Source organism: Desulfotomaculum sp. 1211_IL3151 (assembly GCF_036763075.1).
In the GTDB taxonomy this organism is placed as follows: Bacteria; Bacillota; Desulfotomaculia; order Desulfotomaculales; family Desulfotomaculaceae; genus Desulfotomaculum.
On record NZ_JBAIYV010000028.1, the window covers coordinates 1 to 51,047 of the forward strand.

General features: G+C 40.0%; 44 protein-coding genes. 36 read left to right on the forward strand and 8 right to left on the reverse strand.

The features are described 5' to 3' along the window. Window positions 1–376 precede the first annotated feature (376 nt). Genes V6C11_RS07245 through V6C11_RS07270 form a run of 6 tightly spaced genes read left to right on the forward strand, consistent with a single transcriptional unit; the run spans window position 377 to window position 8,116 of the window. Window positions 377–598, forward strand: coding sequence for a helix-turn-helix domain-containing protein (locus tag V6C11_RS07245; protein WP_333530468.1), 222 nt, complete (start codon window positions 377–379; stop codon window positions 596–598). 13 nt (window positions 599–611) lie between these two features. Further along, window positions 612–1,676 (forward strand): PDDEXK nuclease domain-containing protein, encoded by a 1,065-nt coding sequence (locus V6C11_RS07250; protein ID WP_333530469.1) that lies wholly within the window; start codon window positions 612–614, stop codon window positions 1,674–1,676. After that, a complete protein-coding gene (locus V6C11_RS07255; RefSeq protein ID WP_333530470.1) occupies window positions 1,673–2,863 on the forward strand; it encodes a hypothetical protein in 1,191 nt (396 codons plus the stop codon). The genes V6C11_RS07250 and V6C11_RS07255 overlap by 4 nt, the downstream gene beginning before the upstream one ends. A gap of 15 nt (window positions 2,864–2,878) precedes the next feature. Next, window positions 2,879–4,561, forward strand: a complete 1,683-nt coding sequence (locus V6C11_RS07260; protein ID WP_333530471.1) for an ATP-binding protein — start codon at window positions 2,879–2,881, stop codon at window positions 4,559–4,561. A 16-nt stretch (window positions 4,562–4,577) separates the two neighbouring features. Beyond that, complete coding sequence (locus V6C11_RS07265; RefSeq protein WP_333530472.1) at window positions 4,578–6,176, forward strand: ATP-binding protein; 1,599 nt, start codon at window positions 4,578–4,580, stop codon at window positions 6,174–6,176. After that, window positions 6,176–8,116, forward strand: coding sequence for a hypothetical protein (locus V6C11_RS07270; RefSeq protein WP_333530473.1), 1,941 nt, complete (start codon window positions 6,176–6,178; stop codon window positions 8,114–8,116). The genes V6C11_RS07265 and V6C11_RS07270 overlap by 1 nt, the downstream gene beginning before the upstream one ends. Before the next feature lie 218 nt (window positions 8,117–8,334). Here the strand turns inward: V6C11_RS07270 and ehuA are convergent, their stop codons facing one another. The 3 genes from ehuA to V6C11_RS07285 are packed head-to-tail and all read right to left on the reverse strand — an operon-like array spanning window position 8,335 to window position 10,664. After that, entirely contained in the window at window positions 8,335–9,126 is a 792-nt protein-coding gene (ehuA, locus tag V6C11_RS07275) for an ectoine/hydroxyectoine ABC transporter ATP-binding protein EhuA (RefSeq protein ID WP_333530474.1), read from the reverse strand. Window positions 9,127–9,137: 11 nt separating this feature from the next. Further along, window positions 9,138–9,809, reverse strand: coding sequence for an amino acid ABC transporter permease (locus V6C11_RS07280; protein WP_333530475.1), 672 nt, complete (start codon window positions 9,807–9,809; stop codon window positions 9,138–9,140). Between the two features lie 24 nt (window positions 9,810–9,833). Then, entirely contained in the window at window positions 9,834–10,664 is an 831-nt protein-coding gene (locus tag V6C11_RS07285; RefSeq protein WP_333530476.1) for an amino acid ABC transporter substrate-binding protein, read from the reverse strand. 323 nt (window positions 10,665–10,987) lie between these two features. Between V6C11_RS07285 and V6C11_RS07290 the strand changes: the two genes are divergently transcribed. Beyond that, window positions 10,988–12,643, forward strand: coding sequence for a Na/Pi cotransporter family protein (locus V6C11_RS07290; RefSeq protein ID WP_333530477.1), 1,656 nt, complete (start codon window positions 10,988–10,990; stop codon window positions 12,641–12,643). Between the two features lie 88 nt (window positions 12,644–12,731). Here V6C11_RS07290 and thrC read toward each other — a convergent pair whose 3' ends face one another. Continuing rightward, window positions 12,732–14,231, reverse strand: coding sequence for a threonine synthase (gene thrC / locus V6C11_RS07295; protein WP_333530478.1), 1,500 nt, complete (start codon window positions 14,229–14,231; stop codon window positions 12,732–12,734). 157 nt (window positions 14,232–14,388) lie between these two features. Between thrC and V6C11_RS07300 the strand changes: the two genes are divergently transcribed. The 13 genes from V6C11_RS07300 (at window position 14,389) to V6C11_RS07360 (ending at window position 31,317) form a co-directional block, all read left to right on the forward strand. Beyond that, window positions 14,389–14,637 carry a hypothetical protein gene (locus tag V6C11_RS07300; RefSeq protein ID WP_333530479.1) on the forward strand — a complete coding sequence of 83 codons (249 nt, stop codon included), beginning with the start codon at window positions 14,389–14,391 and terminating at the stop codon, window positions 14,635–14,637. A gap of 119 nt (window positions 14,638–14,756) precedes the next feature. Next, window positions 14,757–16,253 (forward strand): hybrid sensor histidine kinase/response regulator, encoded by a 1,497-nt coding sequence (locus V6C11_RS07305; protein WP_333530480.1) that lies wholly within the window; start codon window positions 14,757–14,759, stop codon window positions 16,251–16,253. A 14-nt stretch (window positions 16,254–16,267) separates the two neighbouring features. Next, a complete protein-coding gene (locus V6C11_RS07310; protein WP_333530481.1) occupies window positions 16,268–19,210 on the forward strand; it encodes an ATP-binding protein in 2,943 nt (980 codons plus the stop codon). Window positions 19,211–19,280: 70 nt separating this feature from the next. After that, a complete protein-coding gene (locus V6C11_RS07315; RefSeq protein WP_333530482.1) occupies window positions 19,281–20,831 on the forward strand; it encodes a sigma 54-interacting transcriptional regulator in 1,551 nt (516 codons plus the stop codon). 233 nt (window positions 20,832–21,064) lie between these two features. Further along, window positions 21,065–22,441, forward strand: coding sequence for a tyrosine phenol-lyase (locus V6C11_RS07320; RefSeq protein WP_333530483.1), 1,377 nt, complete (start codon window positions 21,065–21,067; stop codon window positions 22,439–22,441). A 152-nt stretch (window positions 22,442–22,593) separates the two neighbouring features. After that, a complete protein-coding gene (locus V6C11_RS07325) occupies window positions 22,594–22,881 on the forward strand; it encodes a hypothetical protein (RefSeq protein WP_333530484.1) in 288 nt (95 codons plus the stop codon). A 325-nt stretch (window positions 22,882–23,206) separates the two neighbouring features. Then, on the forward strand, window positions 23,207–24,799 hold the full coding sequence (locus V6C11_RS07330; protein WP_333530485.1) for a methyl-accepting chemotaxis protein: 1,593 nt from the start codon (window positions 23,207–23,209) through the stop codon (window positions 24,797–24,799). A gap of 206 nt (window positions 24,800–25,005) precedes the next feature. Continuing rightward, entirely contained in the window at window positions 25,006–25,560 is a 555-nt protein-coding gene (locus V6C11_RS07335; protein ID WP_333530486.1) for a hypothetical protein, read from the forward strand. Between the two features lie 15 nt (window positions 25,561–25,575). Then, window positions 25,576–26,394 (forward strand): class I SAM-dependent methyltransferase, encoded by an 819-nt coding sequence (locus tag V6C11_RS07340; RefSeq protein ID WP_333530487.1) that lies wholly within the window; start codon window positions 25,576–25,578, stop codon window positions 26,392–26,394. 15 nt (window positions 26,395–26,409) lie between these two features. Then, entirely contained in the window at window positions 26,410–27,498 is a 1,089-nt protein-coding gene (gene gmd, locus V6C11_RS07345; protein WP_333530488.1) for a GDP-mannose 4,6-dehydratase, read from the forward strand. Further along, entirely contained in the window at window positions 27,491–28,417 is a 927-nt protein-coding gene (gene fcl / locus V6C11_RS07350) for a GDP-L-fucose synthase (protein WP_333530489.1), read from the forward strand. Before gmd ends, fcl begins: the two co-directional genes overlap by 8 nt. Window positions 28,418–28,539: 122 nt before the next feature. After that, a complete protein-coding gene (locus tag V6C11_RS07355; protein WP_333530490.1) occupies window positions 28,540–29,925 on the forward strand; it encodes a mannose-1-phosphate guanylyltransferase/mannose-6-phosphate isomerase in 1,386 nt (461 codons plus the stop codon). A 15-nt stretch (window positions 29,926–29,940) separates the two neighbouring features. Continuing rightward, window positions 29,941–31,317: a phosphomannomutase/phosphoglucomutase gene (locus V6C11_RS07360; RefSeq protein WP_333530491.1), complete on the forward strand. Its 1,377-nt coding sequence runs from the start codon at window positions 29,941–29,943 to the stop codon at window positions 31,315–31,317. A gap of 67 nt (window positions 31,318–31,384) precedes the next feature. Here V6C11_RS07360 and V6C11_RS07365 read toward each other — a convergent pair whose 3' ends face one another. Then, window positions 31,385–32,494, reverse strand: a complete 1,110-nt coding sequence (locus V6C11_RS07365; RefSeq protein WP_333530492.1) for a glycosyltransferase — start codon at window positions 32,492–32,494, stop codon at window positions 31,385–31,387. Window positions 32,495–32,650: 156 nt separating this feature from the next. Here V6C11_RS07365 and V6C11_RS07370 point away from each other — a divergent pair, with 156 nt between their 5' ends. Beyond that, on the forward strand, window positions 32,651–33,499 hold the full coding sequence (locus tag V6C11_RS07370; RefSeq protein WP_333530493.1) for a hypothetical protein: 849 nt from the start codon (window positions 32,651–32,653) through the stop codon (window positions 33,497–33,499). Between the two features lie 154 nt (window positions 33,500–33,653). Here the strand turns inward: V6C11_RS07370 and V6C11_RS07375 are convergent, their stop codons facing one another. Together V6C11_RS07375 and V6C11_RS07380 are read right to left on the reverse strand one after the other, a co-directional pair. Then, the gene (locus V6C11_RS07375) at window positions 33,654–34,592 is read right to left on the reverse strand and encodes a UDP-glucuronic acid decarboxylase family protein (protein WP_333530494.1); all 939 of its coding nucleotides are present in this window, start codon (window positions 34,590–34,592) and stop codon (window positions 33,654–33,656) included. After that, complete coding sequence (locus V6C11_RS07380; RefSeq protein ID WP_333530495.1) at window positions 34,582–35,922, reverse strand: UDP-glucose dehydrogenase family protein; 1,341 nt, start codon at window positions 35,920–35,922, stop codon at window positions 34,582–34,584. Before V6C11_RS07380 ends, V6C11_RS07375 begins: the two co-directional genes overlap by 11 nt. Before the next feature lie 225 nt (window positions 35,923–36,147). Between V6C11_RS07380 and V6C11_RS07385 the strand changes: the two genes are divergently transcribed. The 14 genes from V6C11_RS07385 to V6C11_RS07445 all read left to right on the forward strand — a co-directional run bounded on the left by V6C11_RS07385 (window position 36,148) and on the right by V6C11_RS07445 (window position 49,365). Then, window positions 36,148–36,618 (forward strand): hypothetical protein, encoded by a 471-nt coding sequence (locus tag V6C11_RS07385; RefSeq protein ID WP_333530496.1) that lies wholly within the window; start codon window positions 36,148–36,150, stop codon window positions 36,616–36,618. Between the two features lie 2 nt (window positions 36,619–36,620). Beyond that, complete coding sequence (locus V6C11_RS07390) at window positions 36,621–37,466, forward strand: sensor histidine kinase (RefSeq protein WP_333530497.1); 846 nt, start codon at window positions 36,621–36,623, stop codon at window positions 37,464–37,466. A 13-nt stretch (window positions 37,467–37,479) separates the two neighbouring features. Beyond that, window positions 37,480–38,076: an accessory gene regulator ArgB-like protein gene (locus V6C11_RS07395; RefSeq protein WP_333530498.1), complete on the forward strand. Its 597-nt coding sequence runs from the start codon at window positions 37,480–37,482 to the stop codon at window positions 38,074–38,076. Then, window positions 38,069–38,203, forward strand: a complete 135-nt coding sequence (locus V6C11_RS07400) for a cyclic lactone autoinducer peptide (RefSeq protein ID WP_333530499.1) — start codon at window positions 38,069–38,071, stop codon at window positions 38,201–38,203. Before V6C11_RS07395 ends, V6C11_RS07400 begins: the two co-directional genes overlap by 8 nt. 48 nt (window positions 38,204–38,251) lie before the next feature. Continuing rightward, window positions 38,252–38,962, forward strand: coding sequence for a LytR/AlgR family response regulator transcription factor (locus tag V6C11_RS07405; RefSeq protein ID WP_333530500.1), 711 nt, complete (start codon window positions 38,252–38,254; stop codon window positions 38,960–38,962). A gap of 36 nt (window positions 38,963–38,998) precedes the next feature. Next, window positions 38,999–39,256 carry a DUF6602 domain-containing protein gene (locus V6C11_RS07410; protein WP_333530501.1) on the forward strand — a complete coding sequence of 86 codons (258 nt, stop codon included), beginning with the start codon at window positions 38,999–39,001 and terminating at the stop codon, window positions 39,254–39,256. Between the two features lie 78 nt (window positions 39,257–39,334). After that, on the forward strand, window positions 39,335–40,942 hold the full coding sequence (locus V6C11_RS07415; RefSeq protein WP_333530502.1) for an IS1634 family transposase: 1,608 nt from the start codon (window positions 39,335–39,337) through the stop codon (window positions 40,940–40,942). After that, window positions 40,939–41,154: a DUF6602 domain-containing protein gene (locus tag V6C11_RS18675; RefSeq protein ID WP_442886051.1), complete on the forward strand. Its 216-nt coding sequence runs from the start codon at window positions 40,939–40,941 to the stop codon at window positions 41,152–41,154. Before V6C11_RS07415 ends, V6C11_RS18675 begins: the two co-directional genes overlap by 4 nt. Window positions 41,155–42,089: 935 nt before the next feature. Next, complete coding sequence (locus tag V6C11_RS18680; protein ID WP_442886050.1) at window positions 42,090–42,398, forward strand: group II intron maturase-specific domain-containing protein; 309 nt, start codon at window positions 42,090–42,092, stop codon at window positions 42,396–42,398. Between the two features lie 698 nt (window positions 42,399–43,096). Next, window positions 43,097–44,608, forward strand: a complete 1,512-nt coding sequence (locus tag V6C11_RS07425) for a radical SAM protein (RefSeq protein WP_333530503.1) — start codon at window positions 43,097–43,099, stop codon at window positions 44,606–44,608. A 13-nt stretch (window positions 44,609–44,621) separates the two neighbouring features. After that, entirely contained in the window at window positions 44,622–45,908 is a 1,287-nt protein-coding gene (locus V6C11_RS07430) for a radical SAM protein (protein WP_333530504.1), read from the forward strand. 39 nt (window positions 45,909–45,947) lie between these two features. After that, complete coding sequence (locus V6C11_RS07435; RefSeq protein ID WP_333530505.1) at window positions 45,948–46,871, forward strand: ABC transporter ATP-binding protein; 924 nt, start codon at window positions 45,948–45,950, stop codon at window positions 46,869–46,871. Further along, entirely contained in the window at window positions 46,868–47,584 is a 717-nt protein-coding gene (locus tag V6C11_RS07440) for an ABC transporter permease (RefSeq protein ID WP_333530506.1), read from the forward strand. Before V6C11_RS07435 ends, V6C11_RS07440 begins: the two co-directional genes overlap by 4 nt. 563 nt (window positions 47,585–48,147) lie before the next feature. Next, window positions 48,148–49,365: an IS256 family transposase gene (locus tag V6C11_RS07445; protein ID WP_333530507.1), complete on the forward strand. Its 1,218-nt coding sequence runs from the start codon at window positions 48,148–48,150 to the stop codon at window positions 49,363–49,365. A 349-nt stretch (window positions 49,366–49,714) separates the two neighbouring features. On the opposite strand, the gene V6C11_RS07450 is transcribed toward V6C11_RS07445, so the two are convergent. After that, window positions 49,715–50,584, reverse strand: coding sequence for a hypothetical protein (locus tag V6C11_RS07450; protein ID WP_333530508.1), 870 nt, complete (start codon window positions 50,582–50,584; stop codon window positions 49,715–49,717). A 140-nt stretch (window positions 50,585–50,724) separates the two neighbouring features. Between V6C11_RS07450 and V6C11_RS07455 the strand changes: the two genes are divergently transcribed. After that, window positions 50,725–51,047, forward strand: a 323-nt coding sequence (locus V6C11_RS07455; protein WP_333530509.1) for a helix-turn-helix domain-containing protein, incomplete at its 3' end; no start/stop codon positions are given.

Consider the following 51,047-nt stretch of genomic DNA (forward strand, 5'->3'; position numbering starts at 1 on the left):
ATGAGCTGGTTACAGGCACTTTGCAATAACTAAAACTAATTAATATGTAAAGTCGTAGAAACTGTAATCATTAAATTATCGCTGATTACCGACTACGACTTTGCATAACGAAACACTTTGCATAATTCCCTGTCCCAGGGTTGCCCGCTAAAATAAGATTCCGCCCTTCACGAAGCAGCTTTTGCAGCTTTGAACAAATGTCGCTGCATCTTGATGTGTGTCATTATTTCCAATTTCAAAACTTAAGAAGTCACGCAAATCAAATTGGCACTCAATTTCAAATAAAAAATGCGAGATAATCAAATTTTTATTGAAAATCAGAATGAAATTTACTATAATATGTTATTGCTTGATAAGTTTGGACGGAGGTGCGTCGATGACCGTTAGTTATAATAAGTTATGGAAATTACTTATTGATAAAAAGATGAACAAAACAGATTTGAGACTTGCTGCAAATATCAGCACTACAGCAATAGCAAAACTTACCAAGGGTCAAAATATTACAACTGATGTGTTGCTGAAAATTTGTAATGCTCTTGATTGCGATTTTGCCGACATAATGGAAATTGACAAAAGTCAAAACAAGTCAAAAGAATAGGAGGGTGATTATAGTGAATAAATCTAATGACCCAACCAACTCCAAGCCAATGGATGAGATAGATACCAATCTTTATCAAGGAGTTCGCAATACTCTTATGAAAGCACGCTCAAAAGCCTATTCTGCTGTCAATTCCGCTATGGTAGAAGCTTATTGGGAAATTGGGCAACAGATTGACGAAGCAGTTGGTCAGCGCGCTGAATATGGGAAAGGAATGCTAAAATCTTTAGCTGAACAGTTAACTACAGAGTTTGGTAAAGGTTTCAATGAAAGCAGTTTACGCCGAATGCGTCAATTTTTCAAAATGTTTTCGAATCGTGCCACGCTGTGGCACGAATTGAGTTGGTCGCATTATCGATTGCTTATGAAGCTTAAGGACGAGTCACGCCGTGAGTTTTATGGGCGGGAATGTGCGGAATCAGCTTGGAGTGTTCGTCAATTAGAGAGACAAATCAATTCGTTTCTTTACGAACGCTTGCTTGCAACACAAAAAAGCGGGATAAAAAGTGTAAAAAATGAAATTCACTCGCTTGAGCCAAAAAGCTCACCAGATTATGTCCTGAAGGACCCCTACATTTTGGAATTCTTGGATTTAAAAGAAAACCGCGATTATCACGAGAGTGATTTGGAGCAGGCTTTAATTGACAAGCTACAGGAATTCCTGCTTGAACTTGGCAAAGGCTTTTCCTTTGTAGCCCGTCAAAAACGGATAACCATTGAGGGAGATCATTATTATGTTGACCTTGTTTTTTATAACTACATTTTAAAGTGTTTTGTGGTCATAGACCTTAAAGCAGGGAAGCTGACTTATCAAGATGTCGGACAAATTGATTTCTATGTGCGTTACTTTGAAGATAAGGTGAAATTGCCAGAGGATAATCCAACTATCGGTATTGTTCTATGCACTGACAAAAATGATACGATGGCAAAATACTCGGTGCTGTCTGATAATAAAAATCTGTTTGCCTCAAAATATATGCTGTACCTTCCTACTGAGGAAGAGCTAACACACGAACTGAAACGCGAGTGGGAGATTATCGAACGCAAAAAAGAGTTGGATGAGGAGGCGGGCAGATGAATGCAATAAAACACTCTCGCATTATGGAGATATTAGAGCGTGAAACTGGAGGACACAGTTATAAATCTCACAAGTATAGCCTTGATGATTCAGAACGATCCCCTGTTGAATACGGAGAAGCAAGTAAGTCAATACAGTGGAAGAGGCGTGGAGAAACTAAAGATATTAGGGCATATGTTTCTTTGGTCGAATTGAGTCATCAAATTCGAGGAGGAGAGCAGTTATTCACTTATTTTCTGGATGGCTCCCGCCATGTTTATAAGGTTGATGATATGGGATTTGAAAAGTCTGGAAACCGCACTGCTATCTACCCAATTATTGCGGGTCAAATTGGTATTGGATGCTGCCGCCGTGAGAATAAACGAATGTATTGCGAGAAATTTGAACGTGAAATTGTTGTTGCAATGCCAGATATTGCACAATCAAGTGGAAAAAAACAAGGCTTTTTAACTGCTACTGCACAAAAATTGAATGCAGGTACTGAGCTTGCTCGAATTAGTAGTAGTGGATGGAAGTTTTCTACTATACTTTCCTATAAATCTGCAAAAGAAGAAAGAGAATACAATGATAAGGGTACAGCGCAGATTCAGAATCGCATGATGGAAAACGAGCAAAAAATGGTAGCAAATCTTGTAAGCGAAAAAAAATTAAACGACACGAATTTTCTCGTTAAAGACGGTTCACTGGAATACCGTCCCAGTAAGGCTATGCGCAATAATGAACGTGAGTATCAAAAATTTAAAAATAATTATGACTATGTAATCGGTGTGTCAAAGAAGTTTAATCCTGAAGTATGTCTTGTGCTGGGCGATAAGCCGAATCCAGGATTTATCGCTAAACTTCCCCCTTATCACAGGACTCCGGTAGCATACTTCACTGATCCAGATTTCTTGGGGGATATCGGATTTGCGGTGTGGTATATCCGTGTACGTGACCAAGCACGGACACGAACACCTTTTGATGGTATCGTCAAAGTTGAAAAGATTCTTGTGACAAGTGGTGAAGTGGCTAATGGTATGGACAGCGACCTTGTTGATTTGATTTCCGCTCATATTATTAATGAGCGAAATCCTGTGTGCTATGGCTCAGATATGCGGTGGGCAAACCATTTGTACCCAATCTATTTGACAGAGAGATATGTAAAATCTCATTATCTAAGCACCGAAAGTTTTCTACATTTATTTTAAGAGGAGGAACGACGAATGAATAGACTGATAGGGCGTGTGCTCGCTACTGAAAAAAATCCGACGACAATGGATAAATTTTCTTTTTGGACAGAACAGAATGAAAAGCTAAATGCTTTTGATATAGTTAAGGTCAAGCATCTTGACGGTTCATTTACATTCGGTGTAATTGAGAATATCTCGCATATTACAGATGCTACGAGCTTTCTTACCAATTTCATATCAAGCGACTTCGGAGACGTAAGCGTTGAGGAACAGACTTTCCGTGTAGGAATGAATTATGCGGAGGCAAAGGTATCTTTTAATGATTGCTATCTGTATACGCCCGTACATAATAACGCAGAAGTTTATCTTGCTACAAAAGAAGAGGTAACTTTTGCATTGGGACTAAAAGATGTTGACAATCCTCTTGTCTGTGGCTCATTAAAGATGTATGAGGGAACTCCGGATGAGATTAACCTACCGGTTCATCTCAACTCAAAATTCCTTCTTGGTCCGGAAGGAGCGCACCTTAATATATCTGGTATATCGGGACTTGCGTCAAAAACCTCCTATGCGATGTTTCTTATGAAAGCAATACAAGATCAGTATTTGTCAAGCTCCAATACCGATGACAGTGTTGCATTTGTAATATTTAATGTTAAGGGTAGGGACTTGATGGCAATACATAAGCCCAATGAGTTTGATGGGAACACCAAGTTGCATGATAAAACTCTTGCTGATTATGCCGAGATGGGATTAACTACTGATCCATTTAAGAAAGTTAGATATTTTATTCCGTTTTCAGAAGCTACATCAGCGAAGCGAAGCACTTACCTTGATCCCGACGACATAGATGATTATATTAATACCGATATATTGCGCAAGTTCAAGTATGTTTATGAGGACGACAAGGAAAGCATTGAGATGATGTTTGCAAATACTGATGATCCTCAGCAAACCATGGAGTCAATTATCAGCAAGATTATTGATGATGATGACCCTGATTTCCGAAATCTTGCAACTTGGGCGGATTGTATGGAGAAGGTAGCCGAAAAATCACAGAAGGGCTCTGGAGGCAAGGGAGAGGACATCTCTGTATTGAGTTGGAGAAAATTTAAGCGTGTGTTCCGCAAAGCTATTCAGGATGATATGTTTGCAAACCGGGCAGACAGTCAAAAGCACGAATGTCGATTAGGTGATGCCTTAAAAACTATTAAGCCTAATGAAGTTTGTGTGATTGATATTGCGAAGCTTCCAGAGGATAAGCAAGCATTTGTATTTGGGGATACGATGAGAACGCTATATAATTTAAAGCTTGGTGAATATGACGGCGAAGATGGTGTTGCCCCACCATCAAGGCTTATAATTTTTATTGATGAGTTGAACAAATATGCTTCAAAGGATATCCCAAAAGGCTCGCCGATATTGCGGCAAATCCTTGAAGTAACTGAACGTGGGCGTTCACTTGGTATTGTGTTGTTTGCTGCTGAGCAATTTCGGTCAAATATTGTTGACCGCGTGACGGGCAATTGTTCAACGCATGCCTATGGACGTACAAACTCCATAGAGACTGCAACAAAAGACTATAGCAGTCTACCGGGAACATATAAGAATATGCTAACGAGGCTGGAGCAAGGCGATTATTTAATTCAGAACCCTATATTTCGTTCATTGCTTAAAATTCATTTCCCGCGCCCAATATATAAGCAATTTAAATAGTTAGGAGAGCATTATTATGCAAGACAATGTGATTATTGGGGTTAATATCCTCGAGATACTTACTACGGGTATGTACCGTGATTCAAGAGTTATCTTTCGTGAGTACATTCAAAACTCGTGCGACCAAATAGATATTGCTGTCAGAAACGGTCTACTCACCGAAAACGAGGGGCAGGTAGAATTGTGGATTAATGATATCAATCGCTCTGTCTGTATTGAGGATAATGCCACCGGTATTAGTGCGTCTGTTTTTAGAAAGACATTGTATAGTATTGGTGAATCATCCAAAACACTTGGTGAAGATAAAGGATTCCGTGGCATAGGTCACTGGTGTGGATTAGGTTATTGCAAAACACTTGTTTTCACATCGAAAGCTGAAGGTGAAAATGTGGATTCTGTTATGACATGCAATGCTGAAAAAATGCGACAAATGATGGACGAGCATAACTCTCATAAGGCGCATTATACAGTTGATGAGGTGCTTGCAGAAACAGTGAAATTCACTCAGAATAAAACAAAAGCTATAGACAAGCACTATTTCAAAGTTGAATTGTTTGAAATCCGTGATGTTCATACCGAGCTGTGTTCATTACAGCAAGTCAAAGATTATTTGTCCTTTGTGGCTCCTGTGGGATATTCAACCGTATTTCGATTTAGAAGTACCATACATAAACACGCAGAAGTTGTAGGTCAACCTATTCAAGAGTACAATGTGTCTGTCAACGGAGAGCACATTTTGAAGAAATATACACCATCTTTTACAACGAGCAAAGGCGAGGACAGTATTACTGATGTGGATTTTAAGGATTTTAGAGATGATGATGGAAATCTTATAGCATGGTTGTGGTTTGGTATATCGCGGTTTCAGGGCGTACTAAAAAAACACAATCAAATGCGCGGAATACGTCTGCGTACTCAGAATATTCAAATTGGAAGTGATGATTCGCTCCAAAAACTGTTTAAGGAGGATAGGGGACAGAATTATTTTATAGGCGAAGTATTTGCTATTGCAAAAGATCTCATTCCCAATTCTCAACGTGATTACTTCAATGAGAATAAGGCTCGATTGGAATTTGAACGCTTATTATCGAGTTTTTTCAACGAGGATTTGAGCCGCATTTACAAGGCAGGATCAAATATAAACAGCAAATATGATAAAATTGAAAAAGCTAAACAGATAAAAGCTGAGATTTCTACACTATTGGCTTCTGGTGGGGATGCTTCTAATGAGCAGAAAGCTAAGTTGAAACGTGCAGAAAGGGACGCACATAATGCCACACAAGAGTTGGCAAAAATTCGCGAAAAAACTGAGGCAAAACTTGATGCGAATGAATTTGGAACGGTAGAGGTTGTTGTCAGCGAAATTATTAAAGCTAATGATGAAAAGCGTGCAAAGCAACCTAAACAGGTTACATTACCTAAAACAACCTACACGCCCCCCAAAGCACTTCCGAAAGCTGTATCTACATCAATTGTAGCTGAACCTCCTGCAACATCCAGAAAAAAAGAGGAAAAACTTGTATCAATGAGTGAAATATGTAAAATTATCAAACGAATTGCCGATGCTCCTACTGCTCAAGCAATTATTACGAGGATTGAGGAGGAGCTTCTATAATGCCGCGGAAAGTGCTACTGATTGAACCTAATTATAAGAATAAATACCCTCCTATGGGACTAATGAAGCTTGCAACATACTTTCGTAGCCATGGTGATGAAGTGCGTTTTTTTAAAGGTGATATGCGTGACTTGGCAGTCGAATTGCTATTTGAAGAATTTTGGGCAGAATCCTATGATATTACTCTCGGTGAGTATACCAACCTAATGCGTCAACATATTAAGACGGGCAAGCTTGCTCCTTTAAGAGCCATTCCTGAGTTTTCGGGAGAGCAGGGCCTTCGCAATGCAAGAGCGAGGTATAAAGCGAAGGATTACCCTAAATTTGATATAGTAGGCATTACTACACTTTTCACATTTTATTGGAAAGAAACTGTTGATACAATAAATGCTGCAAAAAAATTTGTTTTCGAAGACGGAAGAATTATTGTCGGGGGTATTGCTTCGACTATATTGTCTAACGAAATAGAAAAGGCAACAGGCATAAGGCCGTATATCAATGACAGAGGTGGTGCACTGCTTGACAGGCCCGGACAGATAGACTCAGACAGCGAGGTCATCATTGATGAGCTGCCACTGGACTACTCTATACTTGAAGAAATTGATTATAAATATCCCGCAAGTAATGCCTATTTCGATTATATGACACGAGGCTGTGTTAATCGCTGCTCTTTTTGTGCTGTTCCAAGGCTTGAACCAAAATACTGCCAGCGTATTAGCATAGAAGGACAAATTGAACAAACAATCCAGAGATTCGGAGAACAGAAAGATTTGCTACTGCTCGACAATAATGTATTCGCATCACGTTCATTTAATCAAATTATTGACGAAATAAAGGAACTGGGTTTTGGTGTGGGCGCAATGTATAATCCCCCTAATGAATATACAATAGCCATTGAAAATATTCGCAACAATTACAATGAAAAGGCTTATGTTCGAAAAGCAATAAAATTCTATGATAGTGTATCGGAAAAGCTGTCCGAAACTGAACAAGGAGAGTTTTATAACTCTCGTGAGGCATTAGGCCTTCTCTATGTCGACACGGCGACAGCAACATCTGTTTTAGAATTCGATCGAACATTTGCAGCATTATATGAAAAATATATTTTTAGCAAACTAAGTACAAGTCGTGGACGTGCCCGCTACATTGATTTCAACCAAGGTGTTGATGCCCGACTAATGACAGATGAAAAAATGAAGAAGCTTGCAGAGGTAAACATTCGTCCGCTACGCATTGCGTTCGACCATTGGGGTGTTGATCCACAGAAACCAAACAGTCGACCAATGAGGGAAGTATATGAGGATGCTGTTAAACTCGCAGCAAAATATGGCATACGCAATTTGTCCAATTACCTGCTTTACAACACAGATGATGATACCCCGGACGAGTTATACCTGCGCTTACGGATGAATATAAATCTCTGTGAGGATTTGAAGGTCAATATTTACTCGTTCCCGATGAAATATCACCCGATTGATGATCCTGATTATTTTGACAATCGGAACTTCACAGGAACAGCATGGAACAGAAAGTTTATTCGTGCGATACAAGCTGTACTAAACTCTACACATGGAAAAATAGGACGTGGTAAAAATTTTTTTGAGGCAGCATTTGGAAAAACTCTCGAACAGTTTCACGAAATACTTCTTATGCCAGAGGCGTTTATCATTGAGAGATATAAGTTTGACCGTAAAGCTTACGAAGCCTATTTAGCAAATGGTGGAACAAAAAAACTTAAGGCTGAAGATGTTGAGCGTTATGGCAATATGACTGACGAATGGCGTAGAAAGTTCAGTGTGTTAACCCCAGAACAAAAAAAGCAGGCTGAGAGGATAATTTGTGACAATATATTTACCGAAGAAAGGATTTCTACCAATGATTCGGATGTCAATAAAGTCCTCCAATATTACCGTATAAAGCGATACGAGCAAAGCCTCTAACTGTTCATCAGCTCAAGATACAGATTTGGATAAATATTGTGATAGCTTAATAACAGCAGCCGGACAGGAAAAATTCCTGTCCGGCTATGCTTTTCCGTATCTGTTTGCCATAGGGGGTTCACATCATATCCCTATGAAGATCATCCCTTGATTTTCAAGGGTTTTAAATGACGATACTTATCGAATGTGATACTTAAAAACATCTGTTTTTGATATCCCTAGCCCACTTGGGGATAGGGAATTTTTTCATATCCTCTTAATACACTGCTTAGGAACTCTCTCGTTCTAGGGTGACGTGGAGTAGTAAAAATCTGATCTGGGCTGCCCATCTCAACAATTTTTCCTTCGTCCATAAAAATAACACGGTCAGCGACTTCGCGGGCAAAGGCCATTTCGTGTGTAACAATAAGCATGGTCATACCCTCAGTGGCCAATTTTTTAATAACTGAGAGAACTTCACCAACCAACTCTGGATCCAAGGCACTGGTAGGTTCGTCAAAGAGCATCAACTTAGGTTGCATGGCCAGGGCACGGGCGATTGCAACCCGCTGTTGTTGACCACCGGAAAGTTGGCTAGGGAAGTTGTCTGCCTTATTGGATAAGCCCACCTTACTTAAGAGCTCAAGGGCTAGGTCACGGGCCTCAGGTTTTGCTTTACCCAGTACCGTTAGAGGTCCCTCCATCACATTGCTGAGGGCGGTCATATGGGGGAAGAGGTTAAATCTTTGAAAAACCATACCCATTTGACTGCGTAATTGACATAATTCTTTTCCCTTAATCGGAACTATTTTACCTTCTGGTGTTTGATTAAAACCAACTGGCTGATTTTCGAAGAAAATGTTACCGCTATTGATGGCCTCCAGATGGTTTAGGCAGCGTAGAAAGGTACTTTTTCCGGAGCCACTGGGTCCAATAATGACCACCACTTCACCTTGTTTAACTTCCAGATTAATACCCTTTAGTACTTTTAGTTTACCAAAATCTTTGATTATGTTTTGTACCTTGATCATTTCTACCCCTCCTAATTACCTTCCGAAACCGCTAGCCTTTTCTCCAGACGGTTTACCACCATGGTAAAAAATGTTGTCATCATTAAGTATAGGATTCCCGCAGAAACATAAATCTCAATGGGACGGAAAGTGGCATTCTGCAGTAGGTTTGCTGCCCTTAATAATTCGGTCATACAGATTACTGAAACGAGAGAACTGTCTTTCATGAGAGTAATGAATTCGTTGCCCATGGGAGGAAGCAGCCTTTTATATGCCTGAGGCAGTATGATCCGTCGCATAGCTTGTGGGTAAGTCATTCCCATGGAAAGGGCGGCTTCCATTTGGCCTTTGTCGATGGATTGGATACCAGCCCGGATAATTTCTGCCATATAGGCACCGCCGCAAATAGACATGCCGATTACTGCCACGGTAAACTCATTGAGGGTAAGTCCCATAAAGGGTAGACCGTAATATAAAAACATTAATTGAAGGAGGAGGGGGATACCCCTGATAACCCAGGTGTATAGCCCCCCAAACCATCTTAATACCTTAAAGCTGGAGATTTTAGCTAAGGCGACAAGCAAGCCGATTAGGGTCCCAAGGGTAATGGCAAAAAAGGTTAACTTAATTGTCATTACAGCACCTAGTAATAAATTGGGAAGAATTTTCATGATGAAGTTTATGTCCAGTGGGCCTAAAAACATGTTGTCACCAACCTAACCAGTTATTTATTGGACCGGAACAGTAATATCCCTGTTAAACCACTTCATGGAAATTTCGGTTAAGGTACCGTCCTCTTTCATTTCATTTAGGATATTGTCTATGGCTTCTTTTAACTCAGGATCTGCTTTGCGCAAACCGATGGCTAAAGGCTCATTTGTAACTTGTTCGCCTACAATTTCGTAGGTATCAGCACGTTTGCTGATGTAATGACTGGCGGTAATGCGGTCTGAGATCACCACAGGAATACGTCCGATTTGCAGATCGGTGAAGGCTTCGGGATAGGTTTTATACAGTTTAACTTCTTTAATGCCTTCCACCTTATTAACAGCTTCTTCACCGGAACTACCTGCTTGGGTTCCCACAATCTTATCCTTTAAATCTGCCGCTGTGTTGAAACCAGTGGTGCCTTTTTTAACCACCATAATTTGACCGTCACCAACATAGGGAACAGAGAAATTAATGGCCTTTTGGCGTTCTTCGGTAACAGTCATACCGGAAAGGATGATGTCAAATCGCTTGGAGTCTAAAGCCATGATGATACCATCCCACTGGGTAGGCTGCCACTCAATTTTAACACCTAGACGTTTAGCCATTTCTTCACCCATATCAATATCAAAGCCAACCAAATCATTGTTTTCATCACGATAGCCCATTGGAGCAAAGGTGTCATCCAAGCCAGCGATCATTACGCCTTTTTCTTTAATTTGTTCCAGGGTGTTTTTCTCTGCTTGTTGTGCAGGGGCCTGAGGTTGTTCTTTATTTCCGCCACCACAACCTACTGCCACCAGTGACAAAGCCAGGACCATGATTAATAACCATAAACTCCTCTTTTTCACAGCAAAATTCTCCTCCCACTTATGTATTAAATAATCTATTACTTTGATATTTTAACTAACTAAAGAGAAAAGGTCAATATGGAATAAATAAATAAGAAAGAAATATATCAAGTAGCCATTAGTCGATTTGAAAACCTTTTGTCATCCTGAGCGACAGCGAGGGATGGCATAGCGGATCAAGGGCCACGGCCATTTTTCAAGATAGCTAAAACTTAAAACTAAAAACGAAAAACTACAGAAAAACCTCTTGTTTTAATTCTATTTATTACATATTCTTATGTATATTAATATTTATCTTATGCGTAAGAATTGAGGTGAAGGTTATGCAATGGCAAAATTCACTGCTCAATATGATCGGCGGAGTTGGCCTGTTATTATATGGTATGTCACTGATGAAGGATAACTTACAAAAAGTGGCCGGTAAAAGATTTCGGGAGATTTTGATTTTACTGACCAAAAACAGACTGGTTGGCTTAGGGTTAGGTGCTTTTATGACTTTATTATTTCAGAGCAGCACGGCCACCACGGTTTTGTTGATTGGCTTAACCAGCGCATCCATATTAACCCTACGGGAAACCTTAGCCGTGGTTTTAGGTGCAGATATTGGCAGTACCATAACAGCCCAATTAATTGCCCTTAAGGCAACCGAAATAGCGTTACCCGTAATTTTTCTTGGCTCCTTTATTTTTTTGTTTTCCAAATCCAGCCGTAAAAAGCGGATCGCTTTAGTTTTAATGGGTTTTGGTATTTTGTTTTTAGGGTTAAAAATGATGGCTGATACCATGTATCCACTAAAAAACGATCCTTCCGTTGCTAAAATTCTTACCCAAATTAGTAATTACCCCTTATTGGATATTATGGTTGCAGCGGTGTTTACCTTCTTAATCTCCAGCAGTGCTGCCACCATAGGGATCATTATGCTCTTAGCAATGCAGCACATGATCGATATAAAGCCAGCTATCTATATGCTTTTAGGGGCTAACATCGGGACCACCTTTACGCCAATCTTATCGAGTATTGGTTCTTCCCGTGAATCACAAAGGGTGGCCATGGCACATCTTTTGTTTAAAGCAATGGGGGTACTTTTAGCCTTTCCCTTAGTTGGTTATATCGTTCAATTAATGCAAAAAATAACTGCTTCCCCGGGTTTCCAGGTTGCCCATACCCATACCCTATTTAATATCCTGCTGGCAATTTTATTTTTGCCTTTCATTCAATATGTAGCTCGTTTTTTAGAAATGATTTTGCCCAATAAAAAGGATGCAACGGGTAAGCTTAAGCCTAAATATCTGGATGAAAACTTGCTTTCCAGTCCTGACCTGGCCATGGGTATGGCAACGAAGGAAATTATGATTATATCGGATTACGTCCTTGACATGATCAAATCAGCCGCTTCTTTATTAGCAAATTATAACCAGGATAAAGCAGATAATATTCTTGAAAAAGAAGAAAAGGTGGATGTGCTGTCCATTGCTGCCAATCGGTATCTTACCATGCTATTAAGACATAGTTTGACCCAAGACGAATTTAAAAAGGCCATGGGCTTGATCACCATTATAAGGGAATATGAATTCATTGGTGATGTGGTAGAGAAAAACATGATTAGTAAAGCAGAAAGTATGAACATTCACAATAAGAGATTTTCGATGGAAGGCTTACAAGAAATACAATCCCTAAACAATCGCATCGTTCACCTGTTGCAACTGGTTAACACCTCCTTTGCCACAAACAATTGTGCTTTAGCCGAACAGGCAAAGACTCTTTATGAAGAGATTGTAGATTTTCAGTTTCGTTTGCGAATGAGCCATATTATCAGACTAAAGGAAGGGGCCCGTGAAACAGAAGAAACTACCTTTGATCATATGGAATTAATAAACTGCTACGGTCTGATAGGTGAGCATTTAAAGAATATTACCATGGTTTTGACCAATGAATTACCCTGCCATTGGCAGAAAGAAAACCTGCAGTTTAGCCCCTAGTCATTCGCCATTAGTCGTTAGCAAACGCTAAAACCAAAAGGCTAAATAAAAACCCCCTGGCTTCAATGCGATGCCGGGGGGTTTTTATTTAGCCGAGTAATATCTCCTTGACTGCTTTACCGATTTCATCCTTACCGATCACTTTCTGGTGAAGTACCTTGAGGTGATCAAGATTCCTTAGTCCCTCTGGAATAGGCCAATTTGTATAGGAAGATAATTCTTTTAATAATTCAAACTCACTTTTTTCTGAAACGGTTTGTTCATCGAGGATGGCTTTCGCTACACTACCGTTAAACTTAAAGGGACTGGCAGTAGAAACAACCACCGTATAAGAGTTATCGCCAGTGGCATTACGGTATTTTTCCAGGACATGCATAGCCACTGCTGTATGGGTGTCCATTAGATAATTAAGATCGAACCAAACTTTACGAATGGTAGCCAGGGTTTCTTCATCGGTGGCATATTCAGACCAGAAGTGACCCTGAACAAGCTTCAGCAAATCTGCATCAATCGTATAGGTCCCTGTATTCTTCAGTTCGGCCATCCATTGGCTGATTTTATCGGATTGGCGATCGGTTAATTCAGATAACAAACGTTCCAGGTTGCTGGAAATCAATATATCCATAGAGGGTGAATTTGTTTTATAAAATTCCCGATTACGGCTATAGGTACCCGTTTTAATAAAGTCCGTCAGGACATTATTTGTATTTGAGGCACAAATTAAACGATTAATCGGCAGCCCCATTGATTTAGCGTAATAGCCGGCCAGGATGTTGCCAAAGTTTCCGGTGGGGACGACAAAATTTATGGGTTCGCCATTTTTTATCGAGCCACCCTTAACCAGATCTGCATAGGCAGAGAAATAGTAAACAATCTGAGGCACCAAACGACCCCAATTAATGGAATTGGCTGAAGAAAGTTGGAAATTATGATCGGCCAGCAACGCAGAAAACCCTAGGTCACTGAAGACTTGCTTAACACCGCTCTGGGCATCGTCAAAATTTCCCTGAACCCCCACTACCTGCACATTATTTCCTACCTGCGTCACCATTTGCAATTTTTGTACTGCACTAACACCCTTTTCTGGGAAAAAGACCATGATTTTTGTGCCTGGAACATCCGCAAATCCTTCTAAAGCGGCCTTGCCTGTGTCCCCCGAGGTAGCCACTAAAATAACAATTTCAGCAGTTTCGCCGGTCTTTTTCAGGGACCGAACTAAAAAATGGGGAAGAATCTGTAACGCCATATCCTTGAAGGCACAGGTTGGCCCATGCCATAGCTCTAAAACTGTTGAATTATCGGTTAGTTTTTTAACGGGGGCAATTTCCGGCGAGGAAAAGTTTCCGCCACCGTAGGCCCTTTCTACACATTCTGTCAGTTCTTCCTTGGTAAAATCCGTTAAAAAATACTTTAGGATGTAGGCAGCCCTTTCAAGATAGGATAAGGAGCATAGATCCTGAATTTCTGCGAGGTTGATAAAAATTTTCTCAGTGGGTACAAATAAACCCCCGTCCGGGGCGATCCCTTTTTTTATTGCTTCAGCGGCTGAAACAATGGCTGATTGACCACGGGTGCTTTCGTAGTTCATACATTTGCCTCCTACCAGTGTACATGTGTAGTTATAACATACATTAAACACCAAAATACGGACCAAGTAAAGATGCTTTTATTTACATAATGTATTTTCACATTTTTAAATTTGTCTGGTGGGAAAATAATCATAATAGCTAAAGGAGGTTTTTGGGGTGATTCAAAACAATCGGGTTAATAAAATAACCAAAGCCTTTCGGGATGAAGGGGGCAATATAGTTAATTTTATTATTAACGATAAAACAAGAATCAAATATAAAGATGCCTTGGAAAAAGCAAGGAAAGGGGAATTAACGGGTATTAACTTATATCCCGAGCTGGTTAATGAAATAACACAGGAACAAAAAATAACAGGGTTTTGGAAGAAAATTCAGTGGTTTATACGTAATCAAATAAAAAGCTAAAAACATAGCTTTGAGATAATACAAAGAATGTTTTGAATTAATCGACATTAAAAGACAAATTGGTATGTAGGGAATTGAAAAATGCTAGCGTATATTCATTGAATAGAGGTGATGGAAGGATGTTTAATTACGTTATAGAAAGAATGGAAAGGAATGATAGCAACAAAGGAAAAATATTAATCGTTGATGATGAATATATGCACCTTGAGACAGCAAAAATGTACCTGGAATCCGCTGGTTTTGAGGTGTTTTGTGCGTTAAATACCACCTTAGCCTATTCAATAATCGTCCAAAATAACCCTGATCTGATATTGCTGGATGTGATGCTTTCCTCTGAAAATGGGTTAAACATTCTTTCAGATATTAAAAAAGGCTTCCCGAATACGATGGTAATTGTTATGACCGCCTTTGGCAGTGAAGAAATAGCGGCCCAGGCTCTAAAACTAGGTGCTGCAGATTATCTAAAAAAGCCTGTAAAGTACAGAGAACTGGCTAGGGTAATTGAAAAAACCCTAAGGAAGAGAGAAGAAATACTTAACCAGGAAGAAAAGGTAAAGACGCTGCAAAGTGCCTATGAAAAATTACAAGTCAGTGCGGAATCCATTCTACACTGCATGTCTTCCGGTGTAGTGGCAATCGATAAACAATTAACCATTCAGATGATTAATCAAAGGGCCGCTGATTTATTAAAGCTGTCTAAGAAAGGGGTTATTGGTAAACCCCTTTATGAAACGGTACCCATATTTAATAAGTATCATTTATTGCGGGATACTTTGGCTGAAGAAAAAAGTATCCGTATGTGTGAAGTTGAATTCATTGATAAGGATGATTGCAAAATCTTTAAAGTCAACACCGATATTATCTACGACATGCGGGGCATAAAAATTGGCGCAGTTGCAGTATTTGATGATATAACGGAGCTAAAGAGAAGGGAAAAAATTATCAAGGATCGAGAAAGATTGGCGATCATTGGTCAGATGGCTGCCGGCATGGCCCACGAGATCAAAAACCCGTTAACGGCTATTAAGGGGTTTACCCAAATGATTTCGGCACAATCACCCAATAAAAAGTTTGATACCTATTTCGATATTATAAATAGTGAAATTAGTCGCATGAACCAGGTATTACAGGATTTTTTACAGCTAGCGAAACCAAAGGCACTAGAATTAAAGAAGGTCAATATTAATCAAATTGTTCTGGAGATGTCTCAAGTAATTGAGCATTTAGTGCTGCTAAAGAATATTCGGCTGCAGATAAACGATGGAGAGAATATTCCCAGTGTTTATATTGACATCGGGCAAATCAAACAAGTTTTGTTAAATTTATGTCAAAATGCGATAGAAGCGATGCAAGAAGGGGGTGTTCTTACAATTACTACCAGTTATCAATTGCTCCAAAGGGAAGTGAAGTTGGATATTCAAGATACTGGCTGTGGGATTCCGGCAGATAAAATGAAGGAGATCGTGGTACCCTTTTATACCAGCAAAGCGGAGGGTACGGGTTTGGGCTTAAGTATCTGTAATACGATTGTGGACAAACACAAAGGTCATATAGAAGTACAAAGTAAAGTTGGTCATGGAACAACCTTTTCTGTATTTTTACCGGTAAGTGAATAAGGGGAAGTGTACATATGAAACAACAGCAGCAAAAAAATTTAGGTGTCGCTCAGTCCTTTACCCCGGGTAAAAGCCTTAAATTTAAGATATTGGCTGTGGTTTTGCTGGCTATGATTTTTCTAGAGGTTGGTACCCTTTATTTTGTTCTTTGGCAGGAACTCCAACAGGACACGAAAAGATTGGAAAATAATTTCTCCCTGGTGACAGACATTCTGCAAAAGGATATTACACGCTGGCTAAATAATCGGCAAAATGATGTACTTACCATATCTCAAAATCCGATGGTTATTAGTGAAATTAACAACATAGTAGCGGGTAGGGATGGAGCTGATTTAGGGAAGAATAAGCTTTCACAATACTGGACATTTATTTGCCAGCAATACGGGATTTACGATGAAATATATTTTGCTAACAGCCAAGGTAAAATCATTATTTCTACAGATAAATGGCGTGAGAATACATCTCGTCCGGTGGACGCAATCATCAGTACCCCATTAAAAACAGGGGCAGCATATCTTCAAAATGCCTATCTTTCTTATAAAAATCAACCTTGTATTGCTTTTTCCGTGCCAATTATGTCACAACAGCCGGGTGAAGGCTTTTTGGGGGTACTGGTTTTTCGGGTGGAAATTGAAGAGGTTATCAAACCCATTCTCACCGGCAACGTTAATCTCGGTAAAACAGGTCAAATTATTTTAGTCGATGAGAATCAGAGAACCATTACGGAGTTAAGGGATCAACCAGGTTCCACATTAAAATATAAACTAAATCTTGAGCCGGTTCGCAGGGTAAGTCAAGGGGAAAATGGGGTATGGCAGGGACGTTGGCTTAACCAGGAAGAAACGATCTGTGCATACAGATATATCACCCTTACCCGTTGGGGAATCCTCGTTTGTCAAGAATCCAGTGAACTTTATGCTGCTATCTATGAACAAGCAAAGAAATCTTTAATAATAACAGCCATCATTAGTACCCTGGCTCTGATTTTTATTTACCTTTATACCAGAAGGTCCCTAAAACCAATGGAAGAGATGGTAGCCATAGCGGAGGATATTTCCCAAGGGAATTTCACCAGACGCATGGTGGTGGAGAAAACAGATGAAGTTAGTTTATTGGGTCACTCCCTCAATGATATGGCCGATAATTTAGACAAGCAGTTCAGATTTCAGGAAAATCGCAGAGCTATTTTACAATCTCTGGTAGCTACCCTGGATTTAGAAGAAATGTTAAATCAAGTCCTTAATTCGGTTTGCCAAAATTTCAATCTGCGTGTGGGAGCGGTCTACCTTCATCGGGATGAGGCAGATGTTCTGGAATGCAAGGCTTTTTATTGCCCCGGCGGAAAACTAGCTGAAAAACAGAAAATAATCGGCTTAAATGAGGGTTTAGAAGGATTGGCCTATCGTACCAGGAAGATACAGGTACTAACAGAAGTTTCAGATGATACGGTTTATACAATTAATTGGCTGGGTAATGAGATAAAGCCAAGTACCATTTTTCAAGCCCCCATCGTTATTGGGCAAGAGGTTCTCGGGGTATTAAGTCTGGCTTCATTACACAGGTTATCTGAACAGGAAATTGAAGAAATTACATCCATTGCGACTTTGCTTGGGGTTGCGGTGAACAATGCTCAGGCCTACGCTAAGTCCTGTGACCTTTCTGAACAATTGCAAGAAACAAATGAACAGTTGTCCCAGCAAAATGAAGAGTTAAATGCTCAAAGCGAGGAATTACAATCCCAGTCCGAGGAACTAATGAGCCAATCGGAGGAAATGCAGCAAATTACCCTTGAGTTACAAAGTAAAAATGATCAACTGGTGGAGATGAGCCAAAGAAGAATGAATTTTATGGCTACCCTTTCCCATGAACTGAGGGCACCTTTAAATGCCGTTATCGGATTTTCCGATGTTCTTTTGGATCAGGTGGTTGGTAAGATTAATCCTGAACAAAAAAGATATTTGGAGGAGATTTATAACAGCGGCAATCACCTTTTGGGGTTAATAAATGACCTTTTGGATATCTCAAAAATTGAAGCCAATCAGGTAAAATTTAATATAACAGAAATAGACCCCAGTATACCTTTGGCGGAAGCCATTGCCATGGTTAGCGGCGACATTAAAAGAAAAAAATTACGCATCTATAATTTATTAACAAACAATTCCTTTAAAGTTTTGGCTGATGCAAGCAAACTGAAACAAATCTTTATTAACCTCTTAACGAATGCGGTAAAATTTACACCCGAACAAGGCTATATAACCATTGGTGGTAAGGAAGAAAATGAAGAAATACAAATTTGGGTAGCGGATACGGGGATCGGCATTGCCCCGGCATATCATCAAACGATTTTTGAAGAATTTAAGCAGGCCCCTAATACGCTGAAAGGTGGAACGGGCTTGGGACTTCCTATTACAAAAATGCTATTAGAATTACAAGGTGGCAGAATTGAGGTAGAAAGCCAGGAAGGCAAGGGAGCAAAACTGATCATTACACTGCCTGGTCCGATAAAGAAAATGGGTCCAGCAGTTCGCTTTGATTCCTGTGCAATAAAGGAAATGGAAGCAGCCAACCCGGCAATAAATATCAAGTATCTAACCAAACCCATAAAAAAAGAGGAGCTTTTGTGCCTGCTTGAGGAGATGAGTTCAAAGTCAAAGGATATGCCAAAGGTTCTAGTGGTGGATGATGAATTAGCTGTGCGGCAAATGGTAACGGCAATGTTAGAAAATAGATATCAAGTTCTTGCTGCCAAAGATGGGTTGACGGGAATGGAATTGGCCTTCTCTCAACAACCTGATATTATCTTGCTTGATATTTGCATGCCTGTAATAGATGGCTTTCAGGTTATGAATATTTTCCATGCCTATCACTGGCAGAAAACAATGAATGTATTAATATGTACATCGAAGGATCTTACCCAGGAAGAAAAGTACAATTTGGCAGGGCGTAAGTTGAAATAAAACAGCTTAAAAAGTCTGTTATAATATCTATTATGTATCCTAACATTCGTTGTTAAAAGGTGGTTTTTTTATGCGCTTACGTATGCCTTCCGGTGATAGAATTGGCTTAATTCACGATATATCGGTTGTTTTAAGAGATAACAAAACAAGTGTAATTTCCATTGAAATTGACCATGGCGTTATTTTTTTGGAAAGTCAAGGTGTCCCTAAAGAGAAGCAGGTCGAACTAATGGAAGCCCTTAAAAGAATACCGGGCATCTTTGACGTAGAGCCAGTCCATACCATGCCCTACAAAGAAAGGGCAGAACAATTAAATGCCGTTTTGACTACTGTCCAGGATGGGATTTTGGCCATTAACAGACAAGGCATTGTGACTCAATGCAACCCGGCGGCAGGGCGTATTTTACGATTACGTGTTGAGGCTGCTTTAGATCACCCCTTGCCTCAGCAACTGGCCGCTGACCTGCTGGTAAATGAAACCTTTGCCTCTGGTCGGTCCCAGCGCAACTGTGAAGTATATATTCAATCAATTGGCACCTATTGTATTGTTAGTACCATTCCCTTAAGGTTAGAGGATCGTACCATCGATGGCGTGGTGGTAAAGCTGATGGATAACAGAAACATGCGGGAATTGGTGCAAAAAATGACAGCTTCCCGGCCGGTGACCTTTGCGGAAATCCCCTTTAAAAGTAAAGTCATGGGTTTGGTGTCGGGCCAGGCCCAGCGGTATGCAGCCAGCGATTCCACGGTGTTAATCCGTGGGGAAACTGGCACTGGCAAGGAACTTTTTGCCCGGGCCCTGCATAGTGCCTCACCCAGGGCAGATAATCCCTTTGTGGCGGTTAACTGTGCGGCCATACCGGAAACCCTTTTGGAAAGTGAACTCTTTGGTTATGAGGAAGGGGCTTTTACTGGGGCGGTAAAAGGAGGAAAACCAGGTTTCTTTGAAATGGCCAATAATGGCACGCTTTTTCTTGATGAAGTGGGAGAAGTGTCGGTGCATCTTCAGGCAAAATTACTACGTGTGCTCCAGGACCGTCGGGTTAGGCGTATAGGCAGTTCTCGGGAAATCACCATTGATGTGAGGATCATTACTGCTACCAATCGAGATTTGGAAGACATGGTGGCCCAAAAACTTTTTCGGGAGGATCTTTATTATCGCTTGAATGTGATTCCACTCCTTTTGCCTCCTCTGCGGGAACGCCAGGAGGACATTCTTTTGTTGGCAGAACTATTCCTGCGGCGTTTCTCTGAAAAATTACGCCGTCCCGTGCCTTCCTTTTCTCCGGCAGCCCTAAAGGAATTAATGGCATATAACTGGCCGGGAAATGTTCGTGAATTAGAAAATGTTATTGAACGGGCTGTTAACCTGGTGGATGGGCCACTGGTAGAGGCAGCACATTTTCATTTAAATAAAAGACCTGCCTTTGCCCAGTCTCCCCAAAATGTGGATTTTGCCACCTATCAGACCCTTGAAGAAAGACTGGCGGAAGTAGAAAAAACCATTGTAAAAGAGACGTACAAACGCTTTCGATCCGCGCGAAAGATAGGTGCCGTCCTGGGCATTTCCCACACTGCTGTTTTAAGAAAACTGCGTAAATATGGTTTAGTTGACAAGTAAAATACCAGAAGGGTGTCATAAACTACTTTTCGTAGCAAGTGATACTCCTTTTTTTGTTTTATTCAGAACATTGTAAACACGGCGTTACAGCGGAAACAAAACTGGAAACAAAACGTACCGAAAAATATAGAAAAGGTGTCATTTTAACCCTTTTTGGGTTGGCACGGTAGTTGCTTATACTATAGGGCAGAAAGGCCGTTCTAAAAATTACTGAATTAGGAGGAAATAAGAACATGGCAAAATTTATGGCTGAACCTTTTAAAATTAAGGCCGTTGAGCCTATAGCAATGAAAACACCGGAAGAATTGGCAAAGGCAATTGAAGAAGCAGGTTACAACACTTTCCTACTAAAATCCAAAGATGTATATATCGATTTGTTAACTGATAGCGGCACCACTGCCATGAGTGATAACCAGTGGGCTGGTATGATGATTGGCGACGAAGCCTATGCTGGCAGCACAAACTTCTATAATCTGGAAAAGGCTGTCCAAGAAATTTATGGTTTTAACTATGTCGTACCCACTCACCAGGGTCGTGGTGCAGAAAACATTCTTTCTAAAATCTGCATTAAACCCGGTGACTATGTACCTGGCAACATGTATTTCACCACCACCCGGGCTCACCAGGAATTGGCCGGAGCCACCTTTGAAGATGTGATCATTGACGAAGCCCATGATTCCCAACTGGAACATCCCTTCAAGGGGAATGTTGACCTCAACAAATTTCAGGCTTTAATCGACCGGGTCGGCGCGGAAAGAATTCCCTACATTTGCCTAGCCGTAACGGTTAACCTGGCTGGCGGCCAACCAGTTAGCATTCAAAACATGCGGGAAGTTAAACAATTAGCTGACAAACATGGCATTAAGGTAATGTTTGATGCTACCCGTTGTGTAGAGAACGCTTTCTTTATCAAAGAGCGTGAAGAAGGTTGCCAGGATAAGTCCATTGCTGAAATTCTTAAAGAAATGTTCAGTTATGCTGACGGTGCTACCATGAGCGGTAAAAAAGACTGCCTGGTTAACATCGGTGGTTTCCTGGCCCTTAACGACGCGGACCTCTATCAAAAGGCCACTCAACTGGTGGTGCTGTTCGAAGGTATGCCCAGCTACGGTGGTCTGGCTGGTCGTGATATGGAGGCGATGGCCCGGGGTATTCGTGAATCAGTGGATTACTATTATATTAAGCACCGCATTGATCAGATTCGTTACCTGGGTCAAAAACTGGAGGAAGCGGGTGTACCCATTGTAAAACCTGTGGGTGGCCACGCAATCTTTTTAGATGCTCGTAAATTCCTGTCCCACATCCCACAGGATCAGTTCCCGGCTCAAATGCTGGCTGCTATGTTGTATAAGATTTCCGGTGTGCGCAGTATGGAGCGCGGTATTATCTCCGCAGGAAGAAATAGCCAAACCGGTGAACACTACTATCCCAAGCTTGAACTGGTGCGCTTAACCATTCCACGCCGGGTCTACACTTACGCTCATATGGATGTAGTAGCCGAGGCAGTTATCGAGCTTTACAAAATGCGTGATACCATCCCTGGTCTGAAGATGGTCTACGAGCCGCCGGTACTTCGTTTCTTCACTGCACGGTTTGAACCCATTAAGTAAGACCTTGCAAAATTGATTTCTAATAATCCGAATTGCCTTGCTCATGAAGAAGGTTTATTAAAAGTAATTTTTTCCTTGATCTATTTTCCCATCAATTTCGTCTATAAAGTAGTCAATATGTCCATATCTGAATAGGAAGGGAAGATAGAAGATTGTTTAGTTTTTTTAAATCACTCATTGAAAAGATTAAAGGAAAACTACAGAGACGTTATGAACAGAAAATGATGAAGGAAATCTCCGAGAATATGACCCCCGTAAGTGGGACCATTGTTTTCCTTGAACCCTTTAAGAAGGGCAAGTATAAGTATAAAATTTTGGTCAAAGCGGGAGCTAACCAAACTTTTATGCTCAAGGTAAAGAATAAAGTTAAACTTAAACAAGGGGATCGCGTACAAGGCTTCTACGATAAAGACCGTATCGCCCTTATTGAGGTTGCATAAGTTGTTGGAATGATCCCCGTGTCCTTTCGATATAAATTATCGTACCAGGGGAGAATAGCAAAACTACCTTTTTATCAAAACTCTTAACAATAGGCGAAACTGTCAGTTAATAACTGGCAGTTTCGCCTGTTTTTATGTAAAGTTTTGATTGCTTCCTTCCCATCAAGACCTTTCCCTGTATGCGTCTACTTCTGCATAAACTGTCGCTGCGTGTAATATTTAATTAACCTCCTTGTCATGAAACTGTAATAATTCGTCGAAGGAAAATTTCTAAAAGCGAATGAATATATGCTATTAATTCGAATTAAGAAAGGAAGTATTAAGCATGAATTGGTATAATAATTTAAGTATCAAGACGAAGCTATTATCAGGTTTTATGTTAGTGGCAATAATAGCAGGAGCAGTTGGTTTCATTGGTATTAAGAAAATCCAGGAAATTGATGCGAGGGATACACTCCTCTATGAAAAAATGACAGTACCTATTTCACACCTTTCCAACATAGCCACAGCTTTTCAAAGGATTCGTGTAAACACAAGAGACATTATCATTGCCCAAGAAACGAAAGAAATTCAGAATTATCAAGATGAAATAACGAGGCTAAGGGAAGAGATAGATAAGGAAGGCGAAGCATTCAAGAAGCTGATTGTTTCCCAGGAAATGATGGCAGCATATGAAGAATTCATTAGAGACCGTAATAATTATAGCGTGCAATTAGGTAAATTATATGAATTAGCCAAGGAAAATAAGGATGAAGAAGCATTTACACTCCTTAATGGTGAGGCGAGGGAAGCGGCAGATGCAGAAAGGGATGCTATAAACAAACTAATACAAATGAAAGTCCAAGATGCTAAAGAAACTGCCGATAGTAACACCGTTATTGCAGACACCACTTTAAAGCAAATGACTGCGGCTATTATTGTAGGTGTGGGTCTGGCCATATTCCTTGGTATTTTTATATCAAGGGGCATTGTGAAACCAACTTCTGTACTCCAACGGGAATTACATGCGTTAGCAGAAAAAGGTGGGGACTTAACGCAGGAGATTAACATTAACAGTAAAGATGAAATCGGTGACCTTGCTAGGACCGTTAACAAATTTATAGCTAACCTAAGATCGATAATGCTTGAAGTAAATAAAAATTCTGTAAGTGTAGCGGCAACTGCTCAACAGTTAAACTCCAGTTCAGAGCAAACGACTGCCGGTGCCAATGAAACGGCTGCTACGATGAGTGAAATATCGACGACGGTAGAACAGGTCAGTGACAATATACAGGTGATTTCCTCTGCCTCAGGTGCGGCTAGTGATAATGCCAATGAGGGTAATCGGAGGGTGTTAAGACTTACAGAGCAGATGCAAAGCATTTCAAATTCTTCTCAAGGGGTATCCAATGTTATTCATGATTTAAGCACAAAATCTCAAGAAATAGGACAAATCGTGGAGTTAATCACCACAATAGCGGATCAAACTAATTTACTTGCACTGAATGCTGCCATTGAGGCTGCCAGAGCAGGAGAGCAAGGACGTGGTTTTGCAGTTGTCGCCGAGGAAGTAAGAAGACTTGCCGAGCAATCTGGTGATGCAGCGAAGCAAATAAAGGATTTAATTCATGCGATTCAATACGAATCCAGCAATGCAGTTATAACGATGGACGCAAGTACGAAGGATGTACAGGAAGGTATGCAGGTAGTTCAAGAAGTTGGTGAATCATTTAAACAAATAATAAGTGCCGTTCAAGGACTGACGATTCAAATTCAAGATGTTGCATCTGCAACTGAACAAATGAGTGCCGGGGTGCAAAATGTAGCTGCTTCAACAGAGGAACAGACTGCTGCAATGGAGGAAGTATCCGCTTCTGCTGAATCCTTATCAACACTAGCCGTAGGATTAAATGAGTTGGTTAATAAATTTAAAATATAAGGGGACCAACGACCAAGAATAACCAATGTTTCCCGGTTGTAATAGCAATAAGCCAAACCGTCAGTTAATAACTGGCAGTTTGGCTTATTTTTATGAAAACGGTTGCATTGCTCAAATATTGGCAATGGCCTAGCAGTCACCGATTTTCTATCCTTCAATAGAATATACCAGGAAATCTTTTAAGCGTGCTCTGGGAGGTGATTATTTTGAAAGGAAACATTGACGATATTTGGGATGCCATCGAAGAGGTTGTAGAAAAAAGGCTTGAGAACCTACTGGAAGAAACCACGGATGGTGAAGAAAATGAACCGGTTAAGGATTTATTACCAGAGGAAGAAATACAACCGAATGATTTGGATGAATTGGATGAGTTAATGGAAAAGGAACCAAAACAAGAACATTCAAGTAGAGAATATTCGGATGAATTAAATTACTGGATGCGGGAATTTGAAAGTATGTTAAAGGATTATGATCCCAGTCCAAAAACAAAGGCAGAATTTAAAAAGTCCTGTAAATCAAACAAAGGTATTTCACCCCTCTTGCTTGGCTGTGGTGGAGTCTTTTTACTGGGTCTGCTAACCAGTGCTGCGGTTTTAATCAAAATAAAGAGAAGCAATCGGCAGTTATGTGCATTGCCTGTTCAGCAGGAACCTGAGGTGGCTAAAATAGTCATCGAAGAACCACCACCGGAAGTGAAAAATGTACAAAACACAGAAAAGAGGCCCTTCATAAGATTGCCAGGTCTTTTTCCCCAATATTAAACCGGAGGTTTCTTTATGTTTAAAGGACAAATCATTGCCTTGGATTACCCTGTTAATCCTGTACCACGGTATGGTTTTGGCAAAGCACCCCATCCAGAATTGACCAAAATCCTAGAACAAAACAGTTCCTTATATGAGGAAAACTTATTACAATTCTTGCAGTTTAGAGAAGATTACATTGAAATTCCCATAGGCCAAAATACAGCGCAGCCAACGCAACCAGCCTGGTTCAATGGCTGGTTACCGGGCTTGGATTCCGTGGCTATATACGGGTTTCTGGCTAGGTACCAGCCAAAACGTTATTTTGAAATAGGTTCTGGCAATTCCACTAAATTTGCCCGCAGGGCCATCGTTGATCATAATCTTACTACTAAAATAACTTCCTTTGATCCAGAGCCCAGGGCGGAAATCGATGCCATCTGTGATCAGGTTGTCCGGCAGCCGGTAGAAGAAGTTGATCTAACCCTATTCCAGGAACTGGAGGCTGGGGATATTCTTTTTGTCGATAATTCCCACCGTTCCTTTATGAATTCGGATGTTTCAGTGGTTTTCCTAGAAATATTACCCAGGCTCAAGTCCGGCGTTTTGGTTGAATTTCACGATATCCTACTGCCCTATGATTATCCACCGGAATGGGGAAATCGATTTTATAATGAACAATATCTACTGGCTTGTTACCTCTTGGCCGAGGGTAAAAAATTTGAGGTCATCTTACCGAATTACTTTATCAGCCGACACGAGCATTTAAGCAAGGTACTCTCTCCACTATGGGATGATCCGAAGATGAAGGGTGCAGAAACCCACGGTTGTTCCTTTTGGCTCAGGATGAAGTAGCAGAGGAGAAATCGAATGAATAAAACTGCCTTGATTACGGGTGTTACCGGCCAGGATGGGGCGTACCTGGCTGAATTTTTATTAAAAAAGGGTTACCGGGTGCATGGGATAAAAAGAAGATCTTCGCTTTTTAATACCACCAGGGTGGATCATCTTTATCAAGATCCCCATGAGCAGGATGTTAATTTTTTCATGCATTACGGTGATCTTACCGATTCCACCAACTTAATTAGGATTATTCAGGAAGTCCAGCCCGCAGAAATTTATAACTTGGCTGCCCAGAGCCATGTCAAAGTATCCTTTGAAACGCCGGAATACACGGCCAACGCAGATGCATTAGGTACCCTCCGGTTGCTGGAGGCCCTGCGAATTTTAAACCTTGGTGCTAAAACGAGGTTTTACCAGGCTTCCACCAGCGAACTGTACGGTAAGGTCCAGGAAATCCCCCAAAGTGAGAACACCCCCTTTTACCCCCGTAGTCCCTATGCAGCAGCCAAACTGTATTCCTACTGGATTACGGTAAATTATCGAGAAGCCTACAAACTTTATGCCTGTAATGGTATTTTATTTAATCATGAGTCCCCGATCCGGGGCGAGACCTTTGTTACCAGAAAGATCACCCGGGCAGTGGCCAGAATTAAACTGGGACTTCAGGAAAAAATCCACTTAGGAAACCTCAATGCCAAACGGGATTGGGGGCACGCCAGGGACTATGTTCAAGCCATGTGGCTGATGCTGCAGCAAGATCAACCAGACGACTATGTTATTGCCACCGGGGAGACCCATTCCGTAAGGGAGTTTGTCGAGCTGGCCTTCCAAGAAGTGGGCATCAACATAGGCTGGCAGGGTGAGGGATTGGCAGAAAAGGGCTTTGACAAAGTTTCTGGCAGAATACTGGTGGAAGTGGAACCGCGTTACTTTCGCCCAACGGAAGTGGAATTGCTGTTGGGCAATCCGGCCAAGGCAAAAAGTAAATTGGGTTGGCAGCCTACCATTCATTTTAACCAGTTGGTAAAAGAAATGGTGGCCTACGATTTGAAGGAAACGCAACGAGATTTGTTATGCCAAAAAAAAGGCTTCAAGGTGAATCAGTATTATGAATAAAGCTGCTAAAATCTACATTGCCGGACACCGTGGACTGGTGGGTTCCGCCATTAAAAGAAAGCTGGAGCAGCAGGGCTATCAAAACCTGTTATGCCGCACCAGCAAGGAACTCGATCTGCGCAACCAACAGGCAGTAGAGGACTTTTTTCAGGCAGAGAAACCAGAGTATATTTTTCTGGCCGCGGCCAAAGTAGGGGGTATCCAGGCTAACCATAACTATCCCGCCGATTTTATCCATGATAACCTGGTCATGCAAAGCAACGTCATTGATGCCGCCAGCCGCCATGGTGTAAAGAAACTTTTATTTCTAGGCAGTTCCTGTATCTATCCGAAATTTGCACCTCAGCCTATGCGGGAAACGGACCTCCTTACCGGGACCTTGGAACCTACCAATGAACCCTATGCCATTGCTAAAATAGCCGGCATAAAAATGTGTCAGGCCTACAACCGTCAATATGGTACGCAGTTTATCTGTGCCATGCCCACCAATTTGTATGGACCCCAGGATAATTTTGATTTAGAAAACTCCCATGTTTTACCGGCCCTTTTGCGAAGGTTTCATGAAGCAAAAAGAACAGAAAGCCCAACTGTTACGGTCTGGGGTACCGGAAAGCCAAAGCGGGAATTTTTGCATGTCGATGATTTGGCAGATGCCTGTCACTTTCTGATGCTGCACTACCAAGATAATGAAATTATCAATATTGGTACGGGTAAAGACCTAACGATAAAAGAACTCGCTCAAATGATGAAAGAGATTGTGGGTTATCAAGGTAAGCTGATCTTTGACCCCACTAAGCCGGACGGTACGCCAAGAAAACTACTGGAAGTTTCGAAAATTTATAAACTAGGATGGCAGGCCCAAATATCCCTGAAGGAAGGAATAAAACAAACCTACCAATGGTATCAGGCCTATTTCTAAAGAGCGTGTCGCAAAACTACTTCTAGTAGCAAGCGACACTTTTTTATTCGCTTCACCCTTTGCTGCCTCTCCACATAGTTTAAAGAATAGGAATTGAAAGCTCAGGAGATGGAGGCGGAGTTGTGAAGACCATTATTCTTGCTGGTGGAACAGGTACCAGGTTGTGGCCCTTAAGCCGCACCCATTACCCCAAACAGTTTCTCAAATTAAAAGGAATGGCTAAATCCCTTTTTCAATTGTCCTTTGAGCGGTGTTTAAAGCTTACAAGCCCAAATAATATTTACATTGTCACAAATCATGATTATCGGTTTTTAGTTTCGGGACAGCTGGAAGAGTTGGGTTATTTACTTAATCAAGATCAAGTGCTCATCGAGCCGGTGGGGAAGAACACTTTACCGGCCATCTATTATGGTGTCAAAGAGATTCAAAAACAGGGGGATGACATTGTTGTTGTGCTACCCTCCGATCACTTGATTAAAGAGGAACAGCAATTTATTAAGACGGTGAAAAAAGCTGTGGCATTAGCCGAGGAATTCATTATTACCTTTGGCATTTACCCCACCAAGCCCTATACAGGCTATGGCTATATTAAACCAAAACAACCATTGAAAATGGGGTACCAAGTTGACCGTTTTAAAGAAAAACCAGACGAAGCAACGGCAAAAACCTATGTTGAGATGGGTTGCTTTTGGAATAGCGGCATCTTTATGTTTAACACCAGGCTATTTTGTCAGGAAATAGTAAAGCATTTCCCGGCATTTGATCACACTTTTCAGGGGGAAAACATCGAAGAAATTTATGAGCAAGTTCCAGCCATATCCATCGATCACGGTTTAATGGAAAAATCCCAAAAAATAGCGGTGATTCCCTTGGATGTGCAGTGGAGTGATCTAGGCAGTTTTGATAGTTTTTATGATTATTTTCCCACTGACGAGGTTGGCAATCTTTGCTTCGAAGAGACCATGTTAATGGATTCCCATAACAATCTGCTTTATACAGAGGGTGACAAAGCAGTGGCCCTAATCGGTGTCAAGGATTTAATTATTATTGAACAACAGGATGCTTTGCTGATCTGTCAAAGGGAACATTCCCAAAGGGTGAAGGAAGTCGTCGACAGTCTCAAAGGAGAAAAGAACACCAAAGCGGATTTCCACCTAACCACCTACAGACCTTGGGGCTCCTATACAATTTTAGAAGAGGGAAGGTTTTATAAAATTAAACGCATTACGGTATTGCCCGGTAAAAAGCTCAGCTATCAAATGCATCATCACCGTAGTGAGCACTGGGTAGTGGTTAAGGGCACGGCCAAGGTAACCATCGAAGGAATCGAAAATATTGTTCCTAGTGGAGAAAGCATCTTTGTCAAGACGGGTTACAGACACAGATTGGAGAATCCCGGCAAGGTGTTGTTGGAGGTTATAGAGGTTCAATTGGGAGAATATTTGGCTGAGGATGATATTGTCCGCCTGCAAGACGACTTTGGTCGGTTAAATACAAAATCGGATTAGCAGAGGTGTTCCAGGATGAGAACAGGAAAGATAAACCCCTTTAGCTTTCGAGAATATGATATTCGGGGTAAAGCAGCGGTCGACTTTCCCGACGAAGTAGTAGAATTGCTAGGGTTAAGTTTAGGAACCTATTTTCAACAAAGAAATGAGAGAGATGTCGTAGTTTGTCGTGATAACCGTGCCAGTTCGCCAAGGCTTAATGTAGCTTTAAATAAGGGCTTACTTGCCTCAGGCTGTAATGTGATTGATATTGGCGAGAACCCTACACCGATTAATTATTTTGCTCTCAAGAAGTTAGGGAAGACAGCGGGTGTGATGATCACCGGCAGCCATAACCCCCCGGAAGATAACGGCTTTAAGATCTCCTCCGGCGGCAATACCATCTATGGTGAAGAAATACAAAGAATTAAAAGGATCTTTGAGTTTGGCCAGTATGCCGAGGGCTTCAGTCAGTTGGTGAGTATGAAGATAAAAGAAGCTTACGTTCGGTTTATTACATCCCGGATAAAGCTGAAACGACCCTTGAAAATTGTAGTGGACGCGGGTAATGGCACAACCGGCTCACTGGCCCTGGAGCTTTATAAAAAACTAGGCTGCCAGGTGGTTGGTTTATATTGTGACTCAAACAACTCCTTTCCCGCCCATCATCCAGATCCCACGGTACCTGAAAATTTACATGATTTGCAACAGGTAGTTTTACGAGCAAAGGCCGACCTTGGTCTGGCCTTTGATGGGGATGGGGACCGTTTGGGTGTGGTGGATGATCAAGGCAACATCATCTGGGGAGATATTCTCCAAATACTTTTTTGGCGGGAGATTTTACCCCAAAATCCCGGGACGCCGGTGATTGTCGAGGTTAAATGCAGTCAGGCCCTGGTAGAAGAGGCCAAACGCTTGGGCGGCAAGCCTTTCTTTTATAAAACCGGGCATTCATTAATTAAGGCAAAAATGAAAGAAGTGGGAGCCTTATTTACAGGTGAAATGAGCGGTCACTTCTTCTTTGCCGACGAATACTATGGCTATGACGACGCCCTTTATGCCGGGGCAAGACTCCTCAGACTGATTAGCCAGTCTGAGCAATCCCTCAGCCAATTACTTCGTGATATCCCATCCTATACAGCAACACCTGAAATTCGCATGGTTTGTCCAGATAATCTAAAAAAAGAATTAGTACAACGAATAAAAATGAAAATGATCAAGGAAGGCTACGAGGTAATTGATGTTGATGGGGTTAGGCTTGTTTTACCCACTGGCTGGGGACTTTTGCGGTGTTCCAATACCCAACCCGTGGTGGTTATGCGGGCGGAAGCAAAGGATGATCAAGAGTTGGAGCAAATTATAAAACTTCTAAAAACGGCTTTTCACGAAACCCTAGCGGAGTTAGTCAAATAGCCCGCCATCAAAGGGAGACTTATTCAACAATGGTGCCAGGCACCGTTGTTGAATAAGTCTCGTTTTTCTAGGAAAACTTTGTCCAGGAGCTATCAATAAAGCTTAGACCTTGTTTCCAGCCAATGGCCTTTAAATTATCCAAGGGTTCCTCATAATTTGGGTTCAGTTGCAAAGCCTTCAGATAATAGGCAAAGGCCTTATTTAGATCTCCCTGTAAGGCATAACTTTCTCCAAGATAATTTAACACAAGGGCATCTTGAACCGGGGCGGCGTTTAAAGCCGTAATGGCCCCGGTATCGTTTGCTGTTAGCAGATGCCCGATGGCAGTAACAAAATGTTCACAGGCAGGGTTTTTAAGTTGATATGCCTTTTCATACCAAGCCTGACAATCCTGAACCATGCCTCGGCGTAATAAAAACAGTGCGATGATTGCCCTAGCTCGTGCTTCATTGCTGGTTGGATCACCCTTTTCCCAATCCAGCTCCGGGACTAGCTCCTGTAAACGGTAGTTATTTAAAAATTTCCGCACCTCCGGGTATAAAACAATAAATTCCTGCTTTTTAGACAAATTGCTTGTATGGCGGCGGTAAAGTACCAGGGGTAGGGGAGTATGAACGGTGGTCCAACTACCGGTGGTATAGAAAACCATGTCAGAATCACTGCCCAGGGGCTGCGATGTATCATAAAGAAATCCCTCTAAGGCTGCTCGACGAACCATCATGCTGGGATTATTAAAGGGAGTTCCCACTTTAAGAAAAAATCTTCTCATTCTGGCGGCATCAATATTACCTGAGGCCCAGTAACCAATTGGTTGATTTTGTTCATCAATCAGGAGAAAGTCTGAATGGGCAAACCCCACAGAGGACGAAGTAAATTGGTGCTTCAATACCTCAAATCGCATGGGCAAGGATATGTCATCTGCATCTTGGAAGGTGACGAAATCCCCTTTTATATGTGCGAGGGCTTTATTCCTTGCTGCTGCATCACCACCATTTTCCTGCTGGATATAATGAATGCGGGAATCCTCATAGGATAAAATTATTTCCTCCGTACCATCAGTGGAACCATCATTGACAATGATTAACTCGAAATTTTTTTCTGTCTGATTCAGTATACTTTCGATGGATTGCCTTAAAAATTTCTCCCCATTGTATACAGGCATTATTACACTAATCATTTTGAACCTCCTCACCAAGACCTTTCATAATTACTATTATGAAAAAATGTTGAAAAAAGTACTTGATCCCCAAAGGATGGCAACTTATCATGGGTTTTTTCATATCCTGACTAGGGAGGGTGTTGTGTTTTGAATTCTGTTTGAAGGGAGAAGAGAATGGAGAATAATGCTCTTGAAAAGAAAAAGATTGTGGGGGTCATTTTTAGCAAGGATAGGGCCATGCAGTTAGATGCCACCCTACGTTCCTTTTATTTACATTGTCACGATCCCCAAAGCATAGACCTGAATGTTATCTACCTGGCGTCAAATGATCAGCACAAGGAACAATACCAAAAACTAATGCAGGAATATCAAGCTGTTGTATTTTTAGAGGAGACTAACTTTAAGGAACAGCTTTTAAAAATGATGAAAAATCGGGCATATATCCTATTTCTGGTGGACGATAATCTCTTTGTTAGAAAATTTTCTGTACAGCTCTTTATTGACTGTTTGGAGGACTATCCGGCTGCCCTAGGGTATTCCCTGCGTTTGGGATGGCATTCCGTTTATTGTTATGCCTATGATCGCTCCCAAAAGGTACCTGCGTTTCAAGAAATCAAGGATGGGGTTCTACTCTACGATTGGACAAAAGCGGAACTTGATTTTGCCTATTCCCTGGAAGTTTCCAGTTCCGTTTATCGCACTTCCGATTTACTGCCCTTGTTGGAATTACTCCACTTTACCAATCCCAATACCCTAGAGGCTCTTTTATCTACCCAAAGACAGAGGGTCAGCAATAAAAACAAGTTAATCTGTTCAAAGTTTTGCACGGCTTTTTGCAATCCCATTAACAAGGTACAGCAAGTTTATCATAACAGGGCAGGTAATTTGTTCTCCTATTCAGTGGAGGAATTAAGCAATTTATTTAAAGAAGGGTACCGGATCAATGTAGAAAAATATAAGGGCTATTTGCCCATGGCTTGCCACGAGGAGGTTGAGTACTCTTTTACCAAAGTGGACCAATAGGAGGCATTCGTAGAGACTGCTGCCACAGTATCTGCGAATAGGTAAAGGTAGAAGCAACAAAGGCATCAAAAAGGGAATGGTGCAACTCTAAAAGTAGTTTTGCGTCATTCCCTTTTAATTTATTAGCTTTTGGCGTCAGCCGTCAGCTTTCAGCCTAGCGTAAGGTTTTAAAATAAGTGATGGTTCTTTTTAACCCTTCCTCCAATTGAACGAAGGGACTCCAATTAAGTTTTTCTTTGGCCAGGGAGATATCTGGACGGCGCTGTACAGGGTCATCCTGGGGCAGAGGTTTATAAATAATTTTAGACTGGGAACCTGTCAGCTCGATCACTTTATTTGCTAACTCCAGGATGGTAAATTCCCCTGGATTTCCTAAATTGACTGGGCCAACAAAGTCATCAGGGGTATTCATCAGGCGAACCAGTGCTTCCACCAAATCGTCAACATAGCAGAAGGAGCGGGTCTGGAGGCCGTTGCCATAGACTGTAATATTTTGCCCGGTCAAGGCCTGCATAATAAAATTACTTACCACCCTGCCATCCTGGGGATGCATTCGTGGGCCATAGGTATTAAAGATACGGGCTACTTTCATATTTAGGCCATGCTGCCGGTGGTAATCAAAAAACAAGGCCTCGGCACAACGCTTTCCTTCATCATAACAGGACCGCAACCCATTGGGGTTCACATTGCCCCAATAATCCTCCCGTTGGGGATGCACAAAGGGATCACCGTATACTTCACTGGTAGAAGCCTGTAGAACAGTAGCCTTAACCCGTTTAGCCAGCCCCAGCATATTGAGGGCCCCTATGACACTGGTTTTGGTGGTCTTGATCGGATTATATTGATAATGAATAGGAGAGGCAGGGCAGGCCAAATTGTAGATTTGATCGACTTCACAGAGGATCGGTTCCACCACATCATGGCGAATTAACTCAAAGCCGGGGTGTCCGATAAGATGTCTGACATTTTCCTTGCTGCCGGTAAAATAATTGTCAAGACACAGGACTTCATCCCCTTGCTTGAGCAGATACTGGCAGAGATGGGAACCGATAAAACCCGCCCCGCCTGTTACTAAAATACGTTTATTTGCCATACCGATTTCTCCCCACACAAAAATATTCAAAGCCCAGTTGCTGTAACTTTTCAGGATCATATTGATTACGTCCGTCAAAGATGATGGGTTGCCGCATGGCCTTCTTTATCTGGGAAAAATCCGGCTGACGGAATTGATGCCACTCGGTGAGCAGCAACAGGGAATCAACATTCTGCACGGCTTCCAGCATGTTGGCGGAAAACTTTATCCGATCAGCATGACTGCTAAAAATTTTTTTCGCTTCACCCATTGCCTCAGGGTCAAAGGCTTTGATCATGGCACCCCGGCTAACTAATTCATGAATGATGACAATGGAAGGTGCTTCGCGCATATCGTCTGTTTGCGGCTTAAAGGCCAACCCCCAAATGCCAAAGACCTTATCCGAAAGGTCTTGCCCTAAGTGCTTGTCGATCAGGCCTAAAAGGTAGCGTTTTTGGCGTTCATTTACTTGGTGGGCCATCTCCACCAAGGCCATGGGTAAGCCGTTACGGCGGCCGCTGGCCACCAGTTCCCGAACATCTTTGGGGAAACAGGAACCTCCATAGCCGATGCCGGCATAAAGAAAGGGCATACCAATACGGCTGTCGGTACCAATACCCTGGCGTACCTTGGCCACATCTCCACCCACAGCATCACAGAGACCCGCTATTTCATTGATAAAACTAATTCGCAGGGCTAACATGGCATTGGCAGCATATTTGGTAATTTCTGCGGAGCGAATATCCATACAGATAATGGGGTTTTGATTACGCACAAATGGTTCATACAGTTGTTTCATTAATTCCATGGTTCGAACATTATCTGAACCGATGATTACCCTGTCGGGTCGCAGAAAATCCTCAATGGCAGCCCCCTCTTTAAGAAATTCAGGGTTAGAAACCACATCAACCTCCAAGGACTCCAACCCCCGGTCTTTTAGCTCTTGACGAATAATATTTTTTACCAGATCGGCAGTACCAACTGGTACCGTTGATTTATTAACAACGATGATGTATTGTTCAATCATTTTTCCAATGGTCTGGGCAACTGCCTGAACCGCCGCAAGGTCTGCAGAGCCATCCTCCTTTGGGGGAGTACCCACCGCAATAAAACAAAACAAGGAATTTGCCAATCCTTCTGCCAGGCTGGTGGTAAAGAAAAGTCGGCCTGCCTGGCTATTGCGCAGAACCATTTCCTTTAGACCTGGCTCATAAATGGGCATTACACCGGCCTTCAGTCCCGCAATTTTTTCTTTGTCTACATCCACACACCATACCTGGTTGCCCATCTCAGCAAAACAGGTTCCGGTTACCAGACCTACATAACCGGTCCCTACAACACAAATATTCATGCCACACCTCACCCAACATATAAAACTAGAGTACTCTTTTTCATAGTATTGAGGGGGAGGGAATTTGGTGACACAGGTGAGTAAATGAGGTTTGGCATTTTATACCCTTTAACCGGCAACTTAATAAGTTAAGTAGGAAAAAATGCTCTAAATAAGGAATAATTAACCAAGGAAATTTTAGGATGTTTCGCGAATCTCCAGTAAAAGGACTGGAGGGTATGATAAATGCACGAAATAAGTTGGCTAGTGGTCGTTATTTATTCAATCCCAGAGTGTTTCTTAGTTGTCTGGCTTGGTCTTCAGGTTATAAATGTAAAGCCTTCCTTACTTAAGTTAGCTGTATTATCAATTATCTATGGACCATTTGTGTATATAGTTAGAAAATTACCACTACCTTATGGGTTTCATACATTGATACTTACGATGTTAATTGTAGGGATGGCCGTTATGATTCTAAATGTTTCAGTAAAGAAATCAATCCTTGGTATCTTTATCGGGGTCATAGTTACCTTAAGCCTTGAAACCCTAACCCTATCGATATATACATTAATTAGTAAGGTGTCCCTGACTGAAATAATTAAAGATCCCTATCTTAGTATTATTGTGTCTATGCCAAAATTAATCACTATGGCGTTAATAGGACTTTATCTTAAAAGAAAAAAGAAATGTCTATTTAATTTATCGGGAAGTGCATAGCCATGAAAGAGCGATTAATTCTTGGATTAATATTTACCTTTGTAATTTTAATATTTCTTCTTTCTATAATGAATGGAAGTATATATCTCAATAGCGAAGATGTTTTTTTAACCATACCCAATCACATTTTAATTATAGGAGTTTCTTTTTTTATAGTATCAGGGCTTGTTATCGTTGGTTTCCTTGTACGGTCTCTCCTTCATTTGATACAGAAAGAAGCTGAATTTGATGCCCAGGCAGCATATGTAGAAAGTATGGATGAATTATTTAGATCCTTGAAATCGCAACGACATGATTTTAATAACCATGTTCAAGCCCTTTATGGAATGATTAAGGAAAATATGATCGACTTGGCTAAAGAATATATCACTGAAGTTTTTAAAGAAACCCGAGAACTAAATGATGTTATCACTGTAGACCGCCCTGAAATAGCATCCTTACTAAAAGCAAAGCAAACATCGGCAATTCAAAATAGAATTGTTTTGAGTATCTCCATAAGCTGTAAATTATCACCAATACCTCTTAAACCACACAAATTAGTACGTGTTTGTGGGAATATCATTGACAATGCCTTTGATGCTACTCTTTCGGCTCCAGAAAATAATAAAAAAGTGGAATTCAATGTGTATAGCGAAGGTAACAAAATTTATCTAGAAACTATAAACTCAGGAATACTGCCAGAAAACATATCTGAACTATTTAGCCCGGGGATATCAAATAAAGATAGTCATACCGGTCTCGGCCTTTATATTGTTAAGGAACTAGTAGAAAACCATGATGGTTCCGTTACCTTAGAAAATCTAAATGGTAAAGTAGTATGCAGAGTGATATTTGATAAGATTTTGTAATAAAGGAGAATTTATGAAAAAAATCTCGACAGTACTTGCTATAAATATTAGTAAGGAAGCCAAGGATCAACGCCCCGTTGAGGTAATAGCCTATGGGCTGGAAATTATACTTAACCTGGGTACACAACTGGCAGTACTAAGCATATTAAGCTACTTGCTAGGAATTTTTCCGACTGTAATGATATCTGTAATTGTAGCGGTTATTTTCCGTACATTCTCAGGTGGAACACATCTCTCATCCTTTAGTAGTTGCACAATGGTATCCTTAATCTCATTCATTTCTATTGGCTATATGGCAGCTAAAATAGCTATTAATACTGAGGTGTTAATGGCACTTTATCTCATAAATTTTTTACTATTAGCTAAATGGGCCCCTTATAGCCCGAAGAGAAAATATTCAAAAAATAAGAGAAGGGCAATAAAGCAAATATGCATCGCTTTATTGCTAGTAGCTTTCTGCACAAGCTTTTATTTACCGATACAGGAACCATATATAATAGCCCTTGCCCTAGGTCTTACTTGGCAAACTATAAGCATTACTCCATGGGGAGTTAACCTAATAGCAAAAGCAGATAATTTATTAAAGGAAAGGGGGGAGAAAAATGTTTAATAGAATTAAAGTACTGGTGTATTCTTCTTTATGCACAATAATTGCTGCTCTGGCCTATTTTAACGTTGACATCAACTGCTTAGGGATTATTTATGAACCAGAGGTTCCCGAATGTTTAAAGAAATAGTTAACGAAAGGGCATTTTGTGCCCTTTCGTTTTTTGGAGGGGTATTTCATGGTTAATATAAATGCAATAGTTGTTGAAGATGACCGTTATTTTAGTAAGATGTTCGTTAAAATGCTGCAAAAAACCAATAAAATCAATGTATTAGCTATTTATAACAGCAGTGAACAATTTATTTCTAATATTAAGTACACAATTAAGCCGGAGGTTGTATTTCTTGATATTGAGCTTCCAGGATTACTTGGTTCTGAATTAGGGAAAGAAATCAGGAAAAAATATCAGAATATTCAGGTGGTATTTGTAACAGGAAAAGTAGATTTTGCTCCAGAAGCTTTTGATATAGAGGCAGCTGATTACTTGGTTAAACCCTTTGATTATGAACGACTAAACAGGTGTATTGCAAGAGTTTATGAAAGAATAGGATATAAGAAAAAAACGTATTTACTCAAGACAAAAACTACACAATTTAATTTAGATATAGGGAAAATATTATTTGTGGAAAAGGTCGATAAAAATATTGTTTTCCATACTCCTGAGGGTATCTTTACCGGCACGGATACTATTGAGGCGGCATATTTAATACTCGAAGAAGAGGGTTTCATACGATCACATAGGTCTTATATAATTAACCCTTCATACATAAAATCAATTGAAAGATGGGCGGACAGATCCTACCAAATTAAGTTTAGTTACGGAGAAGGTACTGCTTTTCTGAGTAGAACTTATTTAAATAACTTTAAGGCAAAATTACAAGCCAAATGATTAAAATTTATATTATTAGGGGGATAGAACCCCACTATGGAATATACTGATCTTTTAACAGAATATAATTACACTCCTAAAATATTTTCAAGAATAATCTGTTCACATGTTGACAAAATTGTTGGGGCTTTAAATATTGCCAATGAGATAGCGCATTATGGTGAGAGAGGACGAGAGGCAGAGACAATCTTAAGAGAATTCTTAAGAAATGCACTACCAAAAAGGTTTTCTGCTTGCACAGGTTTCATTTATCCTGGATTCCCGCCTAAGAAGCACACAAAACCCTTGAAATAACTGAATTTATCCCCAATTTTTATATATCGCACCACCTAGTTGTGTGTTGTAATACACATAACTAGGTGGTGGTATTATATGGCTACTGTGGTTTATCAGACCGATAAAAGATCAGGCATCACATATGCCTACAAATCCGTTTCTTACTGGGACAAAGAAAAAAAGCAGTCCCGTTCCAAAAGGACCCTTATCGGACGAGTGGATAATGAAACAGGAAAGATTATACCTACGGATGGTAGATGTCGAAAAAATAAAGAAGTATCCACGACTGCTAAAAGAGGACCGGTTCCAACAACAGAAACAGCCAGACTATTTTTTGGTGCAACTTATTTGCTGGATGCTATCGGTGAAAAGCTTGGTATTACTGATGATTTACAGCAATGCTTTCCAAATACCTATCGGAAGATTTTGTCTATTGTCTACTACTTAATTCTCGAAGACAAAAACCCACTCTACCGTTTTGAAAAGTGGAGCAGCATATATAAGCATCCTTATGGCAAAAATATCACTTCTCAACGAAGCAGTGAGCTATTCGCTTCAATCGATGAAGAAGCAAAGAACAAATTCTTCCGTTTACAAGGCAAACGACGGGTAGAAAAGGAATTCTGGGCCTATGATATCACCACCATTTCCAGTTACTCAGAGTATCTCCGTCAGGTGCAATATGGCAAGAACAAGGAAGACGACTCGTTACCTCAACTTAACTTAGCACTGGTTTTTGGTGAGAAATCCAATCTACCTTTTTACTACCGGAAACTAGCAGGAAATATCCCTGACTCCAAAACAATTAAGAATCTGCTGGCCGATTTAGATGTCCTTGGCTACTCCAAAGTCAAATTGGTCATGGACAGAGGCTTCTATAGCGAAGACAACATCAATGCCCTTTTTAAGGGTCACTTGAAATTCCTAATATCCACTAAAACGTCCCTTTCTTTCATCCGAAAGGAACTAGATGCCATATACGATGGATTTCGGACTTTTGAACACTACAGTGAAAAGTATGAGCTTTACTGCCATACTGTCCAAACAGAGTGGCAGTATACACAGCATAGCCCCTATAAAGGGGACATCATTGCAAAACCCCGCATCTACTTACACTACTATTACAATATTGATAAAGCTGCTGATGACGAAAAAGCGTTTGACCGAAAGCTAATGGCACTGCGTCATGAACTAGAGTTAGGAAAAAGAGTACCAGACCACGAAAAACTATATAAAAAGTACTTCGAGACGAAAACAACCCCAAAAAGGGGCACAAAAGTTACTGTCAAAGAAGAAGTTGTTATGAAAGTAAAGCGTTATTTTGGCTTTTTTGCCTTGATAACTAATGAAACAATGAATGCCGTTACTGCCCTAGAACTCTATCGCAATAAGGATATTGTCGAAAAAGCTTTTGGTAATCTCAAGGAACGATTGAACATGCGCCGCACCTTGGTGTCATCAGAGAAAAGCCTTGATGGCAAGCTATTCGTGGAGTTTGTTGCACTAATTTATCTTTCTTACATCAAAAAGCAGATGCAGGATACGGATTTATTCAAAAATTATACTTTACAAGGTGCGATCGACAAGATTGACATTATTGAATGCTTTGAGTCACCCGGGCAGAAACTGCGTGTTGGCGAGTTTCTCGAAAAACAAAAGGAAATCTATCAATGCTTGGGCGTTACCCCGCCATCCTCGTTATGAGTTGGCGGGAATCCAGGATTTATGGTGCAAGCAGGCTCAGTAGTCAGCAAGATATTATTGTTTATGATAATTATAATGTAGCACCATTGTATGCAGGGATGCCGAATGAAATTGTTTTGATAAATTCTGTCGCATGCACTATCGAATGCAAAACCAATTTGAGGAATAGTGATATTGTAAACGTCAATAGCAATGTACCAAAAAATGGCTAAAACGGTCAATCACCTAAAAAGTTACCTTGCAGAGTTTCATCCCGGTAGAACACCAGATTCAAACAGACCATTAGAAAAACCAGAGCCATGGATTTATACCGAAACGGAATTCCGCTTCCGTACATAATGGAAATGCCTGGCCACGAAAGCGAAGCAACAACAAAAACGTTTTATGCTTTCGCTACCGTCGATATGCTACATGACGCAATTTCTAAATCAAATCCAGAAATCGCCAACGATAAGCCACAATGGAAAAATCGGGAAATATTATCGCGCCTTTACAGCTTTAACTAAACTATCATAAAAACTATGCCGAATTTTTCAAAGAAAAACTAGTGACACAGCACCTTTTAATATTTTTCGGCATAGTTTCTTTTTCAACATAGTCGCTGCTATCCTGAATTCGACATAACAGCGATAGGGGAAGTCAGTATACCAGCAGTGCTTACCGTAATGTATTAGCCGTTATGGTGCAGTACAGAGCATGAGCAACACAGGAAAATGCTTTGATAACGCTCGGATGGAGTCATTTTTTGCCACCTTAAAAAAAGAAAAGATTTATAAAAGTTAAAACAGAGACACTGAGCACGGCTACAGTTAAAAGCATGGTGTTCCGATTTATAGAAATTTATTATAACTGCAAAAGGATTTACACTACCAATGAGGGCTACCCACCGCTGGTTAAGCGTTCTCAATATTATGGGGATCAGTTAGCCGAAGCAATATAAATTTTAGTAGTTAAGGTTTTGCCCCTAAAAACCGTCGCAAGACCGCTTCTCATTATATTTAATAAGGTTCGTCAAGGTCAGGTAGTATTTTTTTAGCAAAACCCTCTAAAAAATCTCCACCTTACCCTTGACTTCACGCAATGTAATTTTTATCAACATTAGGATAATCTTGGGCATAAATTTACGGGTTTAGGGACTAAACTGAATTTGACAATTACATTTTTAGGTTACACATTCTGCAGGCGATACATCCAAAACAAGCAAGGCGAGTTTTTCAATGGTTTCACGCCAGCAGCCAGCAAGAGTTCAGGGCAAGAACTGCGAGACCGTATACGCAATATACGTATGCAAAACAAGGCTGTGTCCATAGAGAAGCTAGCAGAGATAGTTAACCCTGTAGTCCGTGGATGGTTTAACTACTTCTCAAAATACGCCCTTGGCGTAGCTAAAAGACTCCTTATTTACGTAAATCTTACTCTAGCATCAGATGGGTTAAATCAAAATACAAGTCAATGAAGGGAAACATGCTAAAGGCAATGAGATTCCTTAAACGCATCGCTTTAAGTAACCCAAATCTCTTCTACCACTGGTAGATAGGCCTTGTGCCTGCGATTAGATAACAAGAGCCGAATGAAGGGAGACCTTCACGTTCAGTTCTGTGAGAGACTGGGGGTGAAACTCCCTCGGTCTACTCGACCTATAAAAGATGGCATACCATTTTTGATTAGATAATGGTATGCCATTTCATGATATCTAATATTGGTAATTTACGCCGATTAAACGGGAAAAAGAGTCTGGCTACTTCAAATTATTAGTCAACTAGTGTAAAACATATTTAGTAGCGAAAATAATACGTTCATTCAAGTTATGGGTTTAGTAGATTGATCAGAGTAATTTCAAAAATAAATTAAATAAAGGAGGTGAAATAAATGGATTGTGGTACCGTTTGCATTGTCATGTGTGCAGCAGGTTGTATGAGTGGATGCAATCTAACATGTAAAACCCAATCTACTAGCTCCGGTTCAAGCTATGGATCTGGAACTTCAACAATTGCAGCCGCTGTTACCGGTTCAATGAGCACTTAGTGTAAATAAGGTGAGTATTTCATTCGTCCACAACTGGCCTTGTGGGCGAATGGATGCTTTACCCATAATTATGTTTTTTATCTAGTAATTATACCGATAAAATATAAAAAAGTAAAGCGGAGGGCTATAATGAAGAAGGCGTCTTTCCTTACCTTCTACACTGAAAGTGGTAGTGAATACTTATATGATAGTAATAATGGAGCTGTTTTTCCAATTAATAATTTGATAAAAAAAGCCATAGAGCTGTACAAATATAAAAACATTGAAGTGGTGCAAGAGGAATTATCAAAGGAGTTCCCTGATGATTCGGTAAATGGCACCTTGAGTTTTATTGACAGATGGAATCGAAATTTCAATGGTCTTTATATGACAGAAGAAGAATCAAACAACAGTCAAAAGAATTTATTTTTGGAAAAGGATATTCAAAATCTTATTTGCTCCGGCATGTTATATCAACTTATAATCAACCTAACTGAAGACTGTAGTCTAAGATGTAAATACTGCTATCTATCAGAGACATATAAGTATACAAGAAATAGAACAAAAAATAAAATGTCTTTTGAGATAGGTGCTAAAGCTATTGACTATCTCTTTAATATACTTGGGCCTGTATCCAGGAAAATCCCCTCAAAGAGGGCTGCCATAACATTTTACGGTGGAGAACCTCTTTTATCATTTCCAACGATGAAAAAATTAGTAAATTATATCAACGAAAAATCACCTGTACCTATATATTATAATATTACAACCAATGGACTACATTTAACGGATGAAATATCCGATTTTTTGGTAGCAAATGAGTTTAATATTTTAGTTAGTCTCGATGGAGATAAAAATGAGCATGATAGAAATCGAGTATTACCCGATGACAGGGGTTCTTTTCATATTGTCTATAAAAACCTTAGACGTTTTCAGGAGAGATTTCCAAACTACTCTAAGATCTTGCTTGCCGGTGTATATGACTATAAGACTGACATAATAACAAATGTAAAATTTTATGAAAAAAATAAACTGCCTCTAATTGCGGTGTTGAGTGCAGTTTTAAATATTAATACAAAGTATTATGAAACAATAACCGATGAAGATAAAATTAACTTTCATAGGCAAAGAAAAATACTAGAAAATGATTACTTTAATATCAAAAAGAAAGGCGGGCTACCATCTAATTATCTTAGGGCTTTTGTTGAAACTAACCTAATCCCTATTATTCTTAGGCAGAGGATACATGACCTTCCAAAAGCATTTGTACCGTATACAGGTACATGTATACCAGGAATGAAATTTAGTGTAAGAACTGATGGTACATTTGATATATGCGAGAGGGTAAATTCAACAATACCCATAGGTAATGTGGAGACAGGTTTTAATTATAGGGCCATAAACAATATTATTAAAAATTATAATGATAAAATTACTATGAACTGCCATAAATGTCTGATTAGAAAAATATGCCCTCTTTGCTTTGCACAGTGCAATAAAGAAAGCGATTTTCAGTTACCAAAAGGCTGGTGCACTATGTATAAGGAACATATTATGAAGTGTTTTTCAGATGTCTATTCAGTAATTGAAGTACGCGAGGATGCTTTTAAAGAACTCGAAGAAGTAACAAGATCTTCAATAAACAACTTGTTGTTTAATTAGGAGGTAAATAAAGATGAGTTTTTTTAGGTTTTTTACTGACTGTCATTATGTATCGGGTTCTATGCTGGGTGCTATTTACGACTTATCACGTAACAGAGTAATAAGTCTATCTAAGACGGAAACGAACATAGTTGAACTTTGGCTAGAAAATCAAGAAGTTGAAATGGTTGAAAAAAATAAAGGAACAATGGCAAAAGAACTCTTAACAAAGTTTATAAAAGAGGGATTTGGTCAACTATTTGATACCCCAGTTGTGGTAGAACCTTACTATTTAAAATGCAAGTACGAATTGAAAGGACTTTTAGAATCTCCGCCAAATTTAAGCGTCGCATATATTCAACTTTCGGACAATTGCGACGGTAAATGTAAAATATGTAAAAACAGTTCATACTATTATTGGCAGGGCTGTAATTCTTGTATTAGATGGCCAAGGGGTGGCCAAGGAAATACTCTCGAAGGAAAAGACATCAGTGTTGCTTATGAGCATTTAATCAATCTAGAGGTAAAGACACTCACCTTTTCAGGAGGAAACCCTCTTATTAATTGGCCCGAGCTAGTAGAAGTTTCAAGGAGATTTAGAAAAGTAAACAGTAACTTAAACGTAGTGGTTCATACAAGTGGCTCTCTGATTAATGATCTTATAGTGAAAGAGGCAAAAGAATTAGGTATTACATTTGTTTTTACATTGTTTGGGGAATCGGCTAAAACTTGTAAAAAGGTAACTGGTAATCAAACATTATTTATGTCTTTTAACCAAGCAATTAACTTATGCAAGCAATACGGTGTTACTTATAAGATTTGCTTAATGATAACCCCAGAGAATCGAAAAGAATTTAATACAATTTTGGACTATGCAGAAAAATTAGGAGCAATTCATATTTTTAAAACAGAACTAACATCCCATCCTGAAAAAGGAACACCTTTTGTCTCTGCGCCAAGAGGACAAGAACGTATTAAGCAGGTCGGGATTTTGGAGTATTTTTACAAACGGGATTTTAATACTTGCTTGAATAGGACAATTGCAATATCTTCAAGTGGAGCCATTTTACCATGTCCCTCATGGGAAGAACCTCTAGGAAATATCTCTGACGAAAATAATATATATAATGTCTTTAAGACTGGGCTAATTAATGAAAAATGGGGCTATACAAAAGACAAAGTACCTATATGTAAAGAATGCGAATTCAGATATTCGTGTTCAGATTGTTCCGTGCTAGAATGGGCCCTCAATAAAGATACTTCCGTAAAAGACTTTTATTGCAAATATAAACCTCATTTAGGTCAATGGTCTAATGTTTAGCTATCAAAGCGTGGTATTTTTAGGGGAAGGTAAAAAGAAATGAAAATGATACACATTAGTGGTTTAGAGAAAAACTATGGCAGATTAGAGGTTCTTAAAGGGATTGATATTGACATTAATTGTGGGGAGCTAGTTGGTTACCTGGGGCCAAATGGTTCGGGGAAAACCACTACTCTCAATATAATTAGTGGAATTATTAAACCTGACAAAGGCACTGTAAAAATACTCGGTGCGGATGTTTTATGTGAGTATGAAAAGGTTGGGAGTTCCGTTTCTGTTGTTTTTGAGAACCACGGTTTATACCCTAAACTAACTGCAGGAGAAAACCTAGAGTATTTTGCACGGCTAAAAGGGGCCCCGAAAGGAGTGCTCAGAAAATATGTAGATAATGCACTTTCTTCGGTGGAGTTACTAGAAAAGAAAAATACTCTGGTCTCTACATTTTCAAAAGGAATGATGCGAAGGCTGGCTATAGCGAGGGCGTTAATTCTTGATCCTAGAATATTAATACTCGATGAACCTTTTGATGGCATAGATATAAGTAGTAGGTATTCATTGATCCAGTTATTAAAAAACTGGATTCAGAAACCAGAAAAATGTATCTTGTTGACTTCTCATAGTATGGCTGATATTGAAGCACTGTGTAATAAGCTTGTGATAATACACCAGGGTAGAATCTTGACATCAGATACGATATCTTCTTTACAAGAGAAATGGAACAAAAATAAATATGAAGTCATCGTAAAAGACCATAGTGGGCCATCTAGAATACAAACGATTTTATCAAAGTATTCCAGAATTATTGATCTTGATAAAAAAAATGGGCTATTTATTATAGAAACCAGTGAAAATCCTGCTTTTATTAGTTCATACTTGAAAGAAGAAGGTATACAACATATTGAAATAAAAGAAAAGCACACAAGTCTTGAAGAAATTTATTTAGAACTGGTGGGAAAAAAATGAACAATTCATGGATAAGGTGCTTAAAGGCTATAATATGGAAAGAATCAATCGAGGCAATAAGAACATCTAAGTTAGCTATACCATCTACAATATTATTTGTTGTAGGTATTCAATTAATAAGTGTATATCAAATTATAGGAAAACAACATCTATCTAGCGCTAATAAAGAACTTATACTTGCCGGATTGACTATTTTCATACCATTGATGTCAATAACGTTCTTTGGTAACGGATTATTATTAAAAACAATTCATGAAGAAAGACTTAATAAGACAATCCATGTTTTATTAGCATCGGGTGTCCCTCCAACAGCGTTGTGGGTAGGAAAGTTTCTAGTAGCCTCAACTATTTCATACATAATTTCCGCAATTACGATATCGGGTTTTGTATCAGTTATAAATCTTTTCTTTGGTTATTCCTTTAATATAACCAGTAGTTTATGGCTAATTTTGCTTGTTATAATGCCCTTGTTATCAATTGGTATGTTAGCAGTAGTATCACTACTTTACTGGTATCTTAAAGATGCACGAACACTAGGTAGCATAATTCAAATGGTTGCATTTCTTGGTGTGTGGAATTTTTCTCTAAAATTCGGGTCTAAATATCCTATAAACATGGTAGGGCTTATTTCATTAGTAATTGGTATTTTACTGATTGGATTGTCCTTTACACTTATAAAGTATATTTCTAAAGAGCGTATTGTAAACGTATAGATTTTTTGTGATATGGTTTGTGCAGGCTGACTTTGGAGGACTTTCCCGATTTGCCTCTTGACTTTAGGAGTTAAGAGGCAAAAAATCGCCTGAATCCTTGCTTGGGATACAATGGATTGAGAACGGGTAAATAAACTGGACAGTCTCATCTGTGAATATCTGACGGTCTAGCCTTGCCACTCGTAGATGGTGAAGGATATAGGAGCCAATCTCTTCTTCTCCAAGGAACGGTAGTTTGTATTGTATGGTGATCCAAGAACCTGTAATCGAAGGGTTTCTGTAGGTTGAGGCTGACCAATCAGAAGCACAGTTAAGGGAGAATAGGAGTCAGCGCTTGGTAGTTTAATACAAAACGCAACTCACCCAGCATCCGAACTGAAAGTTCCTGTGCCTCATCAACAATTACTACTGGTTTCACTCCTTTTTGATTTCATTCCAGCATTGCTTGGCTTACCAGACGCTTGTTTTCTGATATTCCCCGTTGGGGTTGAAAATTGATTTGGTGAGGACGTAATAAAGTTCGTGTAAATGGTAATAACTTACATTAAAGGAGTTGACCATTTATGCAGAACGCAAAGTCCAAATTAGTGTCTGAACTGGCCAAAGAATGTAAAAGCATGGATGATGTTCATAACATGTTAAAAGACCTCTTCAAGGATACAATTCAGGAGATATTGGAAGCCGAGATGGAATCTCATTTAGGTTACGACAAACATGATCCTGCGGGTAATAATTCTGGAAACAGTCGTAACGGCTACAATAGAAAGACTGTTAAAACTAAGATGGGTAAAACTGAAGTTCAGGTTCCTAGAGATCGTAACGGGAATTTTGACCCCCAGATAATTAAAAAGTATGAAACAACATCTAATGAACTGGAAGAGCAGATTATCGCTATGTATGCCAAGGGCATGTCTACCAGGGACATTGAAGACCATATGCGGGACATCTACGGCATTGAAGTTTCAGCGACAATGGTTAGCAAGGTTACGGATAAGATTATGCCATTGGTGGCTGAATGGCAAGCCCGTCCATTAGATAAGGTTTATCCGATAGTGTTTCTTGATGCCATACACTTCAAGGTTCGCAAAGAAAACCGTATTGTAAACAAAGCTGCCTATAGTGTTTTGGGAGTAAATATAGCTGGTCAAAAAGAAGTATTAGGTATTTGGATTGGTGAACACGAGTCTGCCAGTTTCTGGCTTGGTGTCTGCAATGACCTAAGAAACCGGGGGGTTGAAGACATTCTAATCGCCTGTAAGGACGGCTTATCTGGCTTCTCTGAAGCTATAAACACTGTATTTCCAAATACCAGGATTCAATTATGTGTAATTCATCAGATACGAAACACAATGAAATATGTTTCTTACAAGGAACAAAGACAAGTCCTAGCTGATTTAAAAACCGTTTACCAAGCTTTAACCTTGGAAGAAGCAGAATATGCCTTTGAGGAGTTTAAAGAGAAATGGGGTAAACGGCACCCAATCATTATTAGGTCTTGGGAGAATAATTGGCTAGAATTAACAACATACTTTGAATATCCGTATGAGCTAAGAAAAATGATATATACTACCAACATCATTGAAGGCTACCACCGGCAGTTACGGAAGGTTACCAAAACAAAAACTGCTTATCCAACGGATGATGCGCTAAGAAAAATCATCTATCTTGCTACTGTAGGTATAGCTAAAAAGTGGACCATGCCAGTCAGGGATTGGAGAAGCTGTGTATCCCAATTAGCGATATACTTTGGTGATCGAATAGAGCCAGCACTGCTGGCATAAATTAAGGGGCTAGTTATGAGTTTACCGCTTTGATTCTCCTGTAGATAGCCATAAAAAGAGAAAGACCGTGAAATCATCACGGCTATCTCAGCAGAATCCCAACGGGCGCTCAGGTTGCTCTCCAGCAGCGCCTTATCCTCCCGGTGAGTAAGAGCCATTTATAGTTTATCCATTGTTTAAGGCAGAAAACCATTTACACTAAATTTTTTACACTCCCGATTTGGTAAAGTAAGTTTTGTAGAACTCTCCCGGTGTTAGTTCAGAGTGGGTAAGGTAGATAAATCGATACCGCGGGATGCATCCATGTTATCCCATACAAAACTCTTTAAGATCTAGTCTTCTTTTCCGATTAATCGACCTTGTTATCTATGATTAATTTCTCCGCCTCTTGGTTATAGTACTTAGATTCTTTGTTCTCCAATTGCTCCTTTGTTATATCATCATCATCCTTAAGAATAACTTGTATGTTTATATCTTTAAGTGCCTTTAACACTAAGTAAGGAGTAGAACTTAATTGTTCAACATCTGAGACAGGTTCAACTAGGCGGGTCTCAACTATATAACTCTTATCTTCACAGGGGACGAGATTTCCACGTAGAAGTGTACCATGTTTTTGCTTACCATATGTTATCAAATAAAGATTATATTTTGCACTAAGTTTCATAACAAATACACCCTTTTTACCACCTTCTGAATCTAACCACTCATTTGCCCCATTCCATGTTATGAACCTAGGTATAATCTCCCCACCTGTATTTATTTTTGTGTCATACTCTATTTTGGAATCTTGTAATATTTTGCTTAATTCCCGATTTAACTCATATTTAGTATATATATTAGTATTATCACTATCACCTAAAGGATAATATAATAAATTCTGTTCAGGCAAGTATAAAAATTGATAATGACCTGCCTTATCCCCGGCAGCTATAAAGAATTCCAAACTATAATAATTTTGTATCTCTGATGGAGAGCCAAGTTTTATTTTCCCATTGCCTGTATTAGTGCTTTTTGAAATCAAGTCAACAATTTTTGATATTTCCTCTTTATTATTACTAATCGTTAGCCTGTTTTCATCTAAACCCAGAGGGCCTAAGGTATACTTTTCTAAAGAAATATTTTCCGAATTCTTTAGAAAACTAAAATCTTCTTTATTCCCAAAATTGCATGCAGTAATAAAAAACAACATAACTGAAAAGAAAAGAATGAGTTTCTTCAAGGTAATCACCTCTTAGATATAAACGCTACAATAAAAGTGAGCCAAAATTGAAGGAAACGCCAGAAAAAAATTGAGCCACTTTCAAGCAAAAACCTGTATTATCAGAAAGTTACATCTGTTGATACAGGAGGTAAAAAGGAGTGGCAATCGAGATGGATATTTACGAAAGAATCCGTTACCTACACGAGCACGAAGGTCTTTCACAGCGAAAAATTGCAACGATTCTTGGCGTATCCAGAAACACAGTTAAACGATATTATGATGGTTCACATGTGCCCTGGGAAAGGGAAGGTACCAGTGGCCGCAGCAGATTTGTTGTAACCGACGACATTCTAAAGTTCATCAAATCCTGCCTAGTCTCTGACGAGATAGAAAACATCAAAAAGCAGCAACACACTGCAAAACGGATTTACGACAGATTAGTTGACGAGAAAGGTTTTACTGGTGGTCAATCAACAATCCG

Bases quoted from the DNA above. Each gene is read 5' to 3' on its own strand.
- V6C11_RS07255 (WP_333530470.1), top strand. From the start codon at position 1,673: ATGAATGCAATAAAACACTCTCGCATTATGGAGATATTAGAGCGTGAA.
- V6C11_RS07375 (WP_333530494.1), bottom strand. From the start codon at position 34,592: ATGGCAAATAAACGTATTTTAGTAACAGGCGGGGCGGGTTTTATCGGT.
- V6C11_RS07320 (WP_333530483.1), top strand. From the start codon at position 21,065: ATGGCAAAATTTATGGCTGAACCTTTTAAAATTAAGGCCGTTGAGCCT.
- V6C11_RS07330 (WP_333530485.1), top strand. From the start codon at position 23,207: ATGAATTGGTATAATAATTTAAGTATCAAGACGAAGCTATTATCAGGT.
- V6C11_RS07385 (WP_333530496.1), top strand. From the start codon at position 36,148: ATGCACGAAATAAGTTGGCTAGTGGTCGTTATTTATTCAATCCCAGAG.
- V6C11_RS07390 (WP_333530497.1), top strand. From the start codon at position 36,621: ATGAAAGAGCGATTAATTCTTGGATTAATATTTACCTTTGTAATTTTA.
- V6C11_RS07290 (WP_333530477.1), top strand. From the start codon at position 10,988: ATGCAATGGCAAAATTCACTGCTCAATATGATCGGCGGAGTTGGCCTG.
- thrC (WP_333530478.1), bottom strand. From the start codon at position 14,231: ATGAACTACGAAAGCACCCGTGGTCAATCAGCCATTGTTTCAGCCGCT.
- V6C11_RS07410 (WP_333530501.1), top strand. From the start codon at position 38,999: ATGGAATATACTGATCTTTTAACAGAATATAATTACACTCCTAAAATA.
- V6C11_RS07380 (WP_333530495.1), bottom strand. From the start codon at position 35,922: ATGAATATTTGTGTTGTAGGGACCGGTTATGTAGGTCTGGTAACCGGA.
- V6C11_RS07280 (WP_333530475.1), bottom strand. From the start codon at position 9,809: ATGTTTTTAGGCCCACTGGACATAAACTTCATCATGAAAATTCTTCCC.
- V6C11_RS07260 (WP_333530471.1), top strand. From the start codon at position 2,879: ATGAATAGACTGATAGGGCGTGTGCTCGCTACTGAAAAAAATCCGACG.
- V6C11_RS07315 (WP_333530482.1), top strand. From the start codon at position 19,281: ATGCGCTTACGTATGCCTTCCGGTGATAGAATTGGCTTAATTCACGAT.
- V6C11_RS07430 (WP_333530504.1), top strand. From the start codon at position 44,622: ATGAGTTTTTTTAGGTTTTTTACTGACTGTCATTATGTATCGGGTTCT.
- V6C11_RS07425 (WP_333530503.1), top strand. From the start codon at position 43,097: ATGAAGAAGGCGTCTTTCCTTACCTTCTACACTGAAAGTGGTAGTGAA.
- ehuA (WP_333530474.1), bottom strand. From the start codon at position 9,126: ATGATCAAGGTACAAAACATAATCAAAGATTTTGGTAAACTAAAAGTA.
- V6C11_RS07415 (WP_333530502.1), top strand. From the start codon at position 39,335: ATGGCTACTGTGGTTTATCAGACCGATAAAAGATCAGGCATCACATAT.
- V6C11_RS07435 (WP_333530505.1), top strand. From the start codon at position 45,948: ATGAAAATGATACACATTAGTGGTTTAGAGAAAAACTATGGCAGATTA.
- V6C11_RS07270 (WP_333530473.1), top strand. From the start codon at position 6,176: ATGCCGCGGAAAGTGCTACTGATTGAACCTAATTATAAGAATAAATAC.
- V6C11_RS07365 (WP_333530492.1), bottom strand. From the start codon at position 32,494: ATGATTAGTGTAATAATGCCTGTATACAATGGGGAGAAATTTTTAAGG.
- V6C11_RS07400 (WP_333530499.1), top strand. From the start codon at position 38,069: ATGTTTAATAGAATTAAAGTACTGGTGTATTCTTCTTTATGCACAATA.
- V6C11_RS07245 (WP_333530468.1), top strand. From the start codon at position 377: ATGACCGTTAGTTATAATAAGTTATGGAAATTACTTATTGATAAAAAG.
- V6C11_RS07305 (WP_333530480.1), top strand. From the start codon at position 14,757: ATGTTTAATTACGTTATAGAAAGAATGGAAAGGAATGATAGCAACAAA.
- V6C11_RS07395 (WP_333530498.1), top strand. From the start codon at position 37,480: ATGAAAAAAATCTCGACAGTACTTGCTATAAATATTAGTAAGGAAGCC.
- gmd (WP_333530488.1), top strand. From the start codon at position 26,410: ATGAATAAAACTGCCTTGATTACGGGTGTTACCGGCCAGGATGGGGCG.
- V6C11_RS07340 (WP_333530487.1), top strand. From the start codon at position 25,576: ATGTTTAAAGGACAAATCATTGCCTTGGATTACCCTGTTAATCCTGTA.
- V6C11_RS07445 (WP_333530507.1), top strand. From the start codon at position 48,148: ATGCAGAACGCAAAGTCCAAATTAGTGTCTGAACTGGCCAAAGAATGT.
- V6C11_RS07405 (WP_333530500.1), top strand. From the start codon at position 38,252: ATGGTTAATATAAATGCAATAGTTGTTGAAGATGACCGTTATTTTAGT.
- V6C11_RS18675 (WP_442886051.1), top strand. From the start codon at position 40,939: ATGAGTTGGCGGGAATCCAGGATTTATGGTGCAAGCAGGCTCAGTAGT.
- V6C11_RS07440 (WP_333530506.1), top strand. From the start codon at position 46,868: ATGAACAATTCATGGATAAGGTGCTTAAAGGCTATAATATGGAAAGAA.
- fcl (WP_333530489.1), top strand. From the start codon at position 27,491: ATGAATAAAGCTGCTAAAATCTACATTGCCGGACACCGTGGACTGGTG.
- V6C11_RS07360 (WP_333530491.1), top strand. From the start codon at position 29,941: ATGAGAACAGGAAAGATAAACCCCTTTAGCTTTCGAGAATATGATATT.
- V6C11_RS07265 (WP_333530472.1), top strand. From the start codon at position 4,578: ATGCAAGACAATGTGATTATTGGGGTTAATATCCTCGAGATACTTACT.
- V6C11_RS07310 (WP_333530481.1), top strand. From the start codon at position 16,268: ATGAAACAACAGCAGCAAAAAAATTTAGGTGTCGCTCAGTCCTTTACC.
- V6C11_RS07370 (WP_333530493.1), top strand. From the start codon at position 32,651: ATGGAGAATAATGCTCTTGAAAAGAAAAAGATTGTGGGGGTCATTTTT.